General features: G+C 61.5%; 44 protein-coding genes and 1 pseudogene. 41 read left to right on the plus strand and 4 right to left on the minus strand.

Annotated elements, in window-relative coordinates; all coding sequences use genetic code 11:
• From BQ8794_RS37335 to BQ8794_RS10185, 26 genes are all read left to right on the plus strand, one after another.
• Positions 1-496: cation:dicarboxylate symporter family transporter (locus BQ8794_RS37335; protein ID WP_425293529.1), on the plus strand; the 496-nt coding region annotated here is incomplete at its 5' end.
• A 256-nt stretch (positions 497-752) separates the two neighbouring features.
• Positions 753-1,469, plus strand: a complete 717-nt coding sequence (locus BQ8794_RS10060) for a DsbA family protein (protein WP_077376331.1) — start codon at positions 753-755, stop codon at positions 1,467-1,469.
• A gap of 399 nt (positions 1,470-1,868) precedes the next feature.
• Positions 1,869-2,831: an ArdC family protein gene (locus tag BQ8794_RS10065; RefSeq protein ID WP_077376334.1), complete on the plus strand. Its 963-nt coding sequence runs from the start codon at positions 1,869-1,871 to the stop codon at positions 2,829-2,831.
• A 141-nt stretch (positions 2,832-2,972) separates the two neighbouring features.
• Positions 2,973-3,392, plus strand: a complete 420-nt coding sequence (locus tag BQ8794_RS10070) for a DUF2958 domain-containing protein (RefSeq protein ID WP_077376337.1) — start codon at positions 2,973-2,975, stop codon at positions 3,390-3,392.
• A gap of 77 nt (positions 3,393-3,469) precedes the next feature.
• On the plus strand, positions 3,470-4,555 hold the full coding sequence (locus tag BQ8794_RS36355; protein ID WP_244554904.1) for a ParB/RepB/Spo0J family partition protein: 1,086 nt from the start codon (positions 3,470-3,472) through the stop codon (positions 4,553-4,555).
• Positions 4,556-4,692: 137 nt separating this feature from the next.
• Positions 4,693-5,193, plus strand: coding sequence for a hypothetical protein (locus BQ8794_RS36360; RefSeq protein ID WP_244554905.1), 501 nt, complete (start codon positions 4,693-4,695; stop codon positions 5,191-5,193).
• 534 nt (positions 5,194-5,727) lie between these two features.
• Positions 5,728-6,051 carry a DUF736 domain-containing protein gene (locus BQ8794_RS10080; protein WP_008871905.1) on the plus strand — a complete coding sequence of 108 codons (324 nt, stop codon included), beginning with the start codon at positions 5,728-5,730 and terminating at the stop codon, positions 6,049-6,051.
• Positions 6,052-6,212: 161 nt separating this feature from the next.
• Positions 6,213-6,482, plus strand: a complete 270-nt coding sequence (locus tag BQ8794_RS10085) for a helix-turn-helix transcriptional regulator (protein WP_008871906.1) — start codon at positions 6,213-6,215, stop codon at positions 6,480-6,482.
• Positions 6,479-7,027 (plus strand): signal peptidase I, encoded by a 549-nt coding sequence (lepB, locus tag BQ8794_RS10090; RefSeq protein ID WP_077376340.1) that lies wholly within the window; start codon positions 6,479-6,481, stop codon positions 7,025-7,027. Before BQ8794_RS10085 ends, lepB begins: the two co-directional genes overlap by 4 nt.
• On the plus strand, positions 7,015-7,701 hold the full coding sequence (locus BQ8794_RS10095) for a lytic transglycosylase domain-containing protein (RefSeq protein ID WP_077376343.1): 687 nt from the start codon (positions 7,015-7,017) through the stop codon (positions 7,699-7,701). The genes lepB and BQ8794_RS10095 overlap by 13 nt, the downstream gene beginning before the upstream one ends.
• A gap of 212 nt (positions 7,702-7,913) precedes the next feature.
• On the plus strand, positions 7,914-9,884 hold the full coding sequence (rlxS, locus tag BQ8794_RS10100) for a relaxase/mobilization nuclease RlxS (protein ID WP_077376346.1): 1,971 nt from the start codon (positions 7,914-7,916) through the stop codon (positions 9,882-9,884).
• 691 nt (positions 9,885-10,575) lie between these two features.
• Positions 10,576-11,499: an SMP-30/gluconolactonase/LRE family protein gene (locus tag BQ8794_RS10105; protein WP_077376349.1), complete on the plus strand. Its 924-nt coding sequence runs from the start codon at positions 10,576-10,578 to the stop codon at positions 11,497-11,499.
• Positions 11,500-12,286: 787 nt separating this feature from the next.
• A complete protein-coding gene (locus tag BQ8794_RS10115; RefSeq protein ID WP_167378692.1) occupies positions 12,287-12,913 on the plus strand; it encodes an FkbM family methyltransferase in 627 nt (208 codons plus the stop codon).
• Between the two features lie 1,257 nt (positions 12,914-14,170).
• A complete protein-coding gene (glmS, locus tag BQ8794_RS10125) occupies positions 14,171-15,994 on the plus strand; it encodes a glutamine--fructose-6-phosphate transaminase (isomerizing) (protein WP_077376442.1) in 1,824 nt (607 codons plus the stop codon).
• Between the two features lie 252 nt (positions 15,995-16,246).
• Positions 16,247-18,280, plus strand: coding sequence for a conjugal transfer protein TraG (locus BQ8794_RS10130; RefSeq protein WP_077376358.1), 2,034 nt, complete (start codon positions 16,247-16,249; stop codon positions 18,278-18,280).
• Between the two features lie 120 nt (positions 18,281-18,400).
• On the plus strand, positions 18,401-18,814 hold the full coding sequence (locus BQ8794_RS10135) for a CopG family transcriptional regulator (RefSeq protein ID WP_077376361.1): 414 nt from the start codon (positions 18,401-18,403) through the stop codon (positions 18,812-18,814).
• On the plus strand, positions 18,811-19,779 hold the full coding sequence (gene trbB, locus BQ8794_RS10140) for a P-type conjugative transfer ATPase TrbB (protein WP_077376364.1): 969 nt from the start codon (positions 18,811-18,813) through the stop codon (positions 19,777-19,779). The genes BQ8794_RS10135 and trbB overlap by 4 nt, the downstream gene beginning before the upstream one ends.
• A gap of 11 nt (positions 19,780-19,790) precedes the next feature.
• Positions 19,791-20,099, plus strand: coding sequence for a TrbC/VirB2 family type IV secretion system protein (locus tag BQ8794_RS10145; RefSeq protein ID WP_008871922.1), 309 nt, complete (start codon positions 19,791-19,793; stop codon positions 20,097-20,099).
• Positions 20,099-20,371, plus strand: coding sequence for a VirB3 family type IV secretion system protein (locus tag BQ8794_RS10150; protein WP_008871923.1), 273 nt, complete (start codon positions 20,099-20,101; stop codon positions 20,369-20,371). Before BQ8794_RS10145 ends, BQ8794_RS10150 begins: the two co-directional genes overlap by 1 nt.
• The gene (gene trbE / locus BQ8794_RS10155) at positions 20,365-22,815 is read left to right on the plus strand and encodes a conjugal transfer protein TrbE (protein WP_077376446.1); all 2,451 of its coding nucleotides are present in this window, start codon (positions 20,365-20,367) and stop codon (positions 22,813-22,815) included. Before BQ8794_RS10150 ends, trbE begins: the two co-directional genes overlap by 7 nt.
• Positions 22,812-23,537, plus strand: a complete 726-nt coding sequence (gene trbJ / locus BQ8794_RS10160) for a P-type conjugative transfer protein TrbJ (protein WP_077376367.1) — start codon at positions 22,812-22,814, stop codon at positions 23,535-23,537. The genes trbE and trbJ overlap by 4 nt, the downstream gene beginning before the upstream one ends.
• Before the next feature lie 29 nt (positions 23,538-23,566).
• The gene (trbL, locus tag BQ8794_RS10165) at positions 23,567-24,889 is read left to right on the plus strand and encodes a P-type conjugative transfer protein TrbL (protein ID WP_077376449.1); all 1,323 of its coding nucleotides are present in this window, start codon (positions 23,567-23,569) and stop codon (positions 24,887-24,889) included.
• Positions 24,890-25,621 carry a conjugal transfer protein TrbF gene (trbF, locus tag BQ8794_RS10170; protein ID WP_077376370.1) on the plus strand — a complete coding sequence of 244 codons (732 nt, stop codon included), beginning with the start codon at positions 24,890-24,892 and terminating at the stop codon, positions 25,619-25,621.
• Positions 25,611-26,636, plus strand: coding sequence for a P-type conjugative transfer protein TrbG (gene trbG, locus BQ8794_RS10175; RefSeq protein WP_077376373.1), 1,026 nt, complete (start codon positions 25,611-25,613; stop codon positions 26,634-26,636). Before trbF ends, trbG begins: the two co-directional genes overlap by 11 nt.
• A gap of 13 nt (positions 26,637-26,649) precedes the next feature.
• Entirely contained in the window at positions 26,650-27,864 is a 1,215-nt protein-coding gene (locus BQ8794_RS10180) for a TraB/TrbI/VirB10 family type IV secretion system protein (protein WP_077376376.1), read from the plus strand.
• A gap of 12 nt (positions 27,865-27,876) precedes the next feature.
• Positions 27,877-28,149: a DUF2274 domain-containing protein gene (locus tag BQ8794_RS10185; protein WP_077376452.1), complete on the plus strand. Its 273-nt coding sequence runs from the start codon at positions 27,877-27,879 to the stop codon at positions 28,147-28,149.
• Between the two features lie 152 nt (positions 28,150-28,301).
• On the opposite strand, the gene hemN is transcribed toward BQ8794_RS10185, so the two are convergent.
• On the minus strand, positions 28,302-29,651 hold the full coding sequence (gene hemN, locus BQ8794_RS10190) for an oxygen-independent coproporphyrinogen III oxidase (protein ID WP_077376455.1): 1,350 nt from the start codon (positions 29,649-29,651) through the stop codon (positions 28,302-28,304).
• Positions 29,652-29,808: 157 nt separating this feature from the next.
• Between hemN and BQ8794_RS10195 the strand changes: the two genes are divergently transcribed.
• Entirely contained in the window at positions 29,809-30,573 is a 765-nt protein-coding gene (locus BQ8794_RS10195) for a Crp/Fnr family transcriptional regulator (RefSeq protein ID WP_077376458.1), read from the plus strand.
• Here the strand turns inward: BQ8794_RS10195 and BQ8794_RS37340 are convergent.
• Positions 30,510-31,032, minus strand: a pseudogene (locus BQ8794_RS37340) (IS481 family transposase); the annotation flags it as partial. The gene BQ8794_RS10195 and the pseudogene BQ8794_RS37340 sit on opposite strands and share 64 nt — an antisense overlap.
• A 122-nt stretch (positions 31,033-31,154) precedes the next feature.
• Here BQ8794_RS37340 and ccoN point away from each other — a divergent pair.
• The 14 genes from ccoN (at position 31,155) to BQ8794_RS36370 (ending at position 45,194) form a co-directional block, all read left to right on the plus strand.
• Positions 31,155-32,786, plus strand: a complete 1,632-nt coding sequence (gene ccoN / locus BQ8794_RS10210; protein ID WP_077376379.1) for a cytochrome-c oxidase, cbb3-type subunit I — start codon at positions 31,155-31,157, stop codon at positions 32,784-32,786.
• The gene (ccoO, locus tag BQ8794_RS10215) at positions 32,777-33,508 is read left to right on the plus strand and encodes a cytochrome-c oxidase, cbb3-type subunit II (RefSeq protein WP_077376382.1); all 732 of its coding nucleotides are present in this window, start codon (positions 32,777-32,779) and stop codon (positions 33,506-33,508) included. The genes ccoN and ccoO overlap by 10 nt, the downstream gene beginning before the upstream one ends.
• An 11-nt stretch (positions 33,509-33,519) precedes the next feature.
• Positions 33,520-33,669 (plus strand): CcoQ/FixQ family Cbb3-type cytochrome c oxidase assembly chaperone, encoded by a 150-nt coding sequence (locus tag BQ8794_RS10220; protein ID WP_040591650.1) that lies wholly within the window; start codon positions 33,520-33,522, stop codon positions 33,667-33,669.
• Positions 33,670-33,671: 2 nt separating this feature from the next.
• Positions 33,672-34,535, plus strand: a complete 864-nt coding sequence (gene ccoP / locus BQ8794_RS10225; RefSeq protein ID WP_077376385.1) for a cytochrome-c oxidase, cbb3-type subunit III — start codon at positions 33,672-33,674, stop codon at positions 34,533-34,535.
• Positions 34,536-34,702: 167 nt separating this feature from the next.
• Positions 34,703-36,262, plus strand: a complete 1,560-nt coding sequence (gene ccoG, locus BQ8794_RS10230) for a cytochrome c oxidase accessory protein CcoG (protein WP_077376388.1) — start codon at positions 34,703-34,705, stop codon at positions 36,260-36,262.
• Positions 36,259-36,756 (plus strand): FixH family protein, encoded by a 498-nt coding sequence (locus BQ8794_RS10235; protein ID WP_077376391.1) that lies wholly within the window; start codon positions 36,259-36,261, stop codon positions 36,754-36,756. Before ccoG ends, BQ8794_RS10235 begins: the two co-directional genes overlap by 4 nt.
• Positions 36,753-39,035 carry a cation-translocating P-type ATPase gene (locus tag BQ8794_RS10240; RefSeq protein WP_077376393.1) on the plus strand — a complete coding sequence of 761 codons (2,283 nt, stop codon included), beginning with the start codon at positions 36,753-36,755 and terminating at the stop codon, positions 39,033-39,035. The genes BQ8794_RS10235 and BQ8794_RS10240 overlap by 4 nt, the downstream gene beginning before the upstream one ends.
• Positions 39,032-39,187, plus strand: coding sequence for a cbb3-type cytochrome oxidase assembly protein CcoS (gene ccoS / locus BQ8794_RS10245; RefSeq protein ID WP_008871940.1), 156 nt, complete (start codon positions 39,032-39,034; stop codon positions 39,185-39,187). Before BQ8794_RS10240 ends, ccoS begins: the two co-directional genes overlap by 4 nt.
• 215 nt (positions 39,188-39,402) lie before the next feature.
• Positions 39,403-39,525, plus strand: a complete 123-nt coding sequence (locus BQ8794_RS36990) for a hypothetical protein (protein ID WP_280174574.1) — start codon at positions 39,403-39,405, stop codon at positions 39,523-39,525.
• A complete protein-coding gene (locus tag BQ8794_RS10250; RefSeq protein WP_077376396.1) occupies positions 39,522-41,423 on the plus strand; it encodes a glycoside hydrolase family 127 protein in 1,902 nt (633 codons plus the stop codon). The genes BQ8794_RS36990 and BQ8794_RS10250 overlap by 4 nt, the downstream gene beginning before the upstream one ends.
• A gap of 55 nt (positions 41,424-41,478) precedes the next feature.
• A complete protein-coding gene (locus BQ8794_RS37345) occupies positions 41,479-41,856 on the plus strand; it encodes a globin domain-containing protein (protein WP_425293531.1) in 378 nt (125 codons plus the stop codon).
• Complete coding sequence (ubiM, locus tag BQ8794_RS10260) at positions 41,856-43,037, plus strand: 5-demethoxyubiquinol-8 5-hydroxylase UbiM (protein WP_077376404.1); 1,182 nt, start codon at positions 41,856-41,858, stop codon at positions 43,035-43,037. Before BQ8794_RS37345 ends, ubiM begins: the two co-directional genes overlap by 1 nt.
• Positions 43,038-43,294: 257 nt before the next feature.
• On the plus strand, positions 43,295-44,524 hold the full coding sequence (locus tag BQ8794_RS36365) for a GGDEF domain-containing protein (RefSeq protein ID WP_244554906.1): 1,230 nt from the start codon (positions 43,295-43,297) through the stop codon (positions 44,522-44,524).
• Between the two features lie 55 nt (positions 44,525-44,579).
• A complete protein-coding gene (locus BQ8794_RS36370; protein WP_244554907.1) occupies positions 44,580-45,194 on the plus strand; it encodes an EAL domain-containing protein in 615 nt (204 codons plus the stop codon).
• A gap of 250 nt (positions 45,195-45,444) precedes the next feature.
• Here BQ8794_RS36370 and BQ8794_RS10270 read toward each other — a convergent pair whose 3' ends face one another.
• Both BQ8794_RS10270 and BQ8794_RS10275 read right to left on the minus strand, forming a co-directional pair.
• Positions 45,445-46,221, minus strand: a complete 777-nt coding sequence (locus BQ8794_RS10270; RefSeq protein WP_077376407.1) for a sulfite exporter TauE/SafE family protein — start codon at positions 46,219-46,221, stop codon at positions 45,445-45,447.
• A 122-nt stretch (positions 46,222-46,343) separates the two neighbouring features.
• Positions 46,344-46,692, minus strand: a 349-nt coding sequence (locus BQ8794_RS10275; protein WP_280174575.1) for a TCP-1/cpn60 chaperonin family protein, incomplete at its 5' end; no start/stop codon positions are given.

Genomic DNA, 46,692 nt, shown 5'->3' on the forward strand with positions numbered 1-46,692 from the left:
GCTTCAGGCGCTCCTTGCGCCGGTGTTCAAGCTGGTCGGCATTCTGATGAGGGCCGCGCCCGTCGAAGGGGCGAGCGCCAGGCGTTCGGTCGTGGGCCTCGGCATCCCGGCCGGATATTCATTCAATCTGCACGGCACCAACATCTACATGACGCTGGTCCCCCTCTTCCTCGCCCAGGCGACGAACACGGATCTGTCGATCGGCGGTCGGATCCTGCTGCTGTTCGTCGCCTTGCTCTCTTCGAAGGGAACAACTCGCATTACCGGTGCGGGCCTCCTCACGTTGGCTGCAGCGCTCTTTGTCGTTCCGACCGCCCCAGCTGCCGGCGTGACGCTTATTCTTCGCGTCGACCACTTTATGTCGGAGTGCCGTGTGCTGACCATTTTTCTCGGCAACGCAGTGGGAAGGCTTGTTGTCGCCCGGAGCAGGGCGAGCCGGATGATGGACGATTGGCAAAGGCTCTCGCGAGCGGGTCCTTCGGCGCTCGGGCGTTGAAGGGCAGATCGCCCGGCGTGATGACCGGTGGTCTCGGCTGGCAACTCGCGAACGCCGCTCAGCTATTGCAGTCAGCCCATTGGAGCGAAGCCGTCATAAAGCAACCGCCAGATGGCGCCGGCATCGACATTGTGAGCCCCCCGCGACTGCCGATACTGCGGGAACTGCCGGGCAAGCGATCCAAAGCGACGACCAACTTTCACGCCAAAAGGCCAGCCGTTGCTGCCCCGTTAACGGCTGATTGGAGCCCGACCCCATGTCCAAGCAAAACGCCGGCCTTGTCGCCGTAATCGGTTTCTTAGTCCTCGCCTTGTCCGTGCTGGGAACGCTAAAGCGACAGCCAGATAGGTTGACGACCTGCAACGGCTCGGAGATGAACGCCTTGCTCGCGGCGGACTTGAGGATACTCATTCGGCAGCATCGCGACGCACTCCTCAACGACCTCGCCTCGCCAATCGCCGGCAATCCGCAGGGCGACGTCCCCCTGGTCTCATTCCTCGACTACAACTGCCCGCTGTGCAAGGAAATGGACCTCATTCTCCAGCAAGCCCTCAAGCATGATCCCAATCTGAGGAGTGTGCGTAAACAGCTCCCGGTCCTGGGACCTGCTTCCGAATTCGCCGCGCGCGCGGCGCTCGCCTCCCGCATACAGGGAAAATATGAGGCGTTCGATCGCGCCCTTTTTGCTTTTCCCGGCTTGGTTAACCAAAGAACCACCCTAGCCGTTGCGGCACGTGTCGGCCTCGATGTTGAGCAGCTCAAGCGGGATATGCAAGGCCCGGCCATCACCGACGCCATCGCACGCGATCGCGCGCTCGCCAACGAGCTGTACATCACCGGCACGCCGGCGTTGGTGGTCGGCGACGAAGTGATAGCCGGGGTGGTAGAGATGGCCGGGCTGCGAAGCTGCATCGCCGACGTGCGCACAAAGGCTAAGGTTCAGTCTTCCACAGCTGCAAAATCGGCATTTTGACCGCATCAACTGCTCTCGGGGACCAGAGTCCTGAGCGCCCGCGCGCCTGAAGGCGCGCGCCGGGTGCTCGTGCACCGAGCCCGCTTTTCTTCGACAGGCTCAGGCGGTCTCGGCCATCCGGCTTCGCCCCCTGACGCGGGCAGCCTGTCGGCTGCTGACGGTCGCCGGCCAGCCGGCCGGCGTCGATTTTGTGGTGGCCTTCCCCGGTGGCACGGGGTGGGCGGCACTCCCTTCTAGGCCAGCCGCGGCATCCCGCAACCCTCCGCTTGCCGCTCCGGGTCCTCCTCTTCGTTCCGGTCCTTCGGATGCGGTCTGCCTTCTACGGCGGGCCTTTCCGGTCGCTTTCGCCGCCCACCCCGCTTCCGGGGAGGGCGCGATTGGCGAACGGAGGACCAGACAATGCGTGCAAACAACAAGCATTCCGGCAGCCGAGAGGCTGGCGCGGGCAAGGGCGGGCGCTCAGGCGCCAGCCTCTATCAGGAGATCACAGACCGCATCGTTGCCGAACTGGAGCGCGGCACCGTGCCATGGGTCAAGCCCTGGGGCAGGGCAAAGGCAGCCCTTGGTCTGCCCAGGAATGCAGCCACCCAGCGCCGCTATTCCGGCATCAATATCCTGATCCTGTGGGGCGCCGTCATCGAGCGCTCATACCCCAGCCAGAACTGGCTCACCTTCCGGCAGGCGCTTGCCCTTGGCGGCAATGTCAGGAAGGGCGAGCGCGGCACGACCATCGTTCACGCTGACCGCTTTATTCCCAAGGACGAAAAGGAACGCGCCAAGGCCGATGGCGACGAACCGCAGGCCGTGCCTTTTTTGAAGCGCTTTACCGTCTTCAATGTCGCGCAGTGCGATAATCTTCCCGACGATCTCCATGCCGCCGCCGAGCCGCTGCCGGCGCGCGAAATCGTCCCGCAGGCCGAGCAACTTATTCGCAGAAGCGGTGCGGATTTCCGTATCGGCGGCGATCGCGCTTTCTACATGCCCGGCAGCGACACCATCCAGGTGCCGCCCCAGCCGGCTTTCTTCCACCAGATCGACTACTACCGGACCTGCTTTCACGAGCTTGGCCACTGGACCGGCTACCCGACGCGACTCGCGCGCGACCTGTCAGGCTCATTCGGCTCCAGGACCTATGCGCGCGAGGAACTGGTCGCCGAGATGGCCGCAGCCTTCATCTGCAGCAGTCTCGGTATCGAGCCGACCGTGCGCCATTCCGATTACATCGGCTCATGGCTGACGGTTCTGCGCGAGGACGATCGCGCCATTTTCCGCGCCGCCAGCCATGCCTCGAAAGCCGCCGATTTCCTGCTTGGCCTCAATGCCGACGTCGAACGTGAGGCGCATGCCGAGATCGCCGCGTGAGCGCGCTCCATCGCCATGCGCGACCGCCTTGCGCTTCTGATGGCGCGCCGATGCGCCCGCGCGGCGCGCAAGTCGCTCGATCCGCCTTGTTTCAAAAAGCCGCTCTCAATTCAGCCAGAACCGTTTTGAAGGAATTCCGCAATGATCCTGATCACCGATGAACTGCGCGCCCGGCTCCTCGCCAACGGCGCTGCCGACACCGAAACCGACCACGCACCGGTCGTGAAACTGTTCGATCCGGCCGGTCCTGCGATCTGGCTTCTGACCGAACTCGATGCAGACGGCGACACGCTGTTCGGCCTTTGCGACCTCGGCTTCGGCTTCCCTGAACTCGGCAGCGTCAGCCTTGCCGAACTCGAATCCATCAAGGGTCCGCTCGGACTGGGCATCGAGCGCGACCTTTATTTCAAAGCGCATTTTCCGCTGTCCGTTTATGCGCAGGCCGCGCGCAGCGCCGGCCAGATCACCGAAGCCGAGCGGCTTCTGCGGCAGGCAGCGGAAGCACTTGCCAAATCCCATTCCGAGCTTCCGCCGGACGCGGCGGAGCCAGAGCGCCGCTAGGCGCAAACCCGTCCCCGCCGCATCGGCCTTCAGTCTCCCCGGCGGGGACAATCGCACCCCAAACGAAGGAGAAAGACATGCAGCTTGCCATATTTCCGCTCGACCGACTGAATATTTCCGCCCTCAACATGCGCCACGGTAAACGCGCGCCCGACCTGTCCGACATTCTGCCGTCCGTCCGCGCGCGCGGCGTCCTCGTGCCGCTTCTGGTGCGGCCCAACGGCTCGCCGGAAAGCTTCGAGATCGTCGCCGGACGGCGACGCTATTTCGCCGCGAAATCGCTCGCCGACGAGCGAGGTAAAGCCGATCCCTTGCCCTGCGCCATCATGGAGGCTGGCGAGGACGCCGATGCCCTCGAAGCCTCGTTGATCGAGAACGTCGCCCGCCTCGACCCCGACGAAGTGTCGCAATGGGAGACGTTCTCACGGCTGATCAGAGAAGGCCGCACAGTTCCGGAGATCGCCGGCACCTTCGGCATTACGGAGCTTCAGGTGAAGCGCATTCTGGCGCTTGGCGAACTGCTGCCCAAAATCCGCGAAGCCTATCGGCGGGACGAAATCGACACCGAAACCGCTCGCTATCTCACCATGGCTTCGAAAGCCCAGCAGAAGGATTGGCTGGCACTGTTTGCCGATCCGGGGCAATACGCGCCACGCGGCTATCAGTTGAAGCAGTGGCTGTTCGGTGGACAGTCAATCTCCACCAAGGTGGCGCTGTTTGCCATTGAGGACTATCCGGGCCTGATCGTCTCCGACCTGTTTGGCAAGGAAAGTTATTTCGCCGACGCCGACCTGTTCTGGCAAAAGCAGAACGAAGCGATTGCCGCCAAGCGCGACGCCTGTCTGGAACACGGTTGGAGCGAGGTGATCGTGCTCGAACCGGGTCAGCAGTTCCACTCATGGGACCACGAAAAGACGCCGAAGCAGAAGGGCGGCAAGGTCTTTATCGCCGTCTCGTATCGCGGCGGTCGAGTGTCACCGAGGGCTGGCTATCGTGCAAGGAGGCTCGCCGCGCCCGCGCGAATGGCGAGGGCGCAGAGGAGACGGCCGCGAAACCGTCGCGGCCCGAACTCGCCGGACCGATGCAGAACTATGTCGATCTGCACCGTCATGCCGCCGTGCGCTTGGGCCTGCTCGACCATCCGGGCGCAGCACTTCGCCTGATGGTGGCGCATGCGATAGGCGGTTCCGGCCTGTGGCAGGTGCGCCGCGAACCGCAGCGCGCTTGCAGCGAGATCGTGGCCGCAAGCCTGGCAGCCTGAAAGGCCGAGGCCGCGTTTGCCGAAAAACGGCGCGAGGTCGTGGCGCTGCTTGGGCAACCGGATGAGGACGGCACAATCGCTGGCGGCAATGGCGACGACTTCGGCACGGCAAGCATCTTCGCGCGGCTCCTGGCGCTCTGCGACGATCATGTCATGCGTGTTCTCAGTATCGTCATGGCCGAGACACTTGAAGCCGGCAGCGCCGTCATCGACGCGCTCGGCAATCATCTGAATGTCGACATCGGCGCTTGCTGGCAACCGGACGACGCCTTCTTCGACCTGTTGCGCGACAAGGAAATTGCCAACTCCATGCTTGCCGAAGTCGGCGGCAAACATGTCGCGGACGGCAATGTCGCCGAAAAGGTGAAGACGCAAAAGAAGATCATCCGCGACTTTCTTTCAGGCGATAACGGCCGCAGACAGGTCGAGACCTGGCTGCCGCGCTGGATGAAATTCCCGGTCGAAAGCTACACTGATCGAGGCGGCTTCCGCACCGCCGATCAATGGGCACGGGTCAGGTCGCTGTTCGTCTGCGAATAGCCTGTCACGGCCGGCGGCGGCTTCTCGGCAGCCGCCGTTCGGCGCACTGTACCCTGGTCGCAGTGGCTGCATGTTCGAGCTTCCTTTGCCCCGCATCGCGCAGCAAAATCCAGGCCGGCAAACTCCTGATCCCCATGGATCGGTCCGTCCGCCCGATGCCTGCTCTGCGCCCAACCTGCGGTCACGATCTCGATCGGCGTGGCACCTTATCAGCCGCAGGCCTTGTCATTTCCCGCCCCTCCTGCCCGGCTGTAGCGACCGCGTTTCCCACGATCTCCTGCTCTCTTCAAGGACCATTCCCCTGCGGCTGGCTTGTCGACCTATGGGCGGATCCGGCCGCCCGAAACCCTCGCCGATCAGCTTTTTTCCCCGCCGCCTGCGGCGGCTTCCTCGCGCCGCTTCGCTTCAAAAAAGCTGCCCGCTCGGGTCCTCCGCTATCGCTTCGGCCCTGTCGGGTTCAGGCGGTCCGGACGCGCCCATTACGGTCCGCCATCGCAGGGGATGGTCCCCGGCGACAGCAAAAGGAGACTTCAAATGACCGCGATCGGTTACGTCAACAAGCAGGAAAACGGCGCCTACAAGGGCCAGCTCAAGACGCTCAGCGTCCGCGCCGACATCGACATCGTCCCCAACCAGGCCAAGAGCGCCGACAACCATCCCGACTTCCGGGTGCTGACGCAGGGGGTCGAAGTTGGCGCCGGCTGGATCCGCACCGGCGAGACTTCCGGCAAGGATTATGTGAGCCTGTCGATTGCAGCGCCGGAGTTCGGACCGCGCAAGCTTTACGCCAATCTCGGCCGCGCCGCCGGCCAGGACGATGACGACACCTACGCCATCATCTGGAACCCGGCCGACTGATCGGCCGACCCGAGCCTCGCGCCCCATCCGGCGCGGGGCTCATTCCCAGGCGCCCGCCCGAAAAGGCGGCGAAAACTCTCCCCGGACTCTTCGCCCGTCCCGGAGGCGATCTCGCTCGCCCATCCTCGCCCTCGCTTGTCCGAAGCGAAACGAGGATCACCATGGACGACGAAAACGAACGCGCGGCCCGCGCCAAAAAGGGCAGTCCCTTTCTCAGCACGGCCCAAGCTGCCTTCTATATCGGGCTCTCCCAGCGCACGCTGGAAAAGATGCGGCTCAAGGGCGGCGGCCCGAAATTCCGCAAGCACGGCCGCTATGTCCGCTACCACATCGACGAACTCGACGGATGGTCGAAAGGGCACCCGCAGCACGCCGGTAACGAGGATGGTGAGGCCGGTTCCGGCCAAGCCGGCCAGGGAGGCCGCTCATGAGCCGGCGCCCTCCCATCCGTCTGATCGGCAGCCGCCTGCGGCGCCTCCAGGCACGCAAAACCATCGGCGCTGCCGTGATTGGACTGACCCTGATCGGCTTCGCCGGCACCGTCAAACCAAGGCCCTGGCTGGTCTGGAACGCCTCGGCCAGCGCGCCCGTCGGCCTCTATGGCCTCGGGTTTGCAGCACCGGCTCGGGGTGATCTGGTGCTCGTCCGCCCGCCAGAATCGCTCGCCGAACTCGCCGCCGAACGCGGCTATCTGCCCCGCAACGTGCCGCTCGTAAAACGTCTTGCCGCGCTGCCGAACGACCATGTCTGCACCTTCAATGACGCGGTCATCATCGACGGCGAGATCGTCGCGCGACGGCTGGCGAAGGATACCAGAGGCCGCCCGCTGCCACGGTGGAACGGGTGCCGGACACTCCCCGACAACGAAATCTTCCTGCTCGGCAGCGACGATATTCGGTCATTCGACAGCCGCTATTTCGGGCCGGTGCCGCGCGCAAATGTCATCGGGAGGCTCGTGCCGCTATGGACCGAGTGACCCTGCTGATGTTCGGCATGATCGCCTTTGCGCCATGCGCCTGTTCCGCCTCGACCGGCGCTGAGCCGGTCGCCATCTCCCAAATTCCGCACCTTCAAAGGTGGCACGAGTTCACAGGCGAAGCAAGCAGACGCTTCCGTATTCCTCAGGCCTGGATTTACGCCGTCATGGATGCCGAAAGCGGCGGCAAGACCATGCTCGACGGCCGCCCAATTACCTCACGCGCGGGCGCAATGGGCCTCATGCAGGTGATGCCGGAAACGTATCAGGACATGCGTGCCGAATACGGTCTGGGAGCCGATCCGCACGATCCGCGTGACAATATTCTCGCCGGAACCGCCTATCTCAGCGCCATGTTTGACCGCTTCGGATTCCCCGGCCTGTTTGCCGCCTACAACGCAGGACCCGAGCGCTACGAATCGCATTTGAAGCGTGGGAAGCCGCTGCCGAAGGAGACAGTTGCCTATCTCAAACAGCTCAGGGGGAAGGGGATTTCGGCGGACGACATTGATGAATTCGAAGGGGACTCCAAGGCGCCAAACAGCCAAAACGCTCCCTCTGGCCGCTCGCTCTTCTTCCTTCGTAACGGCGTTCGCGCCGGCGAAGCGAAAGGCGATCTCTTTGTGCCGCTGCGCGTCAATCGCGCTCGGACGAACGAGCCGAATGGCGGGTGACTCGGCGAGCGGGGGCGCGGTTTTGCGGGGCGGGAAAGAGCGGGTGCGGAAGCCGGAAAGCGGAAGGGCGGCGTAAGGCAAGATAAAGGCAATGCCTCCAGGAGGCGGCGAAGTCTTTGTCTGCACATCGTTTTTCCCGGAGGCTGCTGGCAGAGCCGGGAGTGTGGGACACGCAAGTATCTGACTCTGCTTGAAATTTCTGGGAGGCCACGATGCAGGATGACGAATTCAGGCCGAAGCTCGGCAGAATAGGCTCGCGCGGCTCGACGGCAGGCAAACGCTTCGCCAGCCAAGTCCAGGCGGCGATCAACAGAGCCGGCAGCCGGCCCCAGCGCGGCGGCCGCTTTAACGGCAGCCGGGCAGGGCGCGGCGGAGCGGCCGCCGCGCTGCTGAAATCGCGCGATCGTTATGCTGCCTTCCGTCAGCGTCGCGTCGTCGTCAAGGCCCGGATCGTAAAACTGGCCGGCAAGGGCGCGGACGGAGCGCGTGCGCATCTGCGCTACATCCAGCGCGACGGTGTCACCAGGGAAGGTGCGCCTGGCGAGCTGTACGGTGCCGATAGCGACCGCGTCGACGGTAAGGCGTTTGTCGATCGCGCAGACGGCGACCGGCATCAGTTCCGCTTCATCGTCGCGCCAGAAGACGGCATCGAGTATGACGACCTCAAGCCGCTGACCCGTCGGCTCATGGCGCAGATGGAGGAGGACCTCGGCACGAGGCTTGATTGGGTTGCCGTGGATCATTTCAATACCGGCTATCCGCACACCCACATCATCGTGCGTGGCAAGGACGATCGCGGCGAGAACCTCGTCATAGCGCGGGAATACATCTCGAGGGGCATCCGCGAGCGCGCGGCCGAGCTGGTCAGCCTCGATCTCGGTCCGCGCACCGACCACGAGATCGAGCACCGCCTGCGCCAGGAAATGGAGCAGGAACGCTTCACCAGCATCGACCGGCAGCTGCTGCGCATGCGCGACGATGACGGACTTGTTTCGACGGACGGGCCCGAGGCCTTTCGTCAGACGCTGCACCAGGGCCGGCTGCGCAAGCTCGAGCGGATGGGCTTGGCAGAAGAGGTCGGGTCGGGTCGCTGGCGCCTCGATGGCCAGCTCGAAGCCACATTGCGCGGCATCGGCGAGCGCGGTGACATCATCAAGACCATGCACCGCGAGCTCACAGGCAAAGGGCTCGCCCGCAGTGCCGCCGATTGGGTGATCCACGATCGATCCGGTGAGCAGGCCCAGCGTATCGTCGGCTGCGTTGTCGGGCGCGGGCTGGCCGACGAGATCAACGACCGTCATTACCTCATCATCGACGGGGTGGATGGAAGAACCCACTACATCGACATCGGCAAAGGCGAAGGCACCGAACCGACGCCTGATAGCTGCATCGTCCGGGTCACACCGCGGAACACCGAGCCCAGGCAGGTTGATCGGACGACCGCCGAGATCGCCGCCGCACATGGCGGCCGTTACAACGTCGATATCCACCTGAGGCATGATCCGTCGGCCACCGAAAGCTTTGCCGAAACGCATGTGCGCCGGCTGGAGGCGATCCGGCGCGCCACCCGGGCTGTCGAGCGCGAGCCGGACGGCACGTGGATCATCGCGCCGGATCATCTCGATCGCGCATCGGAATACGAGCGGCTGCGGGCCAGGGCGGAGCCTGTGACAGTCGAGAAGCTCTCCTTTTTGTCGCTGGAACGCCAAGTCGGCTTCGACGGCGCCACATGGATCGACCGGGAGTTGGTTTCCGATGAACCAGAGGGGTTGCGCAACTCGGGCTTCGGCCGTGAGGTGCGTGAGGTGCAGGTCCGCCGGCGGCAATGGCTCATCGTGCAAGGCTTGGCGCATGAAGACCAGGGTAGGATCGTTTTCCGCTCGAATATGCTTTCCATCCTGCGCCACCGCGAGCTGAACCGTGTTGCCGGTCAGCTGTCGGACGAACTTGGACTGTCGTATTCCGAAGCGAAGCCTGGGGTTCGGGTAGAAGGCACGCTGCGCCGATCGGTCGAGCTTGCCAGCGGCCAATACGCCGTCATCGAGAAGTCGCGCGAGTTCACGCTCGTGCCATGGCGGCCAGTGCTCGATCGGCACATCGGCAAGGAGGTGTCCGGGATCATGCGCGGGGAGGGGATTTCATGGATTATTGGCCGACAGAGGAGCGGGCCGAGCGTTTCGTGACATGGCTGCACGGAATCTTGTGCGGAAGTGACCGAACGATGCTCTGTCGAGAGGACATGGTCGAGGCGTGCCGAGCGCGAAGGGTAAACGAAGAGGAGATGAAAGACGGTCGGCCGACCGTCCTCAAATGTCCAAGAGCGAAGTCATGACCGGAGCCGTCCATCGTCATCACCGACAACGCTTCCGTCGCAACATCCGCCTGCTGTGAGCAGGCGCGACACCCTGCGATAGCCGATGGTCGACGCGGGGCAATTACATTCGGTCGCCGCGGCCGTGGGCCATCGAATCAGAACGACATCCCGGGATCGCTGGTGGATCTCAATGGGAAACCCTGGGCAGTCACTACATGACTCAGAGCAGGTACTCACGCACCCGCACGCGGCGGCGCTTCGAGACCGGGATCCGCCCTGTTCCGGACCTCGCCGCTGACGCTGCCGCAGTCGTAACGATCGCCACAATTGAGCCGATGAGTCTCTCCGAAAGCCGAAAATCTTTCGCGCCAGACGACGCGCAACAAAATCAGCATGAGCGCGGGTCAGTGGAGAAAATAAGTAAGAGTCAACGCTGACCACGACCGTACCGCTGCTAAGCTCTGCCCGCAACCGGCATACTAATTGCGGATGGACGCATAGCAGCGCGAGTCGTCTTCAAACGACGGCTATCGATAAGCTGATGTCATGGAGAAGCAGCCATGTTCGGAGATATTGAAGGCGCCGGATTCGAAGTTCTGGACGAGCGTTTCGAGCGCCGGTTCGTCGGCCATGCGGCGGTCGAGCGGCTGTGGACGGGTGGCCGCTGGCTCGAGGGTCCGGCCTGGTTTGCCGCCGGCCGCTACTTGGTGTTCTCGGACATCCCGAACGATCGGATTATGCGCTATGACGACACCAATGGCGTGGTCTCGATCTTCCGCGCGCCGTCCAACAACGCCAACGGGAACACAGTCGACACGCAGGGGCGGCTGGTTACCTGCGAGCATCGGGCGCGGCGCGTCACGCGCACCGAGCACGACGGCTCGATCACGGTGATCGCCGATCGCTTCGAAGGCAAGCGGTTGAACTCACCGAACGACGTTGTGGTTCGCTCGGACGGCACCATCTGGTTTTCCGATCCATCGTACGGCATCGCCACGGACTATGAGGGCGACCGCGCCGAGCAGGAGATCGAGGGCTGCCATGTCTACCGCACTGATCCCACAACGGGTGAGGTGGTGTGCGTCGTCTCGATCATGGCGAAACCCAACGGGCTTGCCTTCTCGGCGGACGAGACGATGCTCTATGTGGGCGACACCGGCGTTACGCATGAGAAGGATGGGCCACGGCACATCCGCAAGTTCGCCGTCGAGGGCAGCAGTCTGCGCGAGCTCGGCGTTTTTGCGACATGCACGGCTGGCCTATTCGACGGGTTCAGGGTTGACACGGCCGGCCGCGTCTGGGCAGGGGCCGGCGACGGCGTCCATTGCTTCGATCCCGACGGCACGCTGATCGGCAAGATCCGCATCCCCGAGACGGTCGCCAACCTCACCTTCGGCGGCCCCAAGCGCAATCGCCTGTTCATAACGGCGCGACAGTCGCTCTATGCCGTCTTTGTGGTCGCCAATGCGGCAGCGCAATCGTAGGCTCGCGTTCAGGCTATGCGGGCCTCAACCATCGCCGCACCCGCAAGATTGGCCATTGCGCATCGGGGCAGGTCGATCGGCTGCCGGCGCGCAGACGATCACGGGCTTTGAGGAACAGCCGAGCGCTTCAGATGACATGTTTGCGTCGAGCATACGGGCACGTTGTTGTTGAACTTGGAGCGGCGCTGCCATCCGCGCGAACGCGGTCGCAAGCGCGTCGTTGAAATAGTCGTCCGGCGGCATGCTGAGTGCGGATGCCCTGCTGCCCAGCAGTTCGGCGTGCCGCGAGATGTAGCCCTCGGATGGGTGACGCTTTGGGTCGGGCTGATCTTGACGCAGTCGCCGCGTAGGTCGAACCCAGCGACTTGTGGCACGCCGCCGAGAGCCGATGGGCGCTGCGGACCTTCGTTTCCTGGTGAACCGCGGGAAGCGTCAACCCCCATATGATGGTGAAAAGTCTCGGAGGGGACGGTGACCCGCCGAAGCATCGTCCTCGTTCAGCCTGTCACAGGCGCCTGGCAGGTATGTATGCATCGCGCGCATGCGTTCCATCAACACAATCGATTTTACCAATTATGGATAATAGCGGATGTGAAAACGTCGGTCGGCGGAAACGGGTCTACTAAGGAGTGCGCCCTCCCCTTCTTCAGGAAGACTTGTGAACCCGGCCGACGCCGCAGGACCAATCGAAAGCAATCCAAGTTGCCCGGTGCCAGCCCTAAGTTCCGGGTGACCTACACTCCCATAAGGCGGCACGGCTGCATTCAAGGCGCTGAGGACGAGTTCAATGGAAATATTTCGGCCTTCCAGGGAGACCTTTCCAATCTCCATGCAGCGGCTCTGGCAAGAGCTTCTGGAGTGTGTGCGCGAACCGGTGTCTTCGTTGAAGTTACGTCGGCAGATTGTTTCACTCCTTCAAAAGCCCAATCCCGTCATCCTGGACATCGGCTGCAATGACGGAACCGATACGCGACGTTTTCTCAGGCTTTGCCCAAGGGCTCAGCTCTACTGCTTTGAGCCCGACCCTCGAGCGGCTGCCCGCTTTAAGAAGTACATGGATCTCTACCTAGACAAGGTGAGGCTTTTCGAGATCGCGATCAGTAGCCGGAATGGCAGTATTGATTTCCATCCAAGCAACGGAGACGGAAGTGCGAAGGAATGGGACCGATCTGGCTCGATACGCCGACCCAAGAATCATCTTTTCGAACATGATTGGGTTAGGTTCGATCACCCCATATCGGTTGAAACTCGAAGGCTTGACGACTGGTGCAGCGAAGCCAACCTGAGCAAGATCGATTTCATCTGGATGGATGTGCAGGGGGCCGAATCAGATGTCATCGCTGGGGCCACACAGACTCCGCCAAGGATGGCAACCCGGGCTCGCGCCTGCCGGACAGGCTCGCTATGCCGGTGAGCGGGGACACACCGTTGCGGACTGTTCCTGCGGCCCGGGTTCGAGCGCCGAAAGCGCCGCATGTGATCGGCATCCCTGACCGTGCCTAGCGCAATGGACAGCGCTAAGGAACGATCGTCTGCGATCTGCAGCGCAACGGCGTTGAACCCTCGCCAGATCTCGCTGACAATAGAAGAGAAGCCCGCATTTAGCGCAACTGCGAAAGTCCAGGCGGATCTCAGGCAGACATCCCGGTTTTTGTAGCACATTAGTTGTTCGCTTTGGGTTGACGGCGAAGCCCGGATGAAAGCGGAAGGACACCCGGGGCCGCTTGCTGGTTCAGGTGACTGCCGCGGCAGGCTCCTGCGCATGTGCTTGTCGCTGCCCTTGCGTCGTTTCCGGTGAAGCGCCGACCTCGTGTCGAGACGCAGTCAAGGTTGGCCGCCGCGCTGCGCCGGCTGCGACGCTTCCAGGCCACCCCTTGAGGGGCGTCGAGCCGCCGGCCGGGATGTCAGTATGCCGATGGAAGTCAGGATCGTAGCAACGCGCTGTTTGGCATTGTCCAGAACTGATGAGTTTGGCGCAAGTTCCAGACGGCCGACAGTGCGCGTGAGCAAACATGCAGGAGTTGCCAAGGCGGCCAGCAAGGCAGTCGAACATGCAAAGGGAAGGTCCGGGTGACTGCATCCCTCAGCGGCGACGAAGACGTCCGCCATGCCTCTCTGCAGGGTTTCCGAGATGACGAGTAGCCCGCCGCTTCAATCTGATGAGTTCAAGCAGCTCAGCCTCATCCGCGTCAGCCTCTTCTTCCAACGCGACCATAATATCCAGGGCGAGGTGGTCGGCCTCCAACGATGAGCGGGCGATATGCTCGTCACTGCATATCTGGTCGAATACCCGTTGGCATAGATCGAGATCGGCAGGGTATAGACCGGCCCGTTTGAACGGCATTTTGAAAACCCCTAAGCATTGTAGCAGTCAATGGATCTAAGGGCCGTTAACTGGGCGAGTCAACAGCATGTAAAAAGCGGACATTGCGATGATCGTTACGCCTCAGCCGACTACGGAAACTCGTCCCAACTGGCGGTTGGTGGACGCAAGCCGGCACCGCGCATACCGTTTCTCACTGGTCAAACACGTCCTCTTCTATCCACTGGCTGGATGGCAGCCATCCCAACAATCGATTTTACCTGTTTTACCGAATTCTACTAGGAGGCTCAGCGCCGGGCGGTGCCCTTCGGGTCGGCTGAGGCTACCGGGAAGAATTCGGAGACGATCATGTGCGGGATTGTTGGCATCGTTGGGCATCAGCCGGTGTCGGATCGGTTGGTCGACGCTTTGAAGCGTCTCGAATATCGAGGATATGACTCAGCCGGCGTTGCCACCATCACCGAGGGCTCGTTGCACTGCCGGCGCGCCAAGGGCAAGCTCATCAATCTCGAGAAGAAGTTGAAGGAAGAGCCGCTGAGTGGCACCATCGGCATCGCACACACGCGCTGGGCAACGCATGGGGCACCGACTGAGCGCAACGCGCACCCGCACTTTATGGACGGTGTGGCCGTCGTTCACAACGGCATTATCGAGAATTTCGCCGAGTTGAAGGACGAACTGGCGGCTGCGGGCGCCGAGTTCCAGACCGACACCGACACCGAGGTCGTCGTGCATCTCTTGGCAAGACACCGCCGGGAGGGCATGGGGCGGGGTAAGGCAATGCACGCCATGCTGAAGCGCGTCAGGGGCGCCTACGCGCTTGCCATTCTCTTCGAGGATGATCCGTCGACCATCATGGTGGCGCGCAATGGACCACCGCTGGCGATCGGTCACGGCGACGGCGAGATGTTCCTGGGCTCTGACGCCATGGCGCTAGCTCCCTTCACAAATGCAATCACATATCTCGTCGACGGCGACTGGGCCGTTATCGGCAAGGCAGGCGCCGATATCTTCGATTTCGATGGCCATCCCGTCGAGCGTCCGCGCCAGACTTCCACGGCCGGGGCATACCTGGCCAATAAGGGCAACCGTCGCCACTTCATGGAGAAGGAAATTTACGAGCAGCCCGAGGTCATCGCCCGTGCGCTCGGTCATTACATCAACTTCGAAGGGAATCGCGTCGATACGGTTTCTAGCATAGATTTCGCCAGCATCCCGAGCCTGGCGATCTCGGCTTGCGGCACCGCCTATCTGGCCGGACTGATCGCAAAATACTGGTTCGAGCGCTATGCGCGCCTGCCGGTCGAAATCGACGTTGCGTCCGAATTCCGCTACCGGGAGATCCCGTTGCCGCCGGAATCGGCGGCTCTTTTCATTTCGCAATCCGGCGAAACCGCCGATACGCTCGCCTCCCTGAGGTACTGCAAGGGGCGTGGGCTGAAAACCGGCGCTGTCGTCAATGCCCGCGAATCGACCATCGCTCGGGAGGCCGACGCGATCTTCCCGATCCTTGCCGGCCCGGAGATCGGCGTCGCCTCCACGAAGGCTTTCACGTGCCAGCTTGCGGTTCTGGCCACACTCGCCATCGGCGCTGCCAAGGACCGTGGAACGCTAACTGAATATGAGGTGAAGGCGCTCGTCCGGAGCCTTGCCGAAATGCCGGGCGTCATGGGCCGGGTACTGAACAGCATCCAGCCAGATATCGAGCTCCTGTCGCGCGAACTGTCAAAGTGTCATGGTGTCCTGTATCTTGGCCGCGGCACCAGTTTCCCACTGGCGATGGAAGGTGCGCTGAAGCTCAAGGAGATTTCCTACATCCATGCTGAGGGCTATGCGGCTGGCGAATTGAAGCATGGTCCGATCGCATTGATAGACGAGAACATGCCAGTGATCGTCATCGCGCCACATGATCGTTTTTTCAACAAGACCGTCTCCAATATGGAGGAAGCGGCCGCCCGTGGAGGGCGGATTATCCTCATCACCGATGAAAATGGGGCCGCTGCGTCGAAACTCGACACGATGCATACGATCGTGCTGCCGGCCGTCGACGAGATTATCGCGCCGATGATCTTCTCGCTGCCGATACAGCTTCTTGCCTATCATACGGCGGTCTCCATGGGCAAAGATGTCGACCAGCCGCGCAATCTCGCAAAATCGGTCACCGTCGAATGATTGTGACGCGCTCATAGGTGGCATGCGTCCATCGAAAATACACTTCCAAGCATCACCGGCACTTGGATGTCGACGAGACGCAGATCAGGTCCGCGGCCAAGTGGACATATCTCTATTGCTCCACCGAAAGTTTCCAGTCTGAGCGATCCTGCCCATTCCCTCATCGCACCTGGTCGTGCGTAGTGTGCATTTCAGTTCACATCGCGCCGCGCGATGCTTGGCCCCGCATGTCCAGAACTGCGGAGCAAGCCAATGACGCCTACGAAGTTGCTGATTGGGCAGATCGCCGTCGTGTTCGCAATCGTGATACTCGGCGTATGGGCGGCCACGCAGTGGTGCGCCCACATGCTCGGCCATCAACCGCCACTCGGCGCGCCATGGTTAGTCGCGGCTGGCTGGCAGATCTACAAGCCGTGGAAACTGTTCGAATGGTGGTTCCACTTCGACGCTTATGCGCCCGAGGTCTTCGATAAGGCCGGTGCGCTGGCCGGCGCCAGTGGGTTCGTGGGCTGTGCCGCCGCGATCGCCGGCTCGCTCTGGCGCGCGCGACAGCTCGGGTCGGTCACCACATATGGGTCGTCAAGGTGGGCCGCGACTCACGAGATCGAGACGGCAGGGCTGTTTCGGCCGGCCGGCGTTTTCCTAGGCAAGCTGAAGGATCGCTATCTGCGCCATGACGGGCCCGAGCACGTCATGGCCTTTGCCCCAACACGATCAGGCAAGGGCATCGGACTGGTTGTTCCAACTCTTCTGTCCTGGACCGGCTCGGCCGTCATTCACGATATCAAAGGCGAGAACTGGCAGTTGACCTCCGGCTGGCGCTCGAAGTTCTCCTACTGTCTCCTGTTCAATCCGACCGATCCGAGGTCGGCGCGCTATAACCCGCTGCTGGAGGTACGAAAAGGTCCAGACGAGGTCCGCGACGTCCAGAACATCGCCGACATCCTGGTAGATCCGGAAGGCGCGCTGGACCGGCGGAACCACTGGGAGAAAACCAGTCACTCACTCTTGGTCGGCGCCATTTTGCACGTGCTTTACGCCGAAGAGGAAAAGACGCTCGCTCGCGTCGCCACCTTCCTGTCGGACCCGCAACGCTCGTTTGCCGCGACATTACGGCGGATGATGACGACCAACCATCTCGGCGCGGCGGATAAGCCCCAGGTCCATCCTGTCGTGGCCTCGGCAGCTCGCGAGGTGTTGAACAAGTCGGAGAACGAGCGTTCAGGCGTTCTTTCGACCGCCATGTCGTTTCTCGGCCTCTATCGCGATCCTACGGTGGCGGCAGCGACATCAGCCTGCGACTGGCGCATTGCCGACCTCCTGGATGCTGAGCGACCGATGTCACTCTATCTGGTCGTGCCGCCATCGGACATCTCGCGCACGAAGCCGCTGGTGCGACTTGTGCTCAATCAGATCGGCAGGCGTCTGACGGAGCGGCTGGAGGGGGATCCTAAGAAGAGGAGGAACCATCAACTGCTCATGATGCTGGACGAATTCCCGGCGCTCGGTCGCCTTGATTTCTTCGAAACCGCGCTCGCCTTCATGGCCGGCTATGGCATCCGTGCATATCTGATCGCGCAATCCTTGAACCAGATCTCCAAGGCGTATGGGGACAACAATGCCATTCTCGACAACTGTCATGTGCGGATTGCCTTTTCCTCCAATGACGAGCGCACGGCCAAACGCATTTCGGACGCGCTCGGCACGGCGACGGAGCTGAGGTCCATGCGCAACTATGCCGGCCATCGCTTGGCGCCCTGGCTGTCGCACGTGATGGTTAGCCGCCAGGAAACCGCCCGCCCACTATTGACACCGGGCGAGGTGATGCAGTTGCCGCAAGCCGATGAACTGGTGTTGGTTTCAGGGCTGCCGCCGATCCGGGCGAAGAAGCTGCGCTACTACCAGGATCGAAATTTCACCGAGCGCGTGCTTTCTGCGCCGGTATTGCGCGACGGCGTCGCTTACGCGGATCGGCCAGTACCGCGTCCGGACTGTTGGATCGGGCAGGTGCGGGGCGTTGACCGCCGTCTTGCTGTCGGCGGCGAAAGTGCGGGCGAGGCAATTGAAGATGAAGGAGGTGTCCAGCAACAGCGACATCCGGGTCTGCCTGAAGAGCATACAGCCGTCACTCTGGAGCCCGACCGGGACGACCTGCTCAAGCCCGCGGACGATGATAGCGAGGCAGTTGCCGACAGGCGCGTGATGGACCGAATTTCCACTGCCGCACGCGCTTATGGCATCAACGAGGGAACGGGCGACAACAAGGACATCGTGCCCGGCTTCTGAAAGAAGCTGCCGAAGGCAGAGCGCAAATCAGCGTAGATAACGGCCATAAGCAATTTCGAGGAAGTCGCCGATGCTCGTTCCCGCCCGCGCAACAGCGCTGGGACAGTTGGAACGAACCACATGAGCCCTCAGCGCATTCGTCATCAATTTCTGCTCGAACCCGACCTGAGCAAGAAACTGGACGACCTCAGCCGCGATCCATCGACGACCAAATCAGCGATCGTGGCGAAGGCAGTCGAGGCCTTTATCGAGCGGCGTGGCGAGAACGAGCTCGACCGGCGCTACGGCGTAAGGCTCGACCGTCTTTCCCGTGACCTCGGTCATCTCAGACGCGACGTCGAGATGATCCTAGAGAGCCTGGCGCTCTTCATTCGCTTTTCCCTCACGCTTCATGCTCACACACCAGTCCCGGACCGGGCGACGCAGGCGATTGCCCAGGAGCGCTTCGACAAATTCGTCGAGCAAGTGGGCCGCCAGATCGCCTCCGGCAAACGGTCGCTTGGGACGGATAATGGCGGGGGAGGGGAAGGATGAGTTCTCATCCGGAGGTCGACCATCGCCATCGTGCCATGTTGCGCACCGCCATGGGCCCGGCAATCGCTGAGGCCCTTGCCGATTCATCTGTTGTCGAGGTGATGGTCAATCCCGACGGTGCGCTGCGGCTCGACCGGCTGGGAGAAGGTCGGGTCGGTACCGGCGTGCATATGCACCCATCCGAGGCGGAACGCATCGTCCGCCTGGTCGCTTCCCATGTGCGTGCCGAGGCGCATGCGGGTAGTCCGATCGTCAGCGCCGAACTGCCCTCGGGCGAGCGCTTCGAGGGGCTGTTGCCGCCAGTCGTTCTGGCGCCATGCTTCGCCATCCGTAAACCGGCCGCAAAACTCTACACGTTGGCCAACTATGTCGCCGACCAAATCATGCTGCCGCTGCAGGCCGATGCGCTGAGGAAGGCCGTGCGCGAGCGGCGCAACATATTGGTCGCAGGCGGCACGTCGTCGGGCAAAACCACGCTCGCCAATGCGCTGCTGGTCGAAGTCGCGGAATGCGACGAGCGGGTGATCTTGATCGAAGACACACGCGAGCTGCAGTGCGCTGCCAAGGACTGCGTTGCACTCAGGACAAGACGGGGCTCGGTGACGCTTGCCGATCTCGTACGCTCGACGCTGCGGCTCAGGCCCGACCGCATCGTCGTCGGCGAAGTCCGGGGTGCGGAAGCCCTCGATATGCTGAAGGCATGGAACACTGGCCACCCCGGCGGCATCGCCACGGTTCACGCCAATTCGGCGCGCTCCGCCCTCTACCGGATCGAGCAACTCGCGCAGGAAGCAGTCGTCACTGTACCACGCCGTCTGATCGCCGATGCCATCGATCTGATTGTCTTCATCGCCGGGCGCGGATCCTCGCGCCGCATTGACGCCATCGCCGAGGTCACCGGTCTCGACGGCAGCGGCGATTACGCCGTCGCCCAACTGACGCTCCCGCAACTTCAGCAGTTTTGAAAGGCCAATTCATGTGCAAGAAGCTTCGCTTTCTTTCGTCCACCGCGCTCGTGCTTGTTCTCACGGTCTCAGCCCGTGCAGCAGGCTCCGGCATGCCTTGGGAACAGCCGCTGCAGCAGATCCTGGAGTCTGTACAGGGACCGGTCGCCAAGATTATCGCCGTGATCATCATCATCACCACGGGCTTAACCCTTGCCTTCGGTGACACCGCAGGCGGTTTCCGCCGGCTGATCCAGATCGTCTTCGGGCTGTCGATCGCCTTCGCGGCATCGAGCTTCTTTCTCTCCTTCTTCTCCTTTGGCGGCGGAGCACTCGTCTGATGGTCGCTGGAGAGCAGCATATTGAGGGCTTCGCGGTTCCCGTTCACCGGGCATTGACCGAAGCCATCCTGCTGGGCGGTGCACCGCGAGCGGTGGCGATCCTCAACGGCACGGTGGCCGCAGCTATCGGCCTCGGTTTGCAGCAGTGGATCGCCGGGCTGGTGCTGTGGATTGCCGGCCACACGCTGGCGGTCTTTGCCACAAGACGCGATCCAGACTTCGCCAGCGTGCTCGTTCGTCACCTTCGTCTGAAGGGATGGTTGGCATGCTGAACCTGTCAGAATACCGCAGCAAAGCCGACAAACTTGCCGACCATCTGCCCTGGGCAGCGCTCGTCGCGCCCAGCATCGTGCTCAATAAGGACGGCAGCTTTCAGCGGACCTTACGGTTCCGCGGGCCCGATCTCGAAAGCGCGACGGAAGCAGAACTTGTCGGGATCTGCGCCCGGGCAAACAACGCGTTGAGAAGGCTCGGCTCCGGCTGGGCATTGTTCTTCGAAGCCGAGCGCATAGAGGCGCTCGGCTATCCTAACTCAACCTTTCCCGACGCCGCGTCTTGGCTGGTCGATGAAGAACGACGCGCGGCCTTCGAGGGCAAGGTCGCGCATTACGAGAGCCGCTATCACCTGACTTTGCTGTTCATGCCGCCCCCGGACGCACGGGCGAGGGCTGAAAGCGCGCTCGTTGACGCACACCAATCTGGCGGCGGGAGAGACTGGCCCCAGGAGCTGGCGCGGTTTCGCGACGAGACCGACCGGGTCCTCGATCTTTTGTCCGGTTTCATGCCCGAGGTGCGCGTGCTCGACGATGCCGAGACCCTGACTTACCTGCACGGCACAATCTCGACCCGCCGCCATCCACTCGCTGTCCCGGAAACGCCGATGTATCTCGACGGCTTCCTGGTCGACGCGCCGCTTACCGGCGGCTTGGAGCCGATGCTCGGCGAACACCATCTTCGCACCCTTACCGTCCTCGGATTCCCGAATCTCACCCGGCCCGGAATTCTCGACGCGTTGAATCATCAGGATTTCGCCTATCGCTGGGTGACGCGCTTCATCCCGCTCGACAAGACGGAAGCCACGAAGACGCTGACACGGTTGCGCCGCCAGTGGTTTGCCAAGCGCAAATCGATCGCGGCCATCCTGCGCGAGGTCGTGACCAACGAACCTGTCCCGCTGGTCGACAGCGATGCCGACAACAAGGCGCTCGATGCCGACGCAGCCCTTCAGGCGTTGGGCGGCGACCATGTCGGCTTCGGTTATCTCACCACAACGGTGACAGTGTGGGATGAGGACCATCAAGCCGCCGCGGAGAAACTGCGCGCGGTCGAGCGCATCATCAATGGGCTCGGCTTCACCACCATCCGCGAAAGCGTCAATGCGGTCGAGGCGTGGCTCGGCTCGCTGCCTGGTCATATCTATGCCAATGTTCGCCAGCCGCTCGTTCACACATTGAACCTTGCGCATCTCATGCCGTTGTCGTCGGTCTGGGCAGGTCCTACGGCGAACGAGCATCTCGCCAAGGTCACCCAGCGAGAGGCCTCGCCACTTCTGTTCGCAGAGACCAACGGGTCGACACCATTCCGGCTATCCACCCATGTCGACGATGTCGGCCACATGCTGATCGTTGGCCCGACCGGCGCCGGCAAATCGGTGCTGCTTGCCCTGATTGCACTGCAGTTCCGGCGCTATGCCGGCGCGCAGGTCTATGTCTTCGACAAAGGCAATTCGGCGCGCGCGGCAGTCCTTGCCACGGGTGGAGAACACCACGCGCTGGGTGCTGACGGTGCGCTCGCCTTCCAGCCCCTGCGCAAGATCGGCGACCAGGCTGCCCGCAGTTGGGCAGCCGAGTGGATTGCCGGCCTCATTGCCCATGAGAATGTCACCGTCACGCCGGAGGTGAAGGAGGCAATCTGGTCGGCACTCACCAGCCTTGCCACCGCGCCGGCGCAGGAACGCACGCTGACCGGCCTTTCGGTCCTGCTTCAGTCCAACGGGCTGAAGTCCGCGTTGATGCCCTACACACTCGACGGTCCTTTCGGCCGCCTGCTCGACGCCGATGATGATCGGCTGGCCTTATCGAATGTGCAGTGTTTCGAGACGGAAGAGCTGATGCAGAGCCAAGGCGCTGTGCTGCCTGTGCTCACTTACGTGTTCCATCGTCTTGAAGAGCGGTTCGATGGACGGCCGACGCTGCTGATGCTCGACGAGGCTTGGGTCTATCTCGACAATCCGCTCTTTGCCGCCCGTATCCGCGAATGGCTGAAGGTGCTCCGAAAGCGGAATGTCTCGGTGATCTTCGCTACGCAATCGCTGGCTGATATCGCGGGCTCTTCAATCGCGCCGGCGATCATCGAGAGCTGCCCCCAGCGCATTTTCCTTCCCAATGATCGTGCTGTGGAACCGCAAGCGCGGGCAGCCTACGAGCGCTTCGGCTTGAACGAGCGGCAGATCGAATTGATCGCCCGCGCCACGCCGAAGCGCCACTACTATCTTCAGTCACGTAGCGGAAACCGTCTCTTCGACCTCGGGCTTGGCCCCATCACTCTTGCGCTTTGCGGCGCTTCCGATCCGGCGACGCAGACCCTGATCGACAAAATCCTGTCCGAAGACGGGCAAGACAGCTTTGCCTCCCGCTTTCTGAGCGCGCGCGGCCTCGATTGGGCTGCCGAGCTTCTCCAGCAATTCCCTCAACCAGACATGGAGCAATCCTCATGATTGGACGCCGTCTTTTCACCAGCCTGATCACCGTTTCCCTGATCGCCAAGCCAATGGCCGACTATGTGCAGCCGGCCTACGCCCTTATCGTGTTCGATCCATCCAATTATGCGCAGAACGTGCTGACGGCGGCGCGCGCGCTGGAGCAGATCAACAACCAGATCCAGTCGCTGCAGAACCAGGCAACCATGCTGCAGAACATGGCGCGCAATCTTCAGCGTCTGGATTTCTCTTCCGTGGGCCAACTCTCCGGTTCGCTCCATCGCATTGACGGTTTGATGGACCAGGCGAGTGGCCTCAGCTTTGATCTGGGCAAGCTTCAAGACCAGTGGCGCAGCCAATATCCGGAAAGCTACGAGGCCACGATCAAGGTCAGCGATGTGGCAACCGCAGCGCGCGAGCGCTGGCAGAGCGCCATGCAGGCGTTCCGCCAGACCATGCGGGTCCAGTCGCAGATCGTCGAGAACGTCCGCGCCGACGGCGACCTGCTTGCCGATCTCGTCAACCGCAGCCAAGGGGCAGCCGGTGCGCTTCAGGCAAGCCAGGCCACCAACCAGCTGATCGCGCTTTCGACCAAGCAGCAGATGCAGATCCAAACGCTGCTCGCGACTCAGTTTCGAGCTGAGGCCGAGGATGCCGCGCGCAAGGCGCAGTCCGAGGAAGCCGCCCGCGAGACGACCAAGCGCTTCCTGGGTACCGGCTCTGCCTATCCCGGCAATTGATCACCAACTCTGACGAGGAAGGCGGCGGCATGAACGACCTTGGCGTCATCGATCGCTTCATGGAGACCTTCATCCGCTACATTGACAGCGGGTTCGGTCTGCTTTCGGGCGACGTCGCCTTCCTCACCACCATCCTGATCGGCATCGACATCACGCTGGCCGGGCTGGCCTGGGCGCTCGGCGACGAGCCCAACATTCTCGGCCGGCTTACCCGCAAGGTGCTCTATGTCGGCGTCTTCGCCTTCATCTTGAATAATTTTAAGAACCTCGCCGACATCATCTATCGCTCCTTTGCCGGGCTCGGCATCAACGCGTCCTCCGGCAATCTCTCCCCAGACAATCTCCTGCGCCCGGGCCGCATCGCCGCGACCGGTTTCGAAGGCGCTTGGCCGCTGCTTGATCAGGCAAGTCAGCTGCTCGGTTTTCCAGAAATCTTCGGCAACGCGCTCACCATCTTCGTGCTGCTCATGGCCTGGTTCCTGGTCATCATCGCCTTCTTCATCCTTTCCATTCAGCTGTTCATCACAATCCTTGAGTTCAAGCTCACCACGCTTGCCGGCTTTGTTCTGGTTCCCTTCGCACTCTGGAATCGATCGGCGTTTCTGGCCGAGCGCGTGCTCGGCAATGTCATCTCTTCAGGCATCAAGGTGATGGTACTTGCCGTCATCGTCGGCATCGGCTCCACACTCTTCGGCGAGTTTGCTTCCGCGCTGCAAGGCAAGGAGCCGGACCTGGCCGCCGCCATGTCACAGGTGCTGGGCGCGCTGGCGCTGCTTGGGCTCGGCATCTTTGGGCCCGGCATCGCGTCGGGTCTAGTGTCCGGCGCGCCGCAGCTTGGCGCGGGCGCCGCCCTTGGCACGACTGCGGCGGCAGCTGGTGCATCGCTCGTTGCCGGAGGCACGGCATTTGCTGGCGCGCGCATGGCAACCGGCGGCAGTCTCGCCGCAATTCGGGCCGGCACAACGATGGGATCGGCTGCTTTAACGGCCTGGCAGATCGGGCGAGCAACCTCGCCCCACACCGGCCTGTCCGGTGTGGCTGCTGGATTGCGGGGCGTGACCAGTGCCGCCGGCGGCGCCGCGATGCGAGCAGCAAGAGCTGCCGCGGGAACGTTCGGGCGCAGCGCCGATGCCGGCCGGGAAGCCGCATGGACCGCGACCGGTGGTGCGCCCACCGCGTCCATGACTGGAAACCCAACCGCTGCAGACCATAATACCGCTCCGACGTGGGCAAGGCGCTTGCGTTCCGAACAGACCGCCCGTGCCCACCGCCACACCGCCATGCAGGCTGTCCGTGAAGGCGACAGCCCGGGAGGCAGCGCCAATCCCTCTCTCAACGACAAGGACGACTAGATGCTGTTCAAGCGACCCGTTCAACGTTACGGCAAGACACCCGAACCGGTCACGCCGTATCAAAAGGCCGCCCAGCTATGGGACGAGCGCATCGGCTCATCTCGAGTACAGGCTAGGAACTGGCGGCTCATGGCCCTCGGCTGTCTGGCCTTGGCGACCGGGCTCTCTGGCGGACTCGTATGGCAGTCGATGCAGAGCCGTGTTGTGCCTTACGTCGTCGAGGTCGACCGCTTCGGCGAGGCACGCGCCGTCGCGCCGGCGATCCAAGACTACGAGCCCTCCGACGCCGAGATAGCCTGGCACCTCGGCCGCTTCATCCAGAATGTCCGTTCCGTCTCCACTGATCCGGTGCTGGTGCGGCAGAACTGGCTGGCGGCTTACGACTTTGCCACCGACCGTGCAGCACTCTTCCTCAATGAGTACGCCAAGGCGAACGATCCCTTCGGTCAGATCGGAACGCGCAGCGTGTCCGTCCAGGTGACCAGTGTGGTCAGGGCTTCCGACAGATCGTTCCAGGTCAAATGGACTGAGCAGGTCTTTGAGCGCGGCAGCCTTGCCAGCACCACGCGCTGGACCGCGATCCTCACCATCGTGATCCGCCCGCCAAGCAATACGGATCAGCTGCGCAACAATCCGCTCGGTGTCTTCATCAACGCCATCGACTGGTCGCGCGAGCTCGACAGTGCCGCACCGACATCCGTTTCCCCGAAGGAGCCCGCCGATGACAAATAGAGCCCAATCGTTCCGTGCCGCGCTGATCCTATCCGCATCGGCAGCAGTTCTCTCGGCCTGCGCATCGAAGCCGGTGCCGCCTGAGATTTCGTATGATGCTGCCGACTTCAAAGCAGCGGCAATCGAAAAGGCGCCAGAGACACCGGTCAAGATAGTCGAGGTGCCAAAGCCGTTGCCGCTCCCCGGCCAGTTGCAGCCAGAACCGGGCAAAATCGCCGACGACAAGCGCTCTCCTGAAGAACGCGTCGCCGACGCCAACAAGGCGGCGACGCAGCAACCCACCCGGTACGGCTACGTCAATGCGGTGCAGGTCTATCCCTTCACCGATGGCGCGCTTTATCAGCTCTATGCCGCGCCGGAGCGCGTCACCGATATCGCCCTACAGCCGGGCGAGAAACTGACAGCCGTGTCGGCCGGCGACACGGTGCGCTGGGTCATCGGCGATACCGTCAGCGGCACCGGTGACGACCAGCGCACCCATGTGCTGGTAAAACCCTTCGCGCCGGGGCTTAGCACCAATCTGGTGATCACCACGGAACGACGCACCTACCACTTGCAGCTTCAAAGCACCGATAAGACCGCTATGGCGGCGATCTCCTGGACGTACAGCGAGGACCAGATCGTCGCGCTCCGCCAGCGCAACGCTCAGGCCGAGGCTACCATGCCGGTGGCGTCGAACGTGGCGCTCGAAAACATTCGCTTTCGCTACTCGATTAGGGGCGACACACCGCCCTGGAGACCGACGCGAGCCTTCGATGATGGCAGCAAGGTCTATATCGAGTTCCCGCGCCGCATTGATCAGGGAGAGGCCCCGCCACTCTTCATCGTCGGCTCTGACGGGGGCAACCAGCTCGTCAACTACCGCATGCGCGGCAACTACTACATTGTCGATCGGCTCTTCGCCGCGGCCGAACTACGCCTCGGCACCAAGCAGCAGCAAGTGGTGCGCATTACAAGGACGGACGGCCGGCAACCGCCGCGTCGCGTATCTCTCTTTGCGCGCTCCAGCAGGTGAGGAGAGGGGCCTTATGACCGACACTTCCCCATCCAATGCTCCGCCAAAACTCGATCCCGAGCAGCTGCAGTTACGGGCCTCGCCCCGCCGCGCCGTGCGGTTCAGGCGCGGCGTGATCATCGCCATCGCTGCCGTCGGGTCCGGTGCCATCCTGGGCGTCACGATGATGGCGCTGCAAGGACCGGCGCTTCGCTTCAAAGAACAGGCGGAAGATCTCTACAACACTGACCGCAAGCCAACCCCTGAAGGACTTGAAACACTTCCCAAGGACTATTCCGGAGTGAAGCCGAACCCTCCTGTGCTTGGACCACCACTGCCGGGCGACCTCGGTCGCCCCATCCTTGAGCGGCGGCGCCAGCTCGGCATCGCGCCAGGGCAGGACAACTCCGCCGAGGAGCAGCGCGTTGCCCAGCAGGCGATTGAGGCGCGCGAATCACAAGTCTTCTTCCGCATTGAAAATCGACCCAAGGAGGCGGGCATCGGCGGTAATGCGAAAAGTGCTCAGCAGCCGTTCGGGGCGCCTCCGCAATCTGATGCCGCTCGGCCGTCAGATTCCGTTGCCCCGGCTGAGGGCGATCAGAACAATCAACAACGCAAGCTCGATTTTGTCAGCCAGCGCAACACCAGCGGGATCTACAACCCGCATGCATTGCAGACGCCAGCTTCGCCAAATCAGCTCATGGCCGGCAGCGTGATCGCCGCAAGTCTCATCACCGGCATAAATTCCGACTTGCCCGGGTTTGTCGTCGCGCAGGTCACCGAGAACGTGCACGACACGCTCACCGGCAGCATCCTGCTTATCCCGCAAGGCTCGCGGCTGATCGGGACCTATGACAGCGTCGTCGCTTTTGGGCAAAAACGGGCGCTTCTGGTTTGGCAGCGAATAATACTGCCAGACGGTTCTTCGATCGAAATCGACAATCTGCCGGCGACAGACACTGCCGGCTATGCCGGGCTCGAGGACAAGATCGATTTCCACACCTGGCAGCTGATCAAGGGAGTCGCGCTGGCCACATTGCTGGGCGTCGGCACCGAGTTAAGTTTTGGAGAAAACGAAAGCGATCTGGTCAAAGCGATCCGGGAATCCACTCAGCAGAACGTCAGTCAAGCCGGCCAGCGCATCACCGAGAAGAACCTCAATGTTCAGCCCACCATCACCATCCGCCCAGGTTGGCCACTGCGCGTCATCGTGCACAAGGATCTGGTGCTACGGCCATACGCGAGTTGAGCGGGAGTGAATATGGCCAACTTGAAACTTGGAAAGCTTCCAGACCGAACACCTTCGAAGATTACCATCACCGTCAGCGCGGAGTTGGGCCAAGCACTCAAGGAGTATGCTGCCCTTTATCGTCAGACCTATGGCGAGTCTGAAACGGTGGCGGAACTCATCCCTTTCATGCTGGCGGGGTTTCTGGAAGGCGACCGAGCGTTTGCCAAGGCCAGAAAAGAAGGTTTGCCGACGTCCAGCATGCCGGAGAAGTCGCGGCGTCTGGCAGGCTCAGATTCCGAGTAACCGAGGCAATGAGTGAACCGCCCGCATACGAGCCTCGATGGGCTAACTCCGCTTGAATATGTAACCCGATCCGTCAAGGATCACACGTGAACAGGCTCACTCACAAATGGAGGCAAACAGGGGAGCACGTCACCGCGACCGCACTCTTTGGCTCAAACTGCAACCGAGTGCCTGGCCCTTCCGCTTTGGAAATATTTGTCGAACCTGGCCGCGATGCTTCGAACGAATGGGCGACTTTCAGCCGGCACGACGAAACGGTCGCCATCCAGTTCAAGCAATGGAACGGGATCGTGGAGGGCCATGGTACTCGACTCAAGAAGGAGCTTCTGGCCGGCTTTGCCGAAGCGTTCCACCAGATCGACTGCCGAGAAGGCGAAATCACACATCAGCCTCTCGATGATCCAGCCGCGAACGCGGTCGTCGTCGGAAAGCGCGATACCGCGGACAACCGCCAGCCCGCCATGCGCAACCATACTTCCGTACTCGGCGGTTGAAATATTGTTCTGCACGTAGCCCTGGCGAAAACGGCCGATGGACGAAGGGCCAAGCCCGATCAGTGTCTCGCAGCGATCCTCCGTGTAGCCTTGAAAGTTGCGATGCAAAGCCCCTGCCCGGGCCGCGATCGCCAAGGCATCGCCTGGCTTGGCGAAATGATCGAGCCCTATTGCTTCATATCCCTTGTCCACAATCGCTCGCGCAGCGAGTTGCGATTGTGCCAACCGCTCCGTGGGGCCAGGCAGCCACGCCTCTTTGATCATCGTCTGATGCTTCTTGAACCAGGGCACATGCGCGTAGCCGAACAGCGCCATCCTGTCCGGTTCCAGGGTCAGCGCCTGCGCTACGGTGGAACAGACGCTCTCCCTGCTCTGGTGCGGCAATCCGTAGAGCAGGTCCAGATTGATGGAACCGACGCGGCGGGAGCGAACTCCGTCGACGATAGCCTTCGTTTGCAAAAAGCTTTGCTCGCGGTTGATTGCCTTTTGCACATTTGGCTCGAAATCCTGGACTCCGAGACTCGCCCTGGTCATGCCGATTTCGGCCAGCGCATCAAGGCGCGCCTCATCCATGTCGTTTGGATCGATCTCGACGCTGATTTTTGTATCCGGGACAAAATCGAAGCTGTTCCGCAAAAACGCGCCGAGCGCCACCATGTCCTCGGGCTTCAGCATGGTGGGCGAACCGCCGCCGAAGTGGACTGCGCGGACATGGCCCTTGCCGCTGACGAGACCCCCCACCGTCGCGATCTCCGCGTGTAACGAGCGCAGATAGGCCGTCACCGGCTCATAGTAGCGCGTCTGCTTGGTATGACACGCACAGAACCAGCAGAGTCTGTCGCAATAGGGTATGTGCAGATAGAGCGAGATCTCGCAGCCACTTTCGAGCCCCTCCAGCCAGCCACGATAAACCGCAGGATCGACGCCCGCGTGGAAATGCGGTGCAGTCGGATAACTGGTATAGCGCGGGACGTTCTCGCCAACCCGGGCAGCTAATTCGGACTGCATGTCGTGGTCCAACCATGTTTGCATCGCTGGAACTCTGGGCTTATTGGCGAGCCAAAGCCCTGATTTCGGTCAATCAGCAACTCGGACAAACTGCCGCAAGGATTTTTCTACCTAGATTGGTATCCTGCCGGCACTTGGGATCGGGTTGAGCGAGCGCATGTCAGTACGGCGACACATTCACACTTCCGGTATTCCCGTTCTTTGCGTCCATTGCGAAGCACGGCATCGCGGCGTCTGCGGTGCGCTTGATCCAGACAATTTGGTTGGGCTCGCCAAGACTTGCTCGCGGCGCCAGATCGAGTCAGGAGTGGAACTGATCGGCGACGCACAGGCGGTCGACAGCTATTCGAACCTGCTTTCAGGCGTGGTAAAGCTGACAAAGAGCCTTTCCGATGGTCGCCAGCAGATCGTCGGTCTCCAGTTTGCACCGCATTTTCTGGGACGTCCTTTTAAGGTGGAAAGCTCGATCAATGCGGAAGCGGTGACAGCTGTCACGCTGTGCTCGTTTCCAAGGGCAGCCGTCGAACGGATGATGAAGGGGTCGCCGGAATTCGAGCATCGCCTGCTCAAGCAGACGCTGAATGAACTCGATGAAGCACGCGAGTGGCTGGTGACGTTGGGGCGCAAGACCGCATCGGAAAAGGTGGCGAGTTTTCTCCTCATGATCGCTCGGAATATCGATTCCAGTGTTGACCCGGTAGCCAGGTCAGCGTCCTTCGATCTGCCGCTGACGCGTGCCGAGATCTCTGATTTTCTTGGAATTACGAACGAGACTGTGAGCCGGCAGCTGACGCAATTGCGGGCTGACGGCGTGATCCGGATCGAGAACACACGCCATGTGATGGTGGACAGCATGAGCCGGCTGCGCTCGATGGCGATGCCGAGCCTGAGCCAGAAGACCGACAGCCTGGACAGGTTGTAGAGGCCGTTCGGCGAAGAGAAGGGGCAGGCCGTTGTCGCTCCTGATGGCGGAAGGCAGGCCGCGTTCCCTGAACAGGCGGATGGCGGCCTCGATGACCGGTCCTTCCTTCTTCGATTCGAGCGCTTCGCAGGGGAGCAGGTAGCGCGAGGCCGGGTCGGTGACCGTCACAATAACGACCATCGCCCGCCGGAACTCCCCTTAGAAGTCCGTGCACCACAACGCGTTGGTGATAGTTGCGTGCCGAAGCGCTGCCGCTGACGGGAGCGCTTTACAGGCCGTGACGATCGAGCACGGCATGCACCGGGCTCTTCGAGGGTATGCGGACATCGCCGGCGAGCCTCCTGATCAGGAGCTCCCTAATCTTCCTGGCGCCCAGTGCGGCTTGTCCTTCTTGGTTGCGACGATCGTCAGCTCGATCTGGTCGGGCAGTTGGTTGGCGTAGCGCACCGGCCGCCGCGAAGGTCAACCTAGCTGCCGAAAAATCGTGCGGCCCCTGACATGGATCAGGGCGAGCAGGCGGCGGCTGCGCAATTGATGCACAGCGGATTTGGCGTCCGCCGGATTCGAGATCGGGATTTGCGATGAAATTCGGCACAGAGATCGTGCTTCTAAGCCTGTTCGCTTTTGCGGCCCTGGTGGCTGCCGGTTTCGGCGTAGATGAACCTTTCCGCCAGCATATGTGGGTGTTGTTCTTCGCCGTAGCTGGTTTCACCGCGATCCTGTTGCGCAATACGGAGTTCAAGCCTGCAGTTCCGATAGACCCCGCCGCTTTTATGGACGGTCCAATCCGTTACGGGGCCGTGGCGACGGTGTTTTGGGGCGTCGTAGGCATGCTGGTTGGTGTGGTCATCGCGCTGCAGCTTGCCTATCCCGATCTCAGCGTCGAGCCTTGGTTCAACTTTGGCCGCTTGCGGCCGTTGCATACATCCGGCGTGGTTTTTGCCTTCGGCGGCAATGCGCTGCTTTGCACGTCCCTTTATGTCGTACAGCGCACCTGCCGCGCCCGGCTGTTTGGCGGCAATCTCGCCTGGTTCGTGTTCTGGGGCTATCAGCTGTTCATCGTCATGGCTGCGACGGGCTACCTGCTCGGCATCACCGAAAGCCGCGAATACGCCGAGCCCGAATGGTATGTGGATCTTTGGCTGACAATGGTCTGGGTCGCCTACCTCGTCCTGTTCCTCGGCACCATCCTGAAGCGCAGGGAACCGCACATCTACGTCGCCAACTGGTTCTACCTGTCCTTCATCGTGACCATCGCGATGCTGCATGTGATCAACAACCTGTCGATGCCAGTCTCGTTCGTGGGTTCAAAAAGCTATTCAGCCTTCTCCGGCGTCCAGGACGCCTTGACGCAGTGGTGGTACGGCCACAATGCCGTAGGCTTCTTTCTCACCGCCGGCTTCCTTGGCATGATGTACTATTTCGTGCCCAAGCAGGCGAACCGGCCAGTCTATTCCTACCGGCTGTCGATCATCCACTTCTGGGCGCTGATCTTTCTCTACATCTGGGCCGGCCCGCACCACCTCCACTATACCGCCTTGCCCGACTGGGCGCAGACGCTCGGCATGGCGTTCTCGATCATGCTTTGGATGCCCTCCTGGGGCGGCATGATCAACGGCCTGATGACGCTGTCCGGCGCTTGGGACAAGCTGCGGACGGACCCGATCATCCGCATGATGGTCATGGCCATAGCCTTCTATGGCATGTCCACTTTCGAAGGCCCCATGATGTCAATCAAGGCTGTCAATTCGCTGTCGCACTACACCGACTGGACCATCGGCCACGTGCATTCCGGCGCGCTCGGTTGGGTCGGCATGATTTCGTTTGGCGCGATCTATTTCATGGTGCCGAAGTTGTGGAACCGCGAGCGGCTCTATTCGCTGCGGCTCGTCAACTGGCACTTCTGGCTGGCAACGCTCGGGATCGTCGTCTACGCCGCGGTGATGTGGGTCTCCGGCGTTATGCAGGGCCTGATGTGGCGCGAATACGACGAGCAGGGCTTTCTGGTCTTCTCGTTCGCCGAAACTGTCGCCGCCATGCATCTCTACTATATCATGCGTGCCATCGGCGGCGCGATGTACCTGTCCGGCGCCCTGATCATGACATGGAACGTCACCATGACAATCCTCGGCTACCAGCGCGAGGAGAAACCGATGCCGCGTCCCATCGCCGCCGTCCGACCTGCGCGATCAGGAGCCAGAAAATGGGCTTGATGGACAAACACGCCGTCATCGAGAAGAACGCCACGCTTCTTCTCGTCGGCTCCCTTCTGGTGGTGACGATCGGCGGCATCGTCGAGATCGCGCCGCTCTTCTATCTCGACAATACGATCGAGAAGGTCGAAGGCATGCGGCCCTATTCGCCGCTCGAACTCGCCGGCCGCAACATCTATGTGCGCGAGGGCTGCTACCTCTGCCACAGCCAGATGATCAGGCCGTTCCGCGATGAGGTCGAGCGCTATGGGCACTACAGTCTGGCGGCCGAGTCGATGTACGACCACCCGTTCCAGTGGGGATCGAAACGCACAGGACCGGATCTCGCGCGGGTGGGCGACCGTTATTCGAATGGATGGCACGTTCAGCACCTTGTGGATCCGCGCTCGGTGGTGCCGGAATCGATAATGCCGAGCTACGCGTTCCTGAAGGAAATGCCGATTGAGGTGAAGGACTTCTCGACGCACCTGATCGCGAACAGCCGTGTGGGCGTGCCCTACTCCGACGACATGATCGCGAGCGCGAATGCCGATCTCATGGCGCAGGCAGATCCCAACATCGACACATCCGGTCTTGAAGCGCGGTATCCAAAGGCCAAGCTCGGTGACTTCGATGGCAATCCGCAACAGGTCAGCGAGATGGACGCGCTGGTCGCTTACCTCCAGATGCTTGGCACTCTGGTCGATTTCAAAAACTACGACGAAGCCGCCGGTTACCGCTGAGGAGAATGGTGATGACCTACAACTTCATGCGGGCGTTTGCCGACACTTGGGGCCTGCTCGCTATGGCGCTGTTCTTCGTCGGATGCATCACCTTTGCGCTCCGTCCCGGCAGCAGGACGCGAGCCGACGAAGCTGCTCAAATCCCTCTCAAGGACGACTGATCATGAGCGGTGAGCACATTGACGAAGTCTCCGACGTCTCGACCACCGGCCATGAATGGGACGGGATCAAGGAGCTCAACAATCCGCTCCCGCGCTGGTGGGTGATCACCTTCTACGTCACCATAGTCTGGGCGATCGGCTACACCATCGCTTATCCCGCATGGCCTATGCTAAGCTCCGCCACCCGAGGCGTGCTCGTCTATTCCAGCCGCCACGATGTCAAGAATGAGCTGGAAGCGGCCGAGGTCGCCAAGGGCAAGTATGTTGCCGCCCTTCAGGCGAAAACTGTCTTCGAGATTGCCGCCGACGATGTGTTGCGCGGATTCGCTATCGCGGCCGGGGGCGCCGCGTTCAAGGTCAATTGCGTTCAGTGCCATGGCTCCGGCGCCCAAGGTTCGAAGGGCTTTCCCAACCTGAATGATGACGACTGGCTGTGGGGCGGCAAGGCCGAGCAGATCCAGCAGACAATCACGCACGGCATCCGCTTTGCCTCCGACTCCGACACGCGCCTGTCGGAAATGCCCGCCTTTGGTGACATCATTACGCCCGAGCAGATTAGACAGGTCAGCGCTTATGTCTCGAGTCTCTCCGGCGCTGTTGGCGATCAAGCATTGGTCATACCCGGCGCCAATGTTTTTGCCGAGAATTGTGCCGCCTGTCATGGTGATAAGGCAAAGGGGAACACGGAGCTTGGCGCACCCGACCTGACCGACGCGATCTGGCTCTACGGGGCGCGCGAGACGGCTATCGCCGCGCAGGTTCGCGCGCCAAAGCAAGGCGTCATGCCGGCCTGGGGTGGGCGTCTCGGCGAGGTCACGGTCAAGGAACTTGCGGTCTATGTCCATTCGCTTGGCGGCGGAGAATAGGAACGGAAGCCTATTCTCGGCCCTCCCCCTGCCAAGCGACGAGGCCCGGCGCGAGCCGGGCCTCGACACCATTCCGACTGCGACCTGAATCAACACGGGGCGGACCGCCTACGGCGAGGCTGTTCGACGGGCGGCCCTGACATCGGCAGCGGGACTGGAGATGCTACGTGCGTGATAAAACGCAGACAGAACCGCCCGAAGCAGAAGCGATCGACTCCCCCAACACCCGTGAGCCGCTTTATGCCCCACGCAAGAAGGTTTTCCCGAAGCGAATCTCGGGTAATTTCCGTCGCTTCAAATGGCTGGTGATGGCGATCACGCTGGCGATCTACTATCTGACGCCCTGGCTGCGCTGGGACCGAGGTCCGTTTGCACCGGACCAGGCCGTGCTGATCGATCTTGCCAACCGCCGCTTCTATTTCTTCTTCATCGAGATTTGGCCGCAGGAATTCTACTATGTGGCCGGCCTTCTCGTTATGGCCGGCATCGGCCTTTTCCTGATCACATCCACCGTTGGCAGAGCCTGGTGCGGCTATACCTGCCCGCAGACGGTATGGGTCGATCTGTTTCTAGTTGTAGAGCGTGCGATCGAGGGAGATCGCAATGCTCGCATAAAGCTCGACGCGGGATCCTGGACTGCGCGCAAGCTTGTGCTGCGTGTATCGAGACACGCCATCTGGCTGGCTATAGCGGCAGCGACCGGCGGCGCCTGGATCTTCTATTTCGCCGATGCGCCATCTCTGATTGACGAGCTCTTCGCTGGCACCGCTGCGCCGGTCGCCTACATCACCATCGGCGTGCTGACGGCAACCACCTACACATTCGGTGGACTGATGCGCGAGCAGGTCTGCACCTACATGTGCCCGTGGCCGCGCATCCAGGCGGCCACGCTCGACGAGAATTCGCTCACTGTGACCTACAATGACTGGCGCGGGGAACCCCGTTCGCGCCATGCCAAGAAGGCTCTTGCCGCAGGGCAGCCGGTTGGAGACTGCGTTGATTGCAATGCATGTGTCGCGGTCTGTCCGATGGGGATCGACATCCGCGACGGCCAGCAGCTCGAATGCATCACCTGCGCGCTCTGCATCGACGCCTGTGACGGCGTAATGAACAAACTCGGCAAGGACCGCGGGCTAATCTCGTATGCGACGCTGTCCGATTACAACGCCAACATGGCGGCGGCGACCGCAGGCGGCGCTTGCTCGGTGAATCCGTCGCTGGTGCGGACAGACGGCAGCGCTTTCTCCAACAGGTTAGCCCATTTCCATGTCCGCAAGATCTTTCGACCGCGCACCTTCGTCTACATGAGTGCGTGGTCGGCGGTCGGTCTCGCCTTACTCTACTCGCTGCTGACGCGCGATCGGCTCGAGGTCAACGTTCTGCACGACCGCAATCCGCAGTTCGTCACGCTGTCCGATGGTTCGATCCGCAATGGTTACACCGTCAAGCTGCTCAACATGATCCCAGAGCCAAGAACGATTGTCGTCACCATGCAGGGCCTGGCGGATGCCGAGATGAGCGTCGTCGGGATCGACATGCCTGCGGATCGCTCCCTCTCCGTTCCGGTCGAACCGGACCGGCTGAAAATGCTGAAGATTTTCGTCCGCCAGCCGGCGGAACAGATCAATGCCCAAGCGCAGACGTTCAAGTTCCGGGTCGAGGACAAGGCGAGCCTCGAGTCGGACGAATACACGGCCACGTTCAACGCACCGGAGATCGTTAGATGAGCGTCAATGCACGAAGGCCCCCCGAATTCACCGGCAGGCATATGTTGCGTATCATCCTTAGCTTTTTCGGCGTGATCGTTGGTGTGAACCTGACCATGGCAACACTCGCCAGCACAAGCTGGACCGGTCTTGTCGTCGAAAATACTTATGTCGCGAGCCAGCAGTTCAACCGGATGGCCGAGGAAGGGCGCGCGCAGGCCGCACTCGGCTGGACCGGCAAACTGACCATCGCACGGGGCGAGGTCCGCTACGGCCTCAGCGATGCCGCCGGCAAAGCGGTCCAGTTGCACGGCGTCAGGCTCCTGTTCCGTCATCCCGCCTACGAGGCCGAGGACAAAGCCGTCATGCTTGCGCTCGCCGCGAGCCAGGAATTTGCCGCCCAGCATACGCCAAGGGACGGCGTCTGGATCGTCCAAGTCGACGCCGATGTTGGTCTCGCAGAACCCTATCGCGACGTCCGTCGAATTATAATTTCCCATGGAGCGCTACAATGAGCTGTTGTGCACCGGGCGCCGAAACGGCGCTGGATCTGGAAAGCAGCATATCCGTCCTGCCATCAAGCCAGGAGGTCAGGCTGGCGAGCCGCTCGCTTGGCGGCGATCTGCACCAAACCGATCTCTCGGTCCCGACGGTGCATTGCGCAGCCTGCATCCAGAGTATCGAGAGGGCGCTTGGAAAACTCGATCGCGTCGAGGGTGTACGTGTCAACCTGTCGACGAAACGGGTTGCGATCCGGTGGCGCGGAAATGAGGTTCCACCGTTTGTCGCCGCGCTTGGACGGCTGGGATACGAAGCGCATTTGTTCGAGCCCGAGACAGGGGAGAAGGACAAGACGCTATCGGAGCTGATCCGGGCCGTGGGGGTTGCCGGCTTTGCAGCGGGCAACATCATGCTGCTTTCAATGTCGGTCTGGTCCGGCGCTGAAGGTGCGACCCGCGACCTGTTCCACTGGGTCTCGGCACTGATCGCCATCCCCGCGCTCGCCTTCGCTGGTGGCATCTACTTCCGCTCGGCATGGAACGCATTGCGTCACGGCCGCATGAACATGGATGTGCCGATTGCGGTTGGTGTCTCGCTCGCCTACGCGATGAGCCTTTACGAAACCATCAACCATGGCGACCACGCTTACTTCGATGCATCGGTATCGCTGCTGTTCTTCCTGCTGATCGGCCGCACGCTTGATCACGTGATGCGCGAGCGTGCCCGGACCGCGGTGAACGGTCTGTCACGGCTGGCGGCGCGCGGCGCCATAGTATTGCGCGACGATGGCACGCGCGACTACCGGCCGGTTGGCGAGATCGAACCAGGCATGCAGTTGCTGATCGCTGCCGGCGAACGGATTCCCGTCGACGGCAAGGTCATTCGAGGCTCTTCGGATCTCGACTGTTCACTGGTTTCCGGTGAGAGCACACCCAGAACAGTGGCGACAGGAGAAACCGTGCAGGCCGGCACGCACAATCTCACCGGCCCACTGACGGTCGAGGCGACAGCCGCCGCAAAAGACTCCTTCCTGGCCGAAATGGTCCGGCTGATGGAAGCCGCCGAGGGCGGTCGCGCGCATTATCGCAGGATCGCCGACCGCGTTTCAGCGCTCTATGCTCCAGTGGTTCATCTGACCGCCTTCCTGTCGTTCCTTGGCTGGATGGCGGCGACCGGCGATTGGCACCGGGCAGTAACAAACGCAATCGCCGTTCTCATCATCACCTGCCCATGTGCGCTCGGTCTCGCCGTGCCGATCGTGCAGGTGGTCGCTGCGAAGCGTCTGTTCGAAAGCGGTGTCATGGTCAAGGATGGTTCGGCCATGGAGCGCCTGGCGGCGATCGACACGGCCGTGTTCGACAAGACAGGAACGCTTACGCTCGGACAGCCTCGGCTCGTCAATGCGTCGTCAGTCGATCCGGCCATGCTGGCAATCGCTGCCGAGATGGCCGCGCACTCCCGTCACCCGCATTCAAACGCCATTGCCACCTTTGCCGGTTTCGCCGGTCAGCCAAAGCTCGAAGCTGTCAGCGAACACCCCGGATTCGGCATCGAAGCCACCGCGAGGGGAAGCACCTGGCGACTGGGGCGGCGCGGTTGGGCTGGATGGAAGGCCCGAACCGGTGGCGAAAGCAGATACGGCGGAACGGTTCTGACCAAAGACGGGATCATCGTGGCGTCCTTTGTCTTCAAGGACGCGCTGCGTCCGGACGCCAGGGCGGCCATCGAGCAATTGAACAACGCCCGAGTTTCCGTGGAAATGCTGTCGGGCGATACCGGGGCTGCCTGCGGCGAGGTCGCGACAACGTTGGGGATACATCACTTTGTTCCGGCGCTGCTTCCTTCGGGCAAGGTCAAGTATATTGAAAGCCTGGCGAAGGACGGCCACAAGGTGCTCATGGTTGGCGACGGCCTCAACGACACCCCTGCGCTGGGCGCGGCACATGTCTCGATCGCTCCAGCCACGGCGGCCGATGTCGGCCGCAAAGCTGCGGATTTCGTTTTCCTGCACGAAAGCCTTTCGGCCGTCTCCCTTGCCCTCGACGTTTCGCGAAAGGCCGGACAACTGATCCGGCAAAACATCGCCATCGCGATTGTCTACAACGCCATTGCCGTCCCGATCGCCATTTTGGGGCAGGTAACACCATTGATTGCGGCAATCGCGATGTCGGCCTCATCACTGCTTGTCATTGGCAATGCGTCAAGGCTGCAAGGTTTTGTGCCAGACGTGACAAGGAGAACTGCTCCGCCTGATAGCCGCTCCCACACCGGCACATTGACGCAACCCTCATGACAATCCTGGTCTATCTCATACCGGTGGCTCTGTTGTTGGGCGGGCTTGGACTGTCTGGCTTCCTGTGGGCCTTGAGGAGTGGTCAATACGAGGATCTCGACGGAGCCGCCGAGCGTATCCTCATTGACCGGGACGAGAGGCCGGAACGCTGATTCCGTCACTCGAGGGCCTGCGTCGCCCGCGATGCAAGCGGCTGATGCCACGAAGTACCTCCCACGGCCGGACGAGCGCTGGCGATGTACGTGTTCCAAGTGCAACGGAGCGGATAGACCGGCGGCGCGGGTTTGTCGTGTCTGGCTGACCCAGATCAGTGCTGTCTCCTCATCGCCCTGATTTCAATGGACGAGTCTTTTCAAGGGGAGAACGCATGTCTAGCCGGACGGAAGCTGAGCGGCATCAGGTGCTGGCCGTGTTCGCCGGGGGCGCCGGCATTGTCGAAGCCGTGAGCAGGCCGGCGCACGTCATTGCAGGAGCCGATGCGTTCGAATGAGCGAGTTCAAGCCAGTTCGGTTCGTTGATGTCGCGCTGGAGGGGCAATTCTGGCGCGAGCGGCTGGAGACGGTGCTGACACGGACCATCCCCAGCCAGCACGTCCAGCTTGGCAAGCAAGGTGTATTGCTGTCCCTCACACTGCCGAACCAGTCGCTGCCACTGAGCGTCCCAGGCAACGAGCACGATTCCGGGCAGGTGCTCTGGGATTCCGACGCCGGCAAGTGGATAGAAGCAGCATCCTACGCGCTGTCACACAGGCGTGATCCCGACATCGAGGCATGGATCGAAAACATTGTCGATGATCTCGAAAAGGCGCAGGCTCCCGACGGTTATCTGAACTGCTGGTACCTGCAGCGCGAGCCCGACAAGCGCTGGACCAACCTGCGCGACAATCACGAACTCTACAATCTTGGACATCTGCTCGAGGGCGGGATCGCCTACTTCCTCGCGACGGGCCGGCGCCGGCTCCTGGACATCCTTGAGCGGTATGTTGACCATGTGTGCAAGACATTCGGCCCGAACCCCGGCCAGAAGCGCGGCTATTGCGGCCATCAGGAAATCGAGCTGGCCCTCGTTAAGCTCTATCGCTTGACTGGAGACAGAATGCATCTCGACCTCGCGGCCTATTTCATGAATGAGCGCGGGCGTCAGCCGCACTACTTCGATCAGGAAGCGGTCGCGCGCGGGGAGAACCCCAGGGATTTCAGGGCGAAAAGATATGAGTACAACCAGTCGCACAGGCCGGTGCGCGAGCAAACTAAGGTGGTCGGACATGCGGTCCGAGCGATGTACATGCTTTCTGCCATGGCCGACCTCGCGGCGGAACTGAATGACGACAGCCTCAAGAAAGCATGCGAGGTGCTCTGGGCCGACGTCATCTCCTCGAAAATCTACATCACGTCCGGCTTGGGTGCGGCTGCCGCGAATGAAGGCTTTACTAAGGATCACGACCTGCCGAACGATACGGCGTATGCGGAGACCTGCGCCTCGGTAGGCCTGATCTTCTGGGCACATCGCATGCTACATCTCGAACTCGACGGCCGATACGCCGACGTTCTGGAACAGGCGTTGTTCAACGGCGCGCTGACCGGCCTTTCGCGCGATGGCGAGCGCTATTTCTACTCCAATCCGCTCGAGAGCGATGGGCGACGCAGCAGATGGGCCTGGCACTCATGCCCATGCTGCACGATGAATTCGTCTCGTCTGATTGCTTCGATCGGAGGCTATTTCGTCTCGGCCAGTGAAAACGCAATCGCCTTCCATCTCTACGGCGGCGTTTCGACGAACATCCAACTCGCTACGGGCAATGTGTTCCTGCGGGAAACCAGCGCCTATCCATTTTTCGGCTCGATCAGGATCGAGGTCAGCCCTGACGCGCCGGCCGAGTTCACTATCAACCTCCGCATTCCCGGTTGGGCTCATGAAGCCGAAGCTTCGGTCGGGGGATGTGCAGTCGACGTGACGGCATGCACCAGAAATGGCTATCTTGCGATCTCGCGGCTATGGAATGCCGGAGACACCATCGCCCTTGAGCTACCGATTTCTCCCGAGCGCATCTATGCTCATCCCTCGGTCAAGCAGGACATCGGCCGGGTGGCGCTCAAGCGCGGGCCGTTGGTTTATTGCGTTGAAGAGGTCGACAATCCCGGGGGGGCGGTGCAGCAGCTCAAACTGCCGCGAGACGCCAGGATCGAAACGGTGGAACGGGGCGATCTCTTCGATGGCGTGGTCACGCTGACCGCCTCCGCAGAGCGTATCGAAGACCAAGAGTGGGGAGACAGCCTATACAGGAATGCGCCCCCGATCGTTTCGGGCTGCCGGCTAACCGCTCTGCCATATTATCTCTGGAACAATCGGGCGAAAGGCTCGATGCAAGTGTGGCTGCTGGAAAGCTGAATTCAGCGCTGTCGCCGTATGGGAGGCCACTTCTCAACCAATGAATGCCGACAACATGCAGTCATCAGAAGCCTCAGATAATATTCTCATTCGTCCAGCGGGCTGTCCACCGGTCCGTGCTCTGGTTGACGAGTTCCACGACCTGATTGGAACCGACCCTGCATACAGGGGGACAAGGGCGCCGCGTCGGTCAAAAACTGCCGACGTGACAATCTCGCTTGCTGGCTGGGTATGTGCTTGGCTGCGCGGACGCGAGCGCTGGTCCGATCACCCGCGTACGAGTTTGAGGCGATTTCCTGCTTCGTTGCTGATACATGCGGATTTTCCCGCCCTGCGCCTTGAGGCGATACGGCGGGCATTGGAACGCAGCGCACGACAGGAGGCTGAACTCAACCAGCGTCTCACGAGGATAGCCGCCGCGATGGCACGCTGATGGGCGGCGCTGATGACAGATTCGATATCGTTGTTGTCGGAGCCGGGCCGGTCGGCCTTTCCTTCGCCGCATCACTCGCTCAAAGCCAACTCAAGGTCGCAGTTGTCGAACAGAACTCAATCGATACTCTCGCCAATCCGCCTTTTGACGGTCGGGAAATCGCGCTGACCCACGCCTCGATCAGAATCCTTCGCGAGATCGGCGCCTGGGATGCCATCCCCGCTTCGGACAAATCACCGCTTCACGGCGCCCGCGTGCTCAACGGTTCGAGCCCTTTCGCTCTGCGTTTCGATCCTCCCAGCGGGTCTGGAGAACCCCTCGGAGTTTTGGTCCCAAATTGCCGAATTCGCGACGCGCTGTTCAAGACCATCCACTTGCAGAATCACGCGCGGCTGCTGTGCGGCCACTCGGTCGTAGATGCAACAACCAGCCAGACAGGAGCAGTCGTAACGCTGTCTGATGGCGTGCAGTTGAACGCTAGCCTTGTGGTTGCCGCCGATTCACGTCTGTCGGCCACTCGTGATCTGCTCGGCATAGGCGCCGATATCAATCGGCTTGGCTACTCCATGCTAATATGCCGGGTACGGCATGAGCGCGCCCACCACCAGGTGGCAATCGAATGGTTCGATCACCATCAGACGATAGCGATGTTGCCCCTGGCGGAGGGCGTGTCGTCGCTGCTGCTCACCCTGCGCTCAAACGAGGCCGATAGACTGCTTGCCTTCAGCGACCATTTGTTTCTGGGGGAATTGACGAACCGGTGTCGAGGGCGCCTTGGAAAAATGACCTTGGCAAGCAAGCGCCATACCTATCCGCTGGTCACGACTTGGGCGCACAAATTCCGAGCTCCCAGCGCCGCACTCATCGGCGACGCTGCCGTCGGCATGCACCCGGTAACTGCGCATGGTTTCAACATCGGTATCAGCAGCCAGAAGCAACTCGCCTATGGAATCCTAGCAGCATGTCGCGACGGTCGCGAGATTGCCGATCCCGACATGCTGCACGGATACGAAAGGTGGCTTCGCCTGTCAGCGGCGCCGCTCTTCCATGGCACGAACATTGTCGTCGGACTCTACTCAAGCGAGCACCCGGCGGCACGGCTTGCAAGACATGTGGGGCTTCGGTTCGCCCAACATGTTCCCTTTATGCGGCATGGCATTTCGGCCATGCTTAGGCGATGAAACCGTACCAGCAGCTTTGGACCTTGCGCGATGAAAGAGGGCCTCATTCGCGGGAGTAATCGCTGCCCCTGCACGCAGAGGCGGCAGCTTCCCGCGGCAGGCCCTAAATGTCGCCCCGAAGAGGTATTGTCTCAGCGCTTTATTTGGCTGATCAGCCCAAGGGCTGATGTCGCACTGAATAGTTAACCCCTCCTTTAGTAGGCTTGCATAGACATGTGCTGCGTACAAGCAGGAGATGCAACCTGACCCGTCCGAACATGAAGAAAGAAGACGAGCTGGAGGCCAGAATCCTTCAGGATCAGCTTGCTGACCTAAGGGCAGGTCTCTTCGTATCAATGCCGATAAGCATTATCCTATCGGGCCTGATTTTGACCGTGCAGGCCCTTTCGGAGAACGGCTTTGCCGGCGTAGCCTGGTTTTTGGTCATCAATACGATAAATGCCGCCCGCCTTGCACTCGCCCGTTATCAGCTGAAGGAAACGGGAGTCCAGGACGACTTGACGAGGGTTTCGCCGCGGCTCCGCTGGTTTGGTATCCTTGCTCTTCTTTCAGGGTTTGCCTGGTCCTTTCTTGCCGTCCTTACTGTTGGCTACACAACGCCGCAAGCGCCGCTCCATCTGATTATTCTTGCGGGCATTTCAGCTGGTGCGGTTACATACGGCAGTTCATATGCCGCTGCAGCGACCAACTTCATCACACCGCCGCTTCTGATCGCGATGGGTTGCTTGTTGGCGAAAGGCAACTTTGAAGATTACATTCTGGCTTTTGCCGTTCTGCTGTTCATGGGCGGCTTGGTTCGAGGCTCGTTTGTCGGGCAAGCCCGCTTCCGCGAAGCAAGCCGCCTGAGACATGAGGCGGAGCGGCTTGCGGCGGAAATGGAGCGCAATTCGAGGGAAGACCACCTAACGGCCCTTCTCAACAGACGGGGCCTCGAACACGCGATCAATCAGCTCGAGAATACAGACGGCCCCTTCGTTGCAATGCTGATCGATCTGGACGGCTTCAAATCTGTCAACGATACCTACGGTCACAGGACCGGTGATGAACTGCTCGTCAGGATCGCCCGCCGGATAGAGCAGGAAGCGCCGGCAGGCTCAACGCTCGCCCGTATCGGCGGCGATGAGTTCGTGCTGTTTTTTCCCTCACTCAGGAGTTCGCTTTCTTCCACCAGCCTCGCTTCCAATATCATAGCCAAAGTCGCCAGCCCCTATTCTGAGGTCGCGTCCGTCCGGATCGGTGCATCGATCGGAATATACTTGGCTGAAAGGCCGGGGCTGACGGAAATGTTGCTGCGGGCGGATGTCGCCCTTTACACGGCCAAGCGTCGTGGCAGGAACGAATTTCGCCTGTTCGATGCCGAACTCGACAGGGAATTGCACCGTCGCCAGTCCATCGAACGCGACCTTCATTCGGCGATAGAGGCGAGAAGGCTGGCACCTTGGTTCCAGTCCATCGTAAGACTCGACACCGAGGCCGTGATGTTTTGAAGCCTTGCTCAGGTGGTCACACCCGATCCATGGTTCCATCTCTCCACCCGAAATCATGACAGCCGCACGCGAAACCGGAATGCTTCAACTGCTAACTCAAACGGTATTCTCCGACTGCTGTGCTCTTATCGACGGCTTGGTGAAAGCTGACCGTCGAGATGTTCGTGTGGCAATGAATGTTTCACCGCGCGAATTGGAAGCCGGCGATATCGACGACATGGTTCTGAATGGTCTGGCGGCAAAAGACCTCCCAGCAACGATGTTCGAAATCGAGATTACCGAAGAATCCCCAGTGGACCCGGACAGAGTAGATGAAAAGCTCGGACGCCTTTCACATGCCGGCATTTCCATCGCGCTCGATGACTTCGGCACCGGCTTTTCCACGTTGGCATCGCTCAAGGACAGTCGGATACGCAAGGTGAAAATAGACCAAGGCTTCATTCGCGGCCTAGCCAAGTCTCGGGAGGACCGGCTGCTTGTCAAAACGGTGATCGATCTTGGTCGGGCGCTCGGGATCGATGTCATGGCCGAGGGCGTCGAAACAGAGGCGGATCGGCAAATTCTGTACAAGCTTGGCTGCAGAACTGCTCAGGGCTTCCTATTCTCCAAGGCGGTGCCTTTGAGCCAAGCGCTTGAATTGGCACTAAAGGAGCACGCGAAGCAATGTTGATCGCCGCCGTCATCAGTCACTGCATCGAGCAGAGCAGTCACTGCATCGAGCAGAGCGTCAAAGGACCGATGGGCCGGGCGAGGCGGGAATGGGAAACGCGTTGATCACTGGCGTGCCATACGCTGTTCGTGGCGCAGGTTAGGTTTTCCAGGGTGGCAAGTCGCCTCCAGTCCGCGATTCACTTCGGTTACGCCGATCATGATGTCCGGAAGCAAAGCGAAGGCTTAGAAGGGTAGTCCGCTTGCTCAGGTCAGACGAATCCCAGTTGTTGGGCGGTCTGGAACAAAGCGAGCAGCATGATCAGGCAGCCGACGAGCCGCAAAAGCGTCCGCTCGGCAATCGCCTTGAGCACCCATCCGGCAAGCGGAGCGGCGACTATGCCGCCCACGATCAGCCCCAGCACCGAGCTTGCGTGTGTCGACAGCGCCCCCGCTTCCTGCCAGTGCCCAGTGACGAGCGCGACGATGAAGGTGACGGACACCGCTAGCGTGATCAGGAACTCGGCCGCATTGACAGTGCCGATCACGTAGCGGGGCGGCGCGCCGGCGCCGAGCAGTCCGGTCACGACCATCGGGCCCCATCCGCCGCCACCTGCAGCGTCGAGGAAGCCGCCGACAGTGCCCAGCGGCGCCACAAGACGGGTAGGAACCGGATTGCTGGGGATCTTGCGGAACGACCGGAGGAACAGCCAGAGCCCGATCACAGCGAGATAGGTCGTGACGTAGGGCTTCACCATGTCGCCGTCGAACGAGGTCAGCACGAAGGCGCCGAGGCAGCCGCCGAGAATGCCGAAAGGAGCAAGCCGCCAGAACAGCTTCCAGTCGATATTGCGGTGGTAGTGGTGCGCCGTGCCGGAAGCGGCCGTGGTGAACACTTCCGCCGCGTGTACCGCGGCGGAAGCCTGCGCCGGCGGAACACCGAAGGAGAGCAGCACGGTGGAGGAGATCGCGCCATAGGCCATGCCTAACGCGCCGTCAACGGCCTGGGCGAGGAAGCCGACAATGGCGAACAGAATGAAGTCAGTCATTGGTGTCCGCCGTGAAAGTGCCGCCGTATGTAGCCTTATGGATGTGGCATCCGGCTTGGCTCCGCGTCAGAGAAAAGGGCGGCATCGCTGCCGCCCATCGAGATTGTTGAGGTGCGTGGACCTTAGAAATCCATACCGCCCATACCGCCCATGCCGCCGCCGCCCATGCCGGCAGGCATGCCGCCGCCAGCCGACTCCTTCTTCGGAGCCTCCGCGATCATGGCTTCGGTGGTGACCAGCAGGCCGGCGACCGAGGCCGCATCCTGGAGAGCTGTGCGCACGACCTTGACCGGATCGACGATACCCATGGCGATCATGTCGCCATATTCGCCGGTCTGGGCATTGAAGCCGAAGGTCGGCCCCGTGTTCTCGAGGATCTTGCCGGCAACGATCGATGCTTCCGCACCGGCGTTGGCCGCGATCTGGCGAGCCGGAGCCTGCAGCGCACGACGCACGATGGCGATGCCAGCG

It is taken from the genome of Mesorhizobium prunaredense, assembly GCF_900156895.1.
GTDB classification, from domain to species: Bacteria; Pseudomonadota; Alphaproteobacteria; order Rhizobiales; family Rhizobiaceae; genus Mesorhizobium; species Mesorhizobium prunaredense.

Excerpts from the sequence above, each read along its gene's own strand:
- BQ8794_RS10060 (WP_077376331.1), top strand. The coding sequence starts at position 753 with ATGTCCAAGCAAAACGCCGGCCTTGTCGCCGTAATCGGTTTCTTAGTC.
- BQ8794_RS10065 (WP_077376334.1), top strand. The coding sequence starts at position 1,869 with ATGCGTGCAAACAACAAGCATTCCGGCAGCCGAGAGGCTGGCGCGGGC.
- BQ8794_RS10070 (WP_077376337.1), top strand. The coding sequence starts at position 2,973 with ATGATCCTGATCACCGATGAACTGCGCGCCCGGCTCCTCGCCAACGGC.
- BQ8794_RS36355 (WP_244554904.1), top strand. The coding sequence starts at position 3,470 with ATGCAGCTTGCCATATTTCCGCTCGACCGACTGAATATTTCCGCCCTC.
- BQ8794_RS10080 (WP_008871905.1), top strand. The coding sequence starts at position 5,728 with ATGACCGCGATCGGTTACGTCAACAAGCAGGAAAACGGCGCCTACAAG.
- BQ8794_RS10085 (WP_008871906.1), top strand. The coding sequence starts at position 6,213 with ATGGACGACGAAAACGAACGCGCGGCCCGCGCCAAAAAGGGCAGTCCC.
- lepB (WP_077376340.1), top strand. The coding sequence starts at position 6,479 with ATGAGCCGGCGCCCTCCCATCCGTCTGATCGGCAGCCGCCTGCGGCGC.
- BQ8794_RS10095 (WP_077376343.1), top strand. The coding sequence starts at position 7,015 with ATGGACCGAGTGACCCTGCTGATGTTCGGCATGATCGCCTTTGCGCCA.
- rlxS (WP_077376346.1), top strand. The coding sequence starts at position 7,914 with ATGCAGGATGACGAATTCAGGCCGAAGCTCGGCAGAATAGGCTCGCGC.
- BQ8794_RS10105 (WP_077376349.1), top strand. The coding sequence starts at position 10,576 with ATGTTCGGAGATATTGAAGGCGCCGGATTCGAAGTTCTGGACGAGCGT.
- BQ8794_RS10115 (WP_167378692.1), top strand. The coding sequence starts at position 12,287 with ATGGAAATATTTCGGCCTTCCAGGGAGACCTTTCCAATCTCCATGCAG.
- glmS (WP_077376442.1), top strand. The coding sequence starts at position 14,171 with ATGTGCGGGATTGTTGGCATCGTTGGGCATCAGCCGGTGTCGGATCGG.
- BQ8794_RS10130 (WP_077376358.1), top strand. The coding sequence starts at position 16,247 with ATGACGCCTACGAAGTTGCTGATTGGGCAGATCGCCGTCGTGTTCGCA.
- BQ8794_RS10135 (WP_077376361.1), top strand. The coding sequence starts at position 18,401 with ATGAGCCCTCAGCGCATTCGTCATCAATTTCTGCTCGAACCCGACCTG.
- trbB (WP_077376364.1), top strand. The coding sequence starts at position 18,811 with ATGAGTTCTCATCCGGAGGTCGACCATCGCCATCGTGCCATGTTGCGC.
- BQ8794_RS10145 (WP_008871922.1), top strand. The coding sequence starts at position 19,791 with ATGTGCAAGAAGCTTCGCTTTCTTTCGTCCACCGCGCTCGTGCTTGTT.
- BQ8794_RS10150 (WP_008871923.1), top strand. The coding sequence starts at position 20,099 with ATGGTCGCTGGAGAGCAGCATATTGAGGGCTTCGCGGTTCCCGTTCAC.
- trbE (WP_077376446.1), top strand. The coding sequence starts at position 20,365 with ATGCTGAACCTGTCAGAATACCGCAGCAAAGCCGACAAACTTGCCGAC.
- trbJ (WP_077376367.1), top strand. The coding sequence starts at position 22,812 with ATGATTGGACGCCGTCTTTTCACCAGCCTGATCACCGTTTCCCTGATC.
- trbL (WP_077376449.1), top strand. The coding sequence starts at position 23,567 with ATGAACGACCTTGGCGTCATCGATCGCTTCATGGAGACCTTCATCCGC.
- trbF (WP_077376370.1), top strand. The coding sequence starts at position 24,890 with ATGCTGTTCAAGCGACCCGTTCAACGTTACGGCAAGACACCCGAACCG.
- trbG (WP_077376373.1), top strand. The coding sequence starts at position 25,611 with ATGACAAATAGAGCCCAATCGTTCCGTGCCGCGCTGATCCTATCCGCA.
- BQ8794_RS10180 (WP_077376376.1), top strand. The coding sequence starts at position 26,650 with ATGACCGACACTTCCCCATCCAATGCTCCGCCAAAACTCGATCCCGAG.
- BQ8794_RS10185 (WP_077376452.1), top strand. The coding sequence starts at position 27,877 with ATGGCCAACTTGAAACTTGGAAAGCTTCCAGACCGAACACCTTCGAAG.
- hemN (WP_077376455.1), bottom strand. The coding sequence starts at position 29,651 with ATGCAGTCCGAATTAGCTGCCCGGGTTGGCGAGAACGTCCCGCGCTAT.
- BQ8794_RS10195 (WP_077376458.1), top strand. The coding sequence starts at position 29,809 with ATGTCAGTACGGCGACACATTCACACTTCCGGTATTCCCGTTCTTTGC.
- ccoN (WP_077376379.1), top strand. The coding sequence starts at position 31,155 with ATGAAATTCGGCACAGAGATCGTGCTTCTAAGCCTGTTCGCTTTTGCG.
- ccoO (WP_077376382.1), top strand. The coding sequence starts at position 32,777 with ATGGGCTTGATGGACAAACACGCCGTCATCGAGAAGAACGCCACGCTT.
- BQ8794_RS10220 (WP_040591650.1), top strand. The coding sequence starts at position 33,520 with ATGACCTACAACTTCATGCGGGCGTTTGCCGACACTTGGGGCCTGCTC.
- ccoP (WP_077376385.1), top strand. The coding sequence starts at position 33,672 with ATGAGCGGTGAGCACATTGACGAAGTCTCCGACGTCTCGACCACCGGC.
- BQ8794_RS10235 (WP_077376391.1), top strand. The coding sequence starts at position 36,259 with ATGAGCGTCAATGCACGAAGGCCCCCCGAATTCACCGGCAGGCATATG.
- BQ8794_RS10240 (WP_077376393.1), top strand. The coding sequence starts at position 36,753 with ATGAGCTGTTGTGCACCGGGCGCCGAAACGGCGCTGGATCTGGAAAGC.
- ccoS (WP_008871940.1), top strand. The coding sequence starts at position 39,032 with ATGACAATCCTGGTCTATCTCATACCGGTGGCTCTGTTGTTGGGCGGG.
- BQ8794_RS36990 (WP_280174574.1), top strand. The coding sequence starts at position 39,403 with ATGTCTAGCCGGACGGAAGCTGAGCGGCATCAGGTGCTGGCCGTGTTC.
- BQ8794_RS10250 (WP_077376396.1), top strand. The coding sequence starts at position 39,522 with ATGAGCGAGTTCAAGCCAGTTCGGTTCGTTGATGTCGCGCTGGAGGGG.
- BQ8794_RS37345 (WP_425293531.1), top strand. The coding sequence starts at position 41,479 with ATGCAGTCATCAGAAGCCTCAGATAATATTCTCATTCGTCCAGCGGGC.
- ubiM (WP_077376404.1), top strand. The coding sequence starts at position 41,856 with ATGGGCGGCGCTGATGACAGATTCGATATCGTTGTTGTCGGAGCCGGG.
- BQ8794_RS36365 (WP_244554906.1), top strand. The coding sequence starts at position 43,295 with ATGAAGAAAGAAGACGAGCTGGAGGCCAGAATCCTTCAGGATCAGCTT.
- BQ8794_RS36370 (WP_244554907.1), top strand. The coding sequence starts at position 44,580 with ATGACAGCCGCACGCGAAACCGGAATGCTTCAACTGCTAACTCAAACG.
- BQ8794_RS10270 (WP_077376407.1), bottom strand. The coding sequence starts at position 46,221 with ATGACTGACTTCATTCTGTTCGCCATTGTCGGCTTCCTCGCCCAGGCC.